The organism is Flavobacterium flavipallidum, from assembly GCF_038289905.1.
Taxonomy (GTDB): Bacteria; Bacteroidota; Bacteroidia; order Flavobacteriales; family Flavobacteriaceae; genus Flavobacterium; species Flavobacterium flavipallidum.
Genome location: NZ_JBBYHU010000007.1, coordinates 1 through 57,671, shown reverse-complemented (window position 1 = coordinate 57,671; position 57,671 = coordinate 1). Strand labels below are relative to the sequence as shown.

The following is a 57,671-nucleotide window of genomic DNA, read 5'->3' as shown; positions in this document are numbered from 1 at the left end:
TAGTCCAAGATCAGTATAATCAGAAAGTAGATCTCCGGAATGATAAAAAGCCATTGGTGCCACAGAGTTCGCAGGCATGAAAAAACGAACTTTTAAACCCATTTTAGAGAAATATTCATCAGTAAGAGAATACGCATCCTGTATATACTCAAAGCCCAGAATCGGATGCTGATACTCCGTGCGAGTATACGTTTTGTTGCTCGATACACTTAGGCAAATGATTGGAGACATCTTAAAGTGCTCTTTGTAGGAGTCTGAAGCTACAAAGCTTTTATAGAGTTTACCATGTAAATCACCATAATTTTCAGGAACAGAAAAACTAGATTTGTTTTTATTGTAATCGATCAATAAAACACTGAAATCATAATCTCGTACATAAGAAGAATAATTATTTCCGGCAACACCATCGATGTAGTGATTAGTCTTACGGTCAAAAATATTTGTTTTTAAAACTTCAATCATCGGCAGATTGTCAATACCATTCTTATGGTCAATATTTAATGTTACTGTCAAGATTTCAAGTTCAACAAGGTAACGATCTCCTTTTGGATTATCCAAATAAGCCAATGAATTGAATCGATTGTTAATCATATTTAAGGCATTACGTAAGTTTTGTTGGCGATTGGCTCCTCTGGCCAAATTTGCAAAATTGGTAGTCAGACGAGTTCCGCCTGAGGGATGATAGTTTTCATCTAAACAAGTGCTCTTTAGTGTGAAAAGAAAATCCTTCACTCCGTTTATTCTGGAATCTTCTTGTACGTCTGTTTTCATTTGATAATAGAATTTAGTATATTTATCTTGCAAATTTCAGTATAAAGGATTTTATTTTTTAATTTACGCTTAAAATTAGATAATATATCTGTTTTTGTTATTTTTGTAGATAATTAATCTTTTAGTGGTTGTAATAATGAAAAAAACAGATAATTTCTCTTTAGAAAACATAGATATGATCGATCTGGAGTTGCTTAAAGTGCTTCAAAAAGATGCAAAATTGACGACCAAAGAAATTGCCACACGAGTAAATTTGTCCCCAACACCCGTTTATGAAAGGATTAAACGATTGGAAAAAGAAGGTTTTATAGAGAAGTACGCTGCCATTGTAAATGCTGAAAAACTGGGTCTACAATTAACCGTATTTTGTAATATTACTTTAAAGGAGCATACCAAAGAAATAGGAAATAAGTTTGTGAAAGATATCGTTTCGATTAAAGAAGTGGTCGAATGTTACAATATTTCGGGCGATTACGATTTTTTATTGAAAATTATGGTTAAAGATATGAAGCATTATCAGTCTTTTGTGATTAATGATTTAGGCTCGGTAAAAAATATTGGGAGTGCGCATAGTACATTTGTTATTGGGGTTATAAAACAAAACTATGCTGTGCCGATATAAATAATTTTTATTTCCTTAAAATTTTCTCCATCGATTTTCCTTTGGCTAATTCGTTATTCAATTAATTAAATAGCAGAGGATTTTTAAAAGTATTTATTTGTTTTCGGGTTATATTTACGATCCTATTTTTTTATTATTGTGAGGTGTTTTATGGTTCTTTTTTATTACTAAACAATTTCAGTTTTGCTATAAAATCTTCAAACATTAATCGAGTATCCAAATTAGTGTAAACTCTCATTTTGAGTTTTTCTGACATTTCATCATATAGACCGTACTCGTTGATGTTTGGAGTAGGTTTTAAAATGTATTTAGATGATGCAGGATCGGCTTCCCATGAAGTCTGCAAAGCAGTTAGTAATACCAAAGGACTATCACCTAACACGTAAGATTCGCCAAGAGATCTATTGGCTCTTTTCATTAAATTTTCTAATTTATCAATCAAGAAAGTCCCTGTTTCACCACAAGGTTTTATTTTGTATATCAATTCTGCAAATGAAAATAATGCCTGACGGTAGGTGTCTCTAGGAATTTGCCAAATGGGAATTTCAGAAACATTAAAAATGACCTGAGATGCTTTAATATCAATCCCAAGGTTGTATTCCGGATTTTTTACTCTGGGTGGGGGAATTCCTAATCCTTTATGCTCTGCACCCCCAATCCAAATTAAAATAATCTTTTTAGCAATCTGAGGTTCCATTAAATAGGCACTGGCTATGTTTGTTAATCCAGCTCCACAAACTATGTATAGAGGCATTTTAGTGTCTTTTCTCATGGCTTCTTTCACAATAATTTTTGCGCCATCAGATATCACCGGTATTTGATTATTGGTAAGGCTAGAGCTACCGCCTTCAAATACTGGAACTTTTTCAGTTAATTGCATAACATTAAGTAGCTCTTTTACTTGTGTACATGCATAATTTGCTGTTCCCGGATGATCATAAAAGCCATCTTTGTAGTGATGAGAACCAATTATTCCTTTAACTTCTACTGAAGGGGAGAGTAAATGATGTGCCAGTTGGAAAAGACCATCAGGATCTCCACCAAAATCATTGTCAATGATTACACGTATTCTGGGTTTAACAGTTTCATCGTAATATTTCGAATTGTTTTGAGAGTAAAGTGAGGATGTGAGTAAAAAAATATTAAGGAGTATTAGATATTTGTATTTTTTTTCCATTTTTTAAAATTGATTTTAGTTTAGAAGTATATTTACTTTCTCAAAATTTTATCTATCGATTTTCCTTTTGCTAATTCGTCAATGAGTTTGTCCAGATAGCGAATTTGCTGCATCAGCGGGTCTTCGATTTCTTCTACACGGTAACCGCAAATAACGCCTGTAATTTTAGTGATATTTGGGTTAATTTGAGGTGCTTTTGCAAAGAAATTTTCAAAGTCGGTTTTGTTGTCAAGTATTTGTTGTAAATCAGTTTCAGTATATCCTGTTAGCCAAAAAATAATGGCATCGACTTCCGCTTTAGTCCGATTCTTTTTTTCGGCTTTGGCAATATAATGCGGATAAACCGAAGCAAAGGCCATTTTAAAAACTTTATGATTGTTCATTTTTTTGTACGTCAAAAGTTGTTGTTACACGAAGATACGCAAAGGGTTTATAAAGTAACTTCAGGACTTAGTCATTGCAAGGGACGAAGCAATCACATTTGCTAAGTCATTTAGTGCTTGTTCTATTTTTTTAAATATACTTTGTGTGCACGAGCGTGACGCTCGCGCCAGCTTGAGGCGCACTCTGTCAGTTACTGGCAGAGCCGTCTACTCGATTAACTGCTGTAATTTATTTCATCAGTTAAGTTTTTAATTCTTTGTTCGATTAATTTAATACTATATGTTTGAGTAAGGGTTTCAAAAGGATGAATTTCTAAAGGAAAATCATGAAAATTGCTTGTAACATATTTCGAATCATTTTTTAAGAAATTTTCAAATTCTAGTTTGTTTTTGTTCAGGTTTGTATATTGTTCTTCGGAAGTAAAACTCTTTTCAAGAACTTTATATAAGTTATTTAAAATTTCTTTTTTCTCTTGTATTATCGAATTGTAATATTCTATATGCTGTGAATAATTATTCGGAATTTTTTTTGAATATATTTTTTCAGAAATTTCAATTGTAATAATTTCTTGAAGAAGATATGTGTCCATTAAAAAATCTTTTAATTTTTCTGGTTCTAAGATTAATTTATGCGTTGCTGATAAATAATCATGGCATATTATATTTCTTATTTCATATGCTTCAACAAGATTTTTAAATATACGATTTTTGTCAATCGGTCTGTTTTCATTTACAACATCTTCCAATTCAAAACCTTCATCAATGGATTTGGTTAATTCTATTATGTTTGCAAATATATCTATACCAGAAACTTCTGTAAACGTTTTGTATAAACTTTCTATTGAGGAATATTTAAAGGAATATGCTATTAAATCTCCTAATGAAAATTTTTCTTTTGTAATATGAAAAATATCTTCAATGTCAATTTTTATATTATTTCTTTTAATTAACGCTTTTGAATTATTCAAGTATTTTTCGTCAAAATCAATCAATGAAGAAAGAGTCTCTTTAAAAAAACTTTCATTAGATGCGACAATATTTATTGGAATTGTCATTAGAAATTCTCTGTCGTTTTTTCTGCTTTCTAAATCCCAAATAAGATTATATATATCACAAGTTACGTTTAACTTTTGTGAATATTTTATTTCTTCTTTAGATTTTTTTATTTTATCAGAAATGGACATATTTAGATTCTTATTTGCGTTCGTTTTTTTTATTATAGCAGTTAACTTGTAAATTGGCGAAACAAACCTTCGTATATACACCTAAAATCGGTAGATTGGCGAAAGTTTGTTTCGCTTTATTGTTTTCAAATGTATTAATTTTTTCTTACGAAATTTAAGGTTTATTGTGTTTTGGATAGGAATAGTTGTTCTTTAGCCCTGATGGTTCCGATAGCTATCGGAACGGCATCCTTATGGTTTTTTCTTTAAAAACCATAAGATATAGCGGACAGCCGGAATAGCTCCTGAAAATAATTTTACATAGAAGACCTTTATAAAATATAAATAATTATTTTTGCAACCTCTTAAAATTAAAATTATTACTGGATATATTATGGTAAAAGATTTATTCGAAAGAATTCAAAGCAACAAAGGACCGTTAGGGAAATGGGCTTCACAGGCAGAAGGATATTATGTGTTTCCAAAATTGGAAGGTGAGTTAGGGCCTAGAATGAAGTTTGGCGGAAAAGATATTTTGAACTGGAGTTTGAATGATTATTTAGGTTTAGCTAATCACCCTGAGGTGCGTAAGGCTGATACGGATGCTGCGATTCAGTTTGGAGCTGCTTACCCAATGGGAGCTCGTATGATGAGTGGTCACACTACTTATCATGAGCAATTAGAAAATGAATTGGCTGCATTTGTAATGAAAGAATCAGCTTATTTGTTGAATTTTGGATACCAGGGAATGGTTTCTATCATCGATGCTTTGGTGACTAAGAATGATATTATTGTTTATGATGTGGATTCTCATGCTTGTATCATTGACGGAGTTCGTTTGCACATGGGGAAACGTTTTACCTACAAGCACAATGACTTGGAAAGCATGGAGAAAAACCTGCAACGTGCTACTAAAATGGCTAAAGAAACAGGAGGAGGAATTCTTTTTATTACAGAAGGTGTTTTTGGAATGCGCGGTCAACAAGGTAAATTGAAAGAAATTGTAGCTTTGAAGGAGAAATACAATTTCCGTTTGTTAGTGGATGATGCGCACGGTTTTGGTACACTTGGAAAAACAGGTGCCGGAGCAGGTGAGGAGCAAGGTTGTCAGGACGGAATTGATGTTTATTTTTCAACTTTTGCAAAATCAATGGCAAATATTGGAGCTTTCGTAGCTGCTGATAAAGATGTAATTGATTATTTAAAATACAACTTGCGTTCGCAAATGTTTGCTAAAGCTTTGCCGATGATTCAAACATTAGGGTCATTGAAACGTTTGGAATTATTACGTGAGTCTTCAGCAATTAAAGATAAACTTTGGGAAAATGTAAATGCGTTGCAAAACGGATTAAAAGAAAAAGGATTCAATATTGGAGATACGAATACTTGTATTACTCCGGTATACCTTGAAGGATCTATCCCTGAAGCAATGGTAATGGTAAATGACTTGAGAGAGAATTATGGTATTTTCTTGTCAATCGTGGTTTATCCGGTTATTCCAAAAGGAATTATCTTATTGAGAATGATTCCTACTGCTTCTCATACTTTAGCAGATATTGAGGAAACTTTAACTGCTTTTGAAGCAATCCGTGAAAAATTAGTAAATGGTACTTACAAAGTAATAGCTGAGAAAACTACCGTTGATATGGAAGCACAATAATTAGTTGACAGTATTAAGTAATCAGTGATCAGTTTTGTTAGTGATCAGTTGATTCTTTATAATAACAAAAAACCATTCGCTTTGCGAATGGTTTTTTTATTGCTAATGTTTTTTGTTCCTTTTTTTGAAATCTGTATGCTGTTTTCTGAAGTCTGCTACTGAAGACTGATCACTGCATACTGCCTACTTAGATTAAAGGTCTTTTCGGAATGTTTTTCTGCGGCAGTGTACTTTTGGGTCAAAGTGTTTCCATAGATTGTGGATGGCTGTGTTGTCGGCAAGTTCCGGAGTTCTAAAGCAGTTTTCGATACCTTTTGCTTTAAACGTTTCGTAGTATTCATTGAAGATTACAGCGGTTACTGCTTTATTTTGGTATTCAGGATGTACTCCTATTAGATAGAAAAGTACGTCTTTGCTGTGCTTTTTTGCTTTTAGCAAATGAAATAATCCAAAAGGAAATAATTTTCCGTTGGCTTTTTGCAACGCTCTTGAAAAAGAAGGCATTACTATTCCAAAAGCAATAATGTTTTGATCTTTGTCTTCCACAAACTTAATGTATTCTGGATTGATGAAGCTGATGTATTTCTTTTTGAAATAGGCTTTTTGTGTTTCTGAAATGGCTACAAACGAAGATAATTTTGAATAAGATTCGTTAAATAGATCAAACATTTTGTCTACATAAGGCATGATTTCCTTAGTTGATTTAAAGTTGAGTGCCTTTAATTGGTATCTTTTTTTAACTAATTCATTAGCTTTTTGGAAAAACTCAGGTTGTACATTCGAAAAAGGAAATTTACTCTCGATATATTCTTTTTCTACCACATAACCTAGTTGTTCGAAATGAGTTGCATAATACGGATGATTGTACCAGGTAATCATAGTTCCTAATTGGTCAAAACCTTCGGTAAGTACGCCCACTTTATCCAAGTTTGAAAATCCCATTGGACCTTCAACATACTCTAAGTTATTTTTTCTACCTAATTCGTATACTTTTTCTAGTAAAGCTTTAGTGACTTCAATGTCGTTAATAACGTCAAACCAGCCAAAACGGACTTTTCTTTTTTGTTGTCCGTTTACTTCTGCCCAATTGATGATTGCAGTAATTCTTCCGGCAATTTTTCCGTCTTTGTAAGCTATGTAAAAATAGGCTTCGGCATTCTCAAAAGCAGGATTTTTAGTTTTGTCAAAAGTTTCTAATTCGTCGGCAATCAATGGTGGAACCCAAAACTCATTGTTTTTATATAAGGTAAAAGGGAATTTAATGTAATCGGTTAGTTCTTTTTTGGTTTTGGCTTCTTGAATTGTAATCATTTTTTTTGTTTTCTTTTATTGAATTGCGTCTCTTCTTTTTTGGTCTTTTCTGGCTGCTTTTCGCACAGATCTTGGTTGCGAAGGATTGTCGTCTAAGTCAACCCGAACTTCTTTGTAGCCTGCATCGTAACGCCATGAAAAACCAACACCACCGTAGAAAACGGTTGGCGTGTCTTTTAAATTATGGCTTATGGAAGCGTCTATTTGCATGTTTTTGCCCAGTAAAAATGCTGCACCGCCACGCACAATAGCATCACTGTAAAAATCACTTTTATAACCCTGATTTTCAATAAAACCAGACCATTTTTTGCTTATTCCTTTGGTTAGGGTAATGATGTAACCGTAACTTGGAAAATCGGTCATAATATAATCGGCTATGATATTAGTTACAAAAACCCAAGATCCGTCTCCTAAATGATTTTGAGTCACTAACATCGCTTTTGGCGAAATCATGGCGTCAGGGGAAAAGGAATACGGATTGTTTTTCATTGTAAAATTAGCTCCGGCATAAACAGATACGGCTGGGATTAATTGGTGCCAATTGAAAGCGTGATTCGCTTTCCAGCTATATACGTTAACTTTTTTTTCGTAATTTTTATAAGGGTCGTAGATGAGGTATTTGGCTCCTAATACGGTTTGTTTTAAATCTGATTTTGAAAATTGGTTATAAGCATAAACAAAATCTTCTTTTTGATATTGAATGTTAGCCATTACTTCTAATTTTTCAAGTAGAAAACCATATCGTAAATCTAGTTCTAATCCATATCCATTAGCATTGTAACCTAATAAACGATGGTTTTCGTTGATGCCATATAGACCGGTTTCTACCTGAATTACCGATTTTCCCACAGCATAAGCCGACATTGATTCTCCGGGTCTGTTGGAATTAATTTCGTCAGTATGTTGGCCGAAGTTGTAATTGGTTAAAAAACAGATAGCTGTAACTAATAAAATTTTGATTTTCGACATGATGTTTGGGATTTTAAAAGTATTTAGCTTTCCAAAAGTACTATATTTTATTATTTATTTAAGAATGATAATCTAATTTTGAATGTAGTATTTGTTAATTTTGCTAAAAAAATATTTGATTATGCAACTTGCTTCATTTACAGGTTTTTTAAGAACATTATTTATCATTATATCATTCTATTATATTTTTAGATTTTTGGCAAAATTGTTTTTGCCAGTTGTAATCAAAAAAGTAGTAGAAAAAGCGAGTGAGAATATGCAACAGCAACAGCGAGGTCAGTATCAAAATAACTGGCAAAGAACAACTGATGGTGAGACTAGTATTTATAACACTGATAATGCTAGAAAATCCCGCGAAACCAAAAAAGTGGGAGATTATGTGGATTACGAAGAAATAGATTAAATTTGCCGCAAACTAATTCGTAATTTATAAAATTCCCGAAAATTGAAAATAATAAATAAGTTCTATCCGCACGCTATTGCCATTCTTGGTTTTGTTTTAGTTTCTCTCATTTATTTTTATCCTGTGCTTCAGGGAAAACAAATTTTTCAATCGGATATTGCTCAATATACCGGTATGGCAAAAGAGCAAAACGATTTTCGGGCAAGTGAACATAATGAACCTTTTTGGACCAATTCTGCTTTTGGAGGAATGCCTACTTATCAGTTAGGAGCTAAATATCCATATGATTTTGTAGGAGCAGTAGACGATTTTTTACGATTTCTGCCTCGTCCTGCCGATTATTTATTCTTGTATTTCTTAGGTTTTTATGGTTTGCTTTTAGTTTTAAAAGTGGATCCATTGAAGTCCTTTTTTGGGGCTATAGCTTTTGGTTTTTCGACTTATTTAATCATTATTTTAGGGGTAGGACACAATGCTAAGGCGCATGCTATTGCTTATATGCCGTTGGTGGTAGCCGGTTTTATTTGGGTTTACAATAAAAGATACATAGCAGGTGGTTTGTTAACAATGATTGCAACTGCATTAGAAATTAATGCCAATCACTTTCAAATGACCTATTATTTACTGATTCTGTTATTGATTCTTTCAGCATATTTTGCTTACAATCTTATAAAAGAAAAAGAATATAAGTCGTTATTGACTTCGGTAGGAGTTTTGCTAGTTGCAGGAATTTTAGCCATAGGCGTTAATGCTACTAATTTATTGGCTACTGCTGAGTATGCTAATTTTAGTACCCGTGGAAAAAGCGAATTGACTTATAAACCGGATGGAACCCGTAGTACCGATACGAGTGCGATGACTCGTGATTATATTACCGAGTATAGTTATGGTATTGCAGAGAGTTTCAATTTGATTGCGCCAAGACTTTTTGGAGGTTCTAATAGTGAGAGTTTGGGCAAAGAATCACAAATTGTTCAATTTCTACAGCAACAACAAATAGGGGAAGGGCAATATATTACAGAATCACAGGCTGTTGAATATGCTAAACAAGGGATGCCAACCTACTGGGGAGACCAGCCTATTGTGGCTGCTCCGGCCTATATTGGGATTGTGGTTTTCTTTTTAGCAATCCTGGGATTGATTGTAGATGAAAGAAAAATAAAATATGCTTTTGCTTCAGGAGCAGCTGTGGCTTTAGTACTTTCCTGGGGTAAAAATCTCCCAATTGTAACCGATTTTTTTATTGATTATGTACCTATGTACAATAAGTTTAGAGCGGTTTCATCCATTCAGGTGGTATTGGAATTATGTTTTCCTGTTTTAGCAGTTATGGGCTTGCAGTCTTTTTGTAAAGCCGATAAAGCAAAACAATGGGAAGGATTATGGCAGTCGGCGGCTATTGGTTTAGGAACCATTGTCATTTTGTTTTTAAGCAAAGGCTTATTTAGCTTTTCAGGTGCTAGTGATGCTTATATGGCTCAAAGTTATGGTCCGGGTTTTGTGGATGCAATTAAGAGTGACAGAAAAACCATGTACAGTGCCGATTTGTTACGATCAGGATTCTTTATTATTTTGACAGCCGGAATTTTATGGATGGTCATCAAAGACAAAATAGCCCAAAAAACAGCTGTCATTTTGATTGGGTTGTTTATGGTTTCTGATTTGTTTTTTGTAGATAAAAAATACGTTTCTGATAAGGATTTTGTAAGTAGTAGAGAAGTAGATGTTCCTTTTCAGGAAACGCCATCTGATGCTCAAATTTTAAAAGATACATCGCATTATCGTGTGTTTGAAATCAACGGAAATTTCTCCAGCGCCAGAGCCTCTTATTTTCATAAATCAATTGGAGGTTATCATGCCGCAAAACCACGTAGAATGCAACAATTATTTGATTACCAAATTGCCAAAAACAACTTGGAAATTTTGAATATGTTGAATGTAAAATATGTGATTCAAACCGATAAAGAAGGTAAGGAATTCCCAACTTCAAATCCTGATGCGAATGGAAATGCTTGGTTTGTTAATGAAATCAAATTGGTAAATAATGCCAATGATGAAATGAAAGCTTTGGATCGTATTAATACCAAGAAAGTCGCTGTGTTTAATATGCAACTGAATGGTGATAAATTTAAAAATGCACGTATCAAACGTAATTTAGATACAACAGGAACAATTCAGTTAAGAGTTTATAAGCCAAATTATATAAAGTATATTTCGGATAGCAAAAACGAAGGTCTAGCTGTTTTTTCCGAAATTTATTATCCGCACGGTTGGAATGCATACATAGACGGAGTTAAAGCTGAGCATTTTCCTGTTGACTATGTTTTGAGAGCAATGATGTTGCCAAAAGGTGTTCATACTGTAGAATTTAAATTTGAACCTGAAGTAATTCAAAAAGGTAGTACCATTACACTTGTTAGTGGTGCTGTTATGTTCTTACTTTTAATAGGTGGAATTTATTACGAACGCAAAAGAACAGCTAAAGATTTTTGATTTAGATATTCAACATTCAAAAGTTTATCTGCATTCAATTTATTCGTTAAATAATCATTTGAAAAATTAAATCATTGGAACCAAAAAAAGTTCTTATTATCACTTATTATTGGCCGCCGGCGGGAGGGCCCGGAGTTCAACGCTGGTTGAAATTTGTGAAGTATTTACCTGATTTTGGTGTTCAGCCAATTGTGTATGTTCCTGAAAATCCAACTTATCCAATTGTGGATGAGAATTTGGTAAATGAAGTTTCGGATAAAGCGATTATTCTGAAACAAAAGATATTCGAGCCGTATCAACTGGCTTCTTTTTTGTCCAAGAACAAAACCAAAAAAATGAACTCGGGGATTATCCCCAATCAAAAGAAACAATCCTTTTTAGATAAACTTTTTCTTTGGATTCGTGGTAATTTATTTATTCCCGATGCCCGTTTTTTTTGGGTAAAACCTTCGGTTACCTATTTAGAAAAATACATTACAGAAAATAATATTGATACCATTGTAACTTCGGGTCCGCCGCATAGTTTGCATTTAATTGGTTTGGAATTAAAAAAGAAGTTGGCACTAAAATGGTTTGCTGATTTTAGAGATCCTTGGACAACTATTGGTTATCATAAATCCTTGCGATTATCTACTTATGCTGCTCAAAAACATAAGGATTTAGAATCGGAAGTTTTAAATACAGCCGATAGTATTATCGTTACCAGTAAAACCACTAAGAAAGAGTTTGAAGCACTGACTACAAAACCTATTGCTGTTATCACTAACGGTTATGATACGGAAAAAGTGCAGAAACAATCCTTGGATACTACATTTTCTTTGGCGCATATTGGTTCATTCCTTTCGGCTAGAAATCCAAAAATTCTTTGGGAATGTTTAGTGGAATTAATTAATGAAATTCCGGAGTTCAAAACACATTTGGAAATCAAATTGATAGGAGCTGTAAGTCAGGAAGTTTTTGATAGTATTACTGCTTTTGGACTAAATGATTATTTGAATAATTTGGGTTATGTTGCCCATGAGGAAGCAATCGCTCACCAAAGAAAATCACAGGTTTTATTACTTATCGAAATTGATTCAGAAGAAACAAAAAGTATTTTGCCGGGTAAATTGTTTGAATATATGGTTTCTAACCGACCAATTATTGCTCTTGGTCCAAAAGGTTCTGATTTTGACGAAATAATAACCGGAACGAATACAGGTGTGTTTTTTAATTATTCTGAAAAAGAAAAACTTAAAAAAGTGATTTTAGGTTATTATAATCAGTTTTTAGAAGGGAAATTACAATCTTATGGAGTAGGTTTGCAAAAATATTCCAGAAAAAATTTGACAGAACAATTGGTACAACTTCTAACTTCTAACTTCTAATTTCATACTTATAAATGGGGCTAGTATTAAATCAGTCTTTAAAAAATACGATTGTTACTTATATTGGTTTTGCAATAGGAGGAATTAATACCATCTATTTTTATCCCTATTTTTTAGGAAGTACTTATTATGCTTTAACCACTTATATCCTTTCTGCTGCGGCTATTATAATGCCATTACTGGCTTTTGGGGTACAAAACACCTTAGTGAAATTCTTTTCTCAATGCAGGAATGATAAGGAAGAGGCCGAGTTTCTTTCTTTTGCAGTATTGTTTCCATTAGTACTTTCGATTCCTTTACTGTCACTGTTTTTATTTTTTTATGGTGATATATCCAATTATCTGTCCAAAGTAAATCCTATTGTCAAAGACTTTTTGTGGTTTATTCCTTTCATAGGAATTTGTATGGCTTATTTTGAAATATTTTATGCCTGGGCAAGAGTTCATATGCATTCCGTATTTGGGAATTTTGTCAAAGAAGTTGGTTTACGATTGTTTTCATTAATTGCTTTAGTTGGTGTTTATTACCATTATATAACGCCGCTTCAGTTTATTTATATCACGGCAATTACTTATTTTTTAGCTTGTTTGGTAACGATGTTTTATGCTTTCTATTTGAAAAAGCCTCATTTTCAAATGGCTATTCCGCATAATGTTAAGGAGATTTCAGTATATACCTTTTATATCATTTTATCAGGAGGAGTAGCTACTTTGTTGTTAGATATCGATAAACTGATGTTGAATCAATACATTAAAATTGAAAATATAGCCTATTATTCGGTTGCTACTTATATTGCTTTAGTTATTTCGGTTCCAAGTAAGGCCATGTATCAAATTACTTATCCTATTACGGCGAAATTAATGCATGAGGAAAAACATGATGAGCTGGATGACTTTTATAAAAAGACTTCTATCAATTTGCAAATTGTAGGTGGCTATGTCATGTTGTGTATTTTTGTAAATATTAATACACTCTATGAGATGATTCCTGAGGAATACAGTGGAGGGGTAATGGTTGTTTTTCTAACGGGTTTATCTAAGTATGTTGATTTGATTTTAGGAAATAATACCGCTATTATTTTTAATACGAAACATTATAGAACGGTATTGTTTTTAGGTGTTGTAGTGGTCTTATTAACTGTAGGTTTAAATATGATTTTTATACCACTGTATGGTATTTTAGGTTCGGCAATCGCGATATTGTTATCGGTTACTTTATATAGTTTAGCCAAATTAATTTTTGTTCAAAGGAGGTTGCATCTTTATCCTTTTACAAAGCAAACCTTATATTCTTTCGCACTAACATCAATTTTATTTTTGGTTTTTTTCTTTTGGGATTTTCCGGTAAATGGAATCATTGCTATTGCTTTGAAATCAATATTAGTCACGATTGCTTATTTGTATTTGAATTATAAATTAGCTATTTCGCAGGAAATCAATGATGTATTTGATGGGTTGATTCAAAAATATTTGAAGAAATAACTTTTTTTAATTGTACGTTCAACAAATGTTAATCACTAAAAGTGGGTATTGAAATTCTTAATTTGTGGTATTAAATTTGTAGAAGATTTTTGTCTTTTAGTCAATATCTGTTTTATTAATACCCCCAAAACATGGAAAATTATACTCTTACATTGAATGAAAATTCTAAACAGTTATCTCAGGTTTTAGCTCAAAAAGTGAAGAAAGGTTTTGTGGTTGAAGAGGTAAATAATAAACTACCTTTTGTGGTTTTGTCTAAAAAACCAAGGAAAATAAATCATAATTTAAATTTTTGGATTTCTTGTGCTACGTTTGGTTTATGGTCTATTCCCTGGATTTATAAAGCGTATCAATCTAAAAGAGAAAAGAAAATTATCATTGCTATCGATGAAGAAGGTCAGGTTTTTGAAGATGTATGTTATAATTAAGATATAAGAAAAAAAAACTCCGTCTGGTTTAAATATAACGAGACGGAGTTTGTGTTTTATAGTTTTTCTTTGAGGTATTTTGCCGAAATCGATTTTTTACTTTTAACAATTTCTTCGGGAGTTCCTTCGGCTAATAATTGACCTCCGTTTTCGCCTCCTTCAGGGCCCAAATCGATAATCCAGTCGGCACATTTAATAAGGTCGAGATTGTGTTCAACTACTAAAAGTGAATGTCCTTTTTCTAATAAGGCATCAAAGGAAGCTAGTAGTTTTTTAATGTCATGAAAATGCAAACCGGTAGTAGGTTCGTCAAAAACAAACAAAGCCTTTTCTTTAGTAGCTCCTTTTACCAGAAAGGAGGCCAGTTTTATACGTTGCGCTTCACCTCCGGAAAGAGTTGAAGAGGATTGTCCCAACTGAACATAACCTAAACCTACATCTTGTAGGGGTTTTAGTTTTTGAGTAATTTTAGTTTGTTTATTGGTTTCAAAAAAATGTACCGCATCATCAATGGTCATGGTTAGGATGTCGTTGATGTTTTTACCTTCAAAAGCGACTTCTAAAACTTCTTTTTTAAATCTTTTACCACTGCAGGTTTCGCAAGGTAATTGAACATCGGCCATGAAAACCATTTCTACATTAATAGTTCCTTCGCCACTACAAGTTTCGCAACGACCACCATCAACGTTGAAAGAAAAATGTTTGGGTTGATAACCTCTTAATTTGGATAGTTTTTCTTTAGCAAATAAATCTCTTATGTCATCATAAGCCTTGATATAAGTCACAGGGTTTGATCGGGAACTTCGTCCAATAGGGTTTTGATCTACATATTCAATGTGTTTGATATGTGAAAAAGAACCTGTGATTTCAGTAAACTGTCCGGCTTTTTCTCCGGCCATATCCAATTTTTTCTGCAAAGCAGGATACAGTATTTTTTTGACCAACGTACTTTTTCCACTACCAGAAACCCCCGTAATCACCGTGAGTACATCAAGTGGAAATTTGACATCGATATTTTGCAGATTATTTTCTCTGGCTCCTTTTATTTCTACAAAATTTTTGAACGCACGACGACGTTTTGGAACGGCTATTTCTAAATCTCCGTTGAGGTATTTAGCCGTCAATGAGGTAGATTTTAGTATTTCTTCAAAATTCCCCTGAGCGACTAATTCTCCTCCAAAACTTCCGGCTTCGGGACCAATATCGATAATCATATCGGCGGCTTTCATAATGTCTTCGTCATGTTCGACAACTATAACAGTATTGCCCAAATCTCTTAGAGATAACAAAACTTTAATTAATCGTTCACTGTCTTTTGGGTGTAGACCAATACTTGGCTCATCCAAAATATACATCGAACCCACTAAGCTACTTCCCAATGAAGTGGCTAAATTTATTCGTTGGGATTCTCCACCGGAAAGAGTAGCGGAGTTTCGGTTGAGTGTTAAATAATCCAAACCTACATTACTTAAAAAAGATAATCGATTGTTGATTTCGACCAATAGTCTTTTGGCAATTTGCTTTTCGTATTCGTTTAATTCTAAATTTTTAAAGAAATCCACCAAATGTTTAATTGGTAAATCCACCAAATCCGATACGGTTTTGTTGTTAATTTTGATGTAAGAAGCTTCAGGACGTAAGCGTTTTCCTTTGCAAGTTTGGCATTTGGTTTTTCCGCGATAACGGGATAACATAACGCGGTTTTGAATTTTATAATTTTTGTCTTCTAATTCCTGAAAGAAATCATTCAATCCCTGGAAATATTCATTCCCGGTCCAGATTAATTCTTTTTGTTCATCAGTTAACTGGAAATAGGGTTTGTGTATCGGAAAATCAAATTTGTACGCACTATTGACTAATTGGTCGCGATACCATCCCATACTTTCACCACGCCATGGGAAAATAGCATTTTCATAAATGGATAAACTGCTGTTAGGAATCACTAATTCGGCATCAATTCCAATAATGTTACCGTAACCTTCACAACTTGGGCAGGCTCCGTAAGGATTGTTGAAACTAAATAAATGAACGTTTGGTTCCAGAAAAGTAATTCCGTCCAGTTCGAAATTATTGGAATAATCCAATCGGTTTTCTGAATTTAGTTCCTGTAAATAGCAAATACCTTTTCCTTCATAAAAAGCCGTTTGTACCGCATCGGCCAGACGATTAAAAAATTCTTCTTCCTCTTTAACTACAATTCGGTCAATGATTAACAAGATATCCTTGTGGTCATATGAGTGTTTTTCCGTCACTTCGAGCGAAGTCGAGAAGTCATCTAAACGGATAGTTTCATTATCTACTAATATTCTCGAAAAACCTTGTTGAAGAAAAACTTTTAGTTTGTCTTCCAGTTGTCTTCCTTCTTCCAGATGAATGGGAGCAAGAAGTAGCCATTTGCTGTTAATTTCAAAATTTTTCACATCATTGATAACATCGGTAACCGTGTTTTTCTTTACCTCACGGCCAGAAATTGGAGAAAAAGTTCTTCCTATTCGGGCATATAATAATTTGATGTAATCGTATATTTCAGTTGAAGTTCCTACAGTAGAACGTGCATTAGTTGTATTTACTTTTTGTTCAATGGCAATGGCAGGAGCAATTCCTTTGATATATTCAACTTTTGGCTTGTCTAATCTTCCAAGGAATTGTCGAGCATAGGAAGACAAGCTTTCCACATAACGGCGCTGTCCTTCGGCATATAAAGTGTCGAATGCTAAACTGGATTTTCCGGATCCAGAAAGTCCTGTAATTACAACAAGTTGATTGCGGGGAATAACAACGTCAAGATTTTTTAAATTATGGACTTGAGCTCCTTTGATAATGATGTTTTTCTTAGGATCTATTTTAGAAAAGTCAACTTTCATGGAAAAATATAATTTGTACAAAAGTAAACATTTTTAAACCGAGAAAAGGCCATGAACAAATTCTAAATTTTGTTAAAAAGAACTCTTTTTATCTAAAAATAGCTTGTTTTAGAGTAATGTTATTAAATATAAGTTTTTTATAAACTAATTGGATTTAGTTTTAAATTTACAGTAAACCAAAATCTAAAACCAATTGAAAACAAAATTAACCGCACTGTTTTTTATTCTTTATTTTTCTGTTTTTTCCCAAGATTTACCTCCTATTGTGGACTATCCTCCAAGTAGATACCAGGCAGGAAACCAAAACTGGATGATTTCTCAGGATCAAAATCAATTTATGTTTTTTGCTAATAATGAAGGCTTATTGGAATTTAATGGTTCCTATTGGAAATTGTATCCCTCTCCCAATGAAACTATAATTAGGTCTGTAAAAGTAATTGGCGATAAGATTTATACAGGAAGTTATATGGAGTTTGGTTTTTGGATACGTAAGGCGGATGGTTTGCTGCAATATCAGTCTTTGAGCTCCACAATAAAATCTAAGATTTTAGATGACGAGCAATTTTGGAATATTTTGAGTTATGATCATTGGGTTATTTTTCAATCATTGAATCGAATTTATATTTATGACTCGCAAGCTAAAAGTTTTAAAATAATTGCACCGAGTGCCAATATAATTAAAGCTTTTAAGACAGTGAATACTATTTATTACCAGGTAGAAAATCAAGGACTTTTTGAGATCGAAGGAGGTAAGAGTAAATTAGTTTCTAATGATTTGATATTAAAGAATAATCGCATTGTAAATATTTTTGCTAAGGAAGATAAGTTGTTGATTTCGACTCAAAAGTCTGGATTTTTTGAGCTTTCAGGTAAGTTGTTAGTGAAATTTCCAACAGAAATAGATCTTGATTTATCTAATGGGAGTGTGTATAGTTGTGAAAAATTATCCGAAAGTGGGTTTGCTATAGGAACAATTTCAAATGGAATTTTTATCATAAATTCTCTTGGTAGAAAAAGTTACCACATATCTCAGAGAAAAGGATTGAGTAATAATACGGCCTTGTCCATATTTGAAGATAAGGAAAAAAACCTTTGGGTAGGTTTAGATAATGGAATCAACTGTATTAATTTAAAATCGCCAATACAAAGTTATGTAGATGATTCGGGGGTATTAGGTACTGTTTACGCTTCGCAATTGTATAATGGGAAATTATATGTTGGGACGAATCAAGGCTTGTTTTGTAAAAAGTATCAAAGCAATGATGAATTTAAGTTTATCAATGGGACAAAAGGACAAGTTTGGTCATTGTATGTGCATGATGGATTACTGTTTTGCGGTCATGATACAGGAACTTTTATAATTGAAAATGATATGGCAAAGCATGTTTTTTCAAAATCAGGAACATGGAAATTTAAGGAAATACCGGGTAATAAAAATCTTTTATTACAAGGGAATTATTACGGTATATCGGTTTTAGAAAAGAGAAATAATCAATGGTTTTTTAGAAATAAAATAAAAGGATTTGACTATTCATCTAAATATTTTGAACTCACTAAATATTTTGAAATTTACGTAAGTCATGAATATAAAGGTGTATTTAGATTAGAATTAGATAATAATCTTCAAAATATTAAAAAGTATACTACATATAAACAGCCTGAAAAAGGAAAAAATGCAAGTTTAGTACAATTTAATAATATTATTTATTACGCTAACAAAAAAGGGGTTTTTAAACTAAATAAAAGTACAAAGCAATTTGTAAAAGAGTCGGTTTTGAGTGCTGTTTTTGAAAAAGATGAATATACCTCAGGAAAGATGATAGTGGATAGTTCAAACAAAATATGGATGTTTTCAAAAAATTATATCAGCTATTTTTCAGTAAATAAATTAAGTAATCAGTTAAAACAAAATAACATTCCTATTCCGGTTTCTTTGACGAATTCAATGTTGGGGTATGAAAATATTACCCAATTATCTCCATCAGTGTATTTCTTTGGAACAACCGATGGTTATTATACCATGAATATTAATGAATTGGCATTTGAAAATTATAAAGTTTCTATATCAAATATTAGTAGTTATGCCTTAGATGAATCTGTGCATTCAGCTATAATTAATGAAGAAGGGCGATTTTCGTATAATGAAAATAATATCAATTTTTCATATACAGTACCCGAATACAATAAATATATCAATGCTGAATATCAATATATATTAGAAGGTTTTCAAGATAAATGGAGTGAATGGAATGTGAAATCTTCGGTTAGTTTTAAGAATTTACCATCCGGTGATTATGTTTTTAAAGTGAAGGCTAAATTTGCTAATTCTAATCTTGAAAATACTGAAGTATATACTTTTACAATTCTAAAACCTTGGTACGGAACAAATTTAGCTATTCTTATTTATGTTCTTATAGCTTTTCTGTTGATTCGTTTAATTCATCAAGAGTATAATAAATATTACCAACGTCAAAAAGAAAAATTAATAGAAGAAAATAATCTTTTGTTGGAAATAAAGGAATTAGAAAACGAACAGCAATTGATGCGTCTTAAAAATGAGCAATTATCACAGAATGTTGATGAAATTAATCGAGAACTAGCTGCCTCGACGATGAATTTGAATAGTAAAAATGAATTGTTGGCTTCGATACAAAAAGATTTAAAAAATAATGAAGAGGGAGAAAATCGAAGTATTAAAACAGTGATTTCTGCTATCAATAAGAACATTACTGGAAAAGATTCATGGAGTGTATTTCAGGAAGCCTTTAATAAAACAGACAAAGATTTCCTAAAGAAAATGAAAGAAGCCCATCCTTCATTAACAGCAAATGATTTAAGATTATGTGCTTACTTAAGGCTTAATTTATCTTCAAAAGAAATAGCTCCTTTATTGAATATTTCGGTACGAAGTGTAGAAATTAAAAGATATCGTTTGCGAAAAAAAATGGATTTATCGCATGAGCAAGGACTTGTTGAGTATATTTTGACTGTATAGTTCTGCTAAATTTAACCTCAAAAACTATACATTACCACAACATTTTGTAAATGCTGTGGTTTTTTTACATTCTTTTTTAGAGAAAATCAAAATGCAGTTATATTGCTGTTTTCTTGCTTTTATTGAATTATTTGTAATTAAAACAACTTTTATTTTTATTGTATATTTTTTGTAGAGGTTATTTTTAATTATTTACTATTTTAAGATTCTAAATTTACAATTCACAACAAAACATAAACCATATGAAACCAAATTATCTATTAATCATCTTTTTATTGTTCTCTACTTTGGGATTTTCTCAAAGTTTTGACATTGGAGGAACAGTAAAAGAAAAAAAATCTGGTCTGTCTATACCAGGAGTTAACATTCAAATTAAAAACAGTACTAAAAGTACCTCTTCTGATTTTGATGGAAAATTTACATTAAAAGGAGTTCCCTCGGGATCGGTATTAGTTTTTACTTTTATTGGTTACAAAACTTTAGAATATCAAGTCACAAAAACGGAAACTTCCTTAAATATTAATTTAGCTGAGGATACAAAAGTTTTAGACGAAGTAGTCGTAATAGGTTATGGAAGTCAAAAGAAAAGAGAAGTAACTGGCGCTGTTGCTGTAGTTGATAGTAAAACACTTGAAGTTCTTAAGCCTATTAAAGTCGAACAAGCTTTGCAAGGAACTGTTTCAGGCGTTAATGTAACTACTCAATCAGGTTCTCCGGGTGCAGCACTTGATATTAGAATTCGTGGTATAGCTACCAATGGAGAAAACCGTCCTACAACTATTATTGATGGTTATGTGGGGGAATTAGGCTTGTTAAATCCTAATGATATTGAATCCATCACTGTTCTTAAAGATGCTCAGGCAGCAATTTACGGAACAATAGGTGCTAATGGGGTGATTTTAGTAACCACAAAATCAGGAAAAAAGAATTCTAAATCCCGAGTTTCTTACAATACCTATGCAGGATTTCAGGAATCTTCCCGAAAGCTTAATTTGTTGAATGCTACGGAATATGCCTTATTGCTTAACGAAAGTTATGCTAATGGTGGTCGAACTTTACCTTATACTAATGTTACCGGTTTAGGGAAAGGAACTAAATGGCAGGATGAAGTAATGAGTACTGGTGTTCCTATTATTAGTCATGATTTGTCTATGTCAGGAGGAAGTGATAAGATTACTTATTCAGTAAGTGGTTCACATTTGGATCAGGAGGGTATTGTAGGTCAAAATAAATCAGGTTTTTTAAGAAACACTGCACGTGTAGGCTTGAATGCTGATGTTACGGATCATTTGAAGTTAAAAACTAATGTGATTTATACCTACTTTAATCGCAAAACATTAAATGAAAACGGCCTTGGTTCAGTATTGTTTAACGCTTTAAATGTACCTTCAACCTTAAGTCCTTATGATAGTAACGGTGATTATACTTTAGTCCCAAGCACTGCGGGTTTAGGTACTGAAATTATAAATCCTTTGGCACAAATAGCCAATACTTATAATGATTATAGTTACAAGAAAATTAATGGAAATTTTGGCTTAGAATACAAATTATTTGACGGTTTTGTATTGTCCAGTTCCATGGGATTCAATACTTCTAATAGTAAATCAAAAGATTTTTCTAAACAAATCAGTTATGGAGGAAAAGTATTTGATGTTAATCGCAGTTCTGTAAACCAGGGAGCCGTAAACGACAATAACTATTCTTTTGACTTTTTTGCTACTTATACGAAGAAAATTCAGGATCATAATTTTGTGGCCACATTAGGAAATACCATTTTCAAAGAATGGGGAAATGGTCTTTTTGCAACAGGATATGATGTGCCAAATAATTCATGGGAATATGCAGATATTTCATTAACTACAGGGTTTTTGGAAGCAAAAACGAATAGTTCTTATAATTATGATGAAAGACGTCTTTCCTATTTTGGAAGAATGCAGTACGATTATAAAGGGAAATATTTATTGTCAGCTATGTTACGACGTGATGCTTCGACCAAATTTGGTCCGGGAAATAAAGTGGGTTATTTCCCTTCCTTTACAGCTGGTTGGGTAGTATCTGATGAAAGCTTTTTTGGTCAAGATAAAAAGATCAATTTCCTGAAGTTAAGAGCCAGTTACGGAACATTAGGGAATGACCAAATTCCAAATAATGGCTATGTAAGTTTGTTAACTGGTGAAGCAACCTATGTTTTTGATGGAGATTTGGCCAATGGAAGAGCCACAGGTCAAATTGCTAATCCTGATTTAAAATGGGAAGAAGCACGAAAATTTGATGTAGGTGCAGATATGAAGTTATTCTCTAATAAAATTTCAATTGTAGCCGATTATTTTATTGATACCCGCAAAGATTTATTAATCCCTAATATTCCAGTTTCCGGAATTACGGGGAATTATGCTCCAGGTTCTTCAGCGCCAACAGTAAATGCCGGTACAGTACGTAATTCAGGAGTTGAATTTGCAATTGATTATAAAAATCAATTTTCAGATAACTTCAATATGAGTGTGGGCTACAATGTTACTTTCCTTAAAAATAAAGTTTTAGAAGTTAATAACGGAACCGGATTTATTGAGGGAGGCGCTTTTGGAGTAGGACAACCAGCACCATCAAGAATGCAGGTAGGTTTGCCAATAGGATATTTTTATGGTTATAAAACAGATGGTATTTTTCAAAACCAAACTGAAATTGATGCGCATCCTTCTCAAATTGCATTAGGGGCTGAAGCTGCTCCGGGAGATATTCGCTTTGTAGATGTAAATAACGATGGCGTTATCAATAGTGATGACAGAACTAATATTGGAAACCCAATTCCTAATGCAACCATGGGATTCAATGTGCAACTAAATTATAAAAATCTTGATTTTGCACTGTACACCTTTGCATCAGTAGGCAATGACATGGTACGAAATTACGAGAGAACCTTATCAGATGCCAATCGTTTAAATTATGTTTTGGACCGTTGGACAGGAGAGGGAACAAGTAATAGTGTTCCAAGAGTAACTACAGGTGCTACTGCAAACAATGTGTTTTCGGATTATTTTGTTGAGGACGCTTCTTATTTGAGAATTCAAAACATTCAATTAGGATATACTTTAAATCCTAAAATTACCGAGAAAGTATTTGTAACCAAGTTACGAATGTATGCGGGAGTCAATAATCTATACACTTTTACGAAATATAAAGGTTTTGATCCCGGAGCTTCTAATGGAGCTCCAATTGGAGGAGGTATCGATTACGGTTTTTACCCAATTCCAAGGACCTATTTATTAGGACTTAATATTAATTTTTAATTCTGATTAAGATGAAAAATCAAACTTATATACTAGTAGCAGCAGTAACGTTACTTTTAGGACTTACTGTTTCATGTAGCGATGAATTTGTCAATAGAGATCCAGTTTATTCCATCGATTCTGAAAATTATTTCAATTCAAAAACCGATTATGAAAACGCTCTAATTGCAGCTTATGACCCTTTGCAATCTTCTTATGTTAATGTGATTTTAGGTGAAATTGCCTCTGATAATACCCTTGCCGGTGGAGAAAGTCAAACAGATGTTATTGGTTTTCAGCAAATCGATGATATGATTCATACCCCTGTAAACAGCAATTTGAGAGATGTTTGGAATTGGATGTTTGCCGGAGTAAGCAGAGCGAATTATATTTTAGAATTTCAAAACAAAACCGATTTTGAAGGCAAATCACAAATTATTGCCGAAGCCCGTTTCTTAAGAGCTTATTATCACTTTGAATTGGTAAAATGGTTTGGAGCAATTCCCTTGAAAGGCGATGCGCGTTTCAAAATTGGTGATGAAAAAGTGATTCCCCGTTCCCCGGTTACAGAGGTGTATGCCAGCATTGAAGCCGATTTGATTTATGCTGCTGCAAATTTAAATGCTACCGCTTCTCAGACAGGAAGAGCAACCAAGGGAGCCGCTTTGGCTTTGTTAGGAAAAGCTTATTTGTATCAAAATAAATTTTCAGATGCAGCCACAACTTTAGAAACCCTTATCGGAATGAATAAGTATTCATTGGTAGCTGACTATAATTCTATTTTTGAAGCCGAAGGAGAGAATGGTCCTGAATCTGTTTTTGAAATTCAATATACAGATGTTGAAGGTGCCGGATTTGGTTGTTTGCAATGTAGTGAAGGAAACGTTGCGGTAGGTTTTAATGGTCCTAGAAATTATACAGGAACTCTATTTACTTCAGGATTTAGTTTCAATGTCCCTACTGCTAAAATTGTAAATGCTTTTGAAGTAGGAGATAAGCGTAAAGATGTTGCCATTTTGGACATCGAAGATTGGGCTTTAAAAACAGGGGCAACTTATGGTGAAGGATACGAGCATACGGGTTATTTTAATAGAAAATACATTCCAAGAAAGAGAAGTACTTCGGCAGCAGGAGATTTGAATTTAACAAATCCTAATAATTACAGAGCTATTCGTTATGCTGATGTATTATTAATGGCGGCAGAAGCTTTTAACAGAAGAACAGAAGGAACTAATGATGCTAAAGCCAGAGGATATCTCAATGAAGTACGACGTCGTGCCTTTGGTGATAACAACCATGATATAACAGCATCGGGAGCAGCATTGACTGATTTTATCTGGGCAGAAAGAAGAGTGGAATTAGTAGGAGAGGGACATCGTTTCTTTGATTTGGTTCGAACAGGAAAAGCAGCTCAGGAAATTCCGGGATTTACGGCTAATAAAAACGAATTATTTCCTATTCCAATTGAAGAGATTCAATTTGCCGCAGGAAACTGGCAACAAAATCCTAACTATAATAATTAGTACAATGAAAAAGATAATATATATAACAAGTCTTATTGTGGCAGCTATACTTTTTAGCTGTTCAACGGAGAATGATCTGGTGGATTTGGATGCTCTTGGTGCTCCAACTAATATTACTGTATTAACTACTGTAACGCAGGATAATACAGGAAAAGTGACTTTTTTGCCTAAAGGTGAAGGAGTAACTTTATACGAAATATATTTTGGCGATGGAACCACAGCTCCGGCTTATGTAAATCCCGGCGAAACGGTAGATCATGTTTATAGAGAAGGAGTTTATAATGCTAAAATTGTGGGAACTACTTTAAACGGGAAAAAAACGGAAGTGACTCAGCAAGTCGTAGTTTCTTTTAAAGCACCACAAAATTTAGTTGTTAGTATTGAAAATGATTTGCAGGTTTCTAAAAAAGTAAATGTTACCGCAACAGCTGATTATGCACTATTTTATGATGTTTATTTTGGCGAAGCAGGAAAACCGGATCCAGTATCAGCAAATAACGGTGATGCAGTTTCTTATACCTATCAAAATCCGGGAGTTTATACCATCAGAGTGGTTTCTAAAAGTGCAGCGATTCAAACTACTGAATTCACACAAGAGTTTACGGTAACCGTTGTTAATAAACCTTTTACTTCGGCTCCAACTCCGCCTAACAGACAAGCGGCTGATGTAATTTCTATTTATGGTTCAAAATATACCAATGTTGCAGGAACAAATTATTTCCCAGATTGGGGACAAGCAGGTCAGGGAAGCAGCTGGACGGAGTTTGACTTGAACGGCGATAAAATGCTCAATTATATTAAATTGAGTTATCAGGGAATTGCATTGGCTGACGGTACAACCATTGATGTTTCCGGAATGGAATTCATTCATATGGATGTTTGGACTGCTGATTTACAAAAGATAGAAACGTCATTAATCAGTAAAACCAATGGTGAGAAACCCGTTGTAAGGGATTTAACAGCCAACCAATGGACGAGCATTGATATTCCAATCTCAGCATTTACCAATCAGGGATTAATGGTAGCGGATATTTTCCAGTTAAAATTTGTAGGTACGCCATGGGCAGGAGGAAGTGTTTTTATTGATAATATTTATTTCTACAAAACTCCTTCTGCATTAATTGAAATGCCTCTGGATTTTGAATCTGCAACAATTACGTATCCATGGGCAGGTTTTGGAGCAGTTGATTTTGGAGCAATTCCGGCATCGGTTATTGTTAATCCTGATAAATCAGGTAATAATCTATCGAATAAAGTAGTGAAAATTGAGAAACCTTCAGGTGCACAAGTTTGGGCCGGAGCCAGTTTAAATTTGGATACTAAGGTTGATTTTTCTAAAGGAACTAAGGTAAAAGTGAATGTTTGGTCGCCAAAAGTTGGAGCTAAAATTTTATTCAAAATGGAAGTGTCAACCTCTACAAAAGACGGAAATGGCAATCCAACGGTTTTTGTGGAAGTAGAAGCCACAACAACCGTGGCTAATTCATGGCAGGTACTCACTTTTGATTTGACTACTGCGGCAGCATTCAATACCGCTAATGCTTATGACAGGGTTATTTTATTTCCTGATTTTGGTGTAAATGGAACGGGTACTACATATTATTTTGATGATATCAAACAATCTAACTAAAAATGCAAAAGATGAAAAATATATTAATAAATACAATTGCCATTTTTACGTTGCTACTGATGGTCAATTGCTCCAAAGACGATTATGCTTTTGGTACTTTGGAAAATCCAACAAATCTGGAGGTACAATTTGAGATTATTGGAAAAACAACAGCTACACCTTATGGTGATGGAACCGGAAAAGTAAAATTTACGGTGAAAGCAGATGATGCTATTTCGTATAAGTTTGTTTTTAATGATGGAACTTCGCAAAATGCACCAAACGGTATTTATGAAAAACGTTTTACTAAAACCGGAATCAATACTTACACGGTTACTGTAATTGCATCCGGCAAAGGTGGTGTGGCAACCAATACAACAGTAGATGTAGAGGTGTTAAGTACTTTCAGTGACGATGAAGCGGTAGCTTTATTAACAGGTGGAAATTCTAAAAAATGGTATTTCTCAGCTTCTGAAGTGGGACATTTAGGAGTAGGGCCAAATAGCACCGATGCTACTCAAAATTATTATGGATTTTGGTATCAGGCAGCAGCATTTGAAAAAGCAGGGTCGGCTAATAGTAGTTGTTTGTATGATAATGTACTGACTTTTTCTTTGGATGGTGATCAGTTGAAATTTAGTTTGGATAACGAAGGCAGAACATTCTTTAATGCGGCTTTCTTAAATGTTGCCGGTGGTTCAGGAAGTGAAGATTTATGTTTGGATTATGCTGTTACTGGAACAAAAACAGTTTCGTTAAGTCCGTCTGAGTCGGTAATATTAAATAACCCAAATGCGGCTACTCAAACCAGAGGTACTCAAATGACTATTTCCGATGGAGGTTTCATGGGCTATTATATTGGACAAAGTACGTATGAAATTTTGTCAATTACTGCAAATAGAATGGTGGTGAGAGCCATTATGGGTGGAAATCCTGCAATAGCCTGGTACCACACTTTTGTGACCACAAAACCCACACAAGCAGTTGCAGATTATACTAATTTAGTTTGGTCAGACGAATTCAATACTGATGGTGCTCCTGATGCCACTAAATGGACTTACGATTTAGGAACCGGTACTGATGGCTGGGGTAATAACGAAGCACAAAGCTATACCAATGCTTCCGACAATGTAATTGTTGCCGGTGGAAATTTAAAAATTACAGCTAAAAAAGTTGGTTCGACGTACACTTCTGCTCGTTTAAAAACGGAAGGTAAATTTGATTTTACTTATGGAAAAGTTGAGGTGAGAGCTAAATTACCTGTTGGTGGCGGAACCTGGCCGGCTATCTGGATGTTGGGAGCTGATTATGCTACGAATACCTGGCCAGGCTGTGGCGAAATCGACATTATGGAACATAAAGGGAATCAGCCTAACGTGATTCACGGAACTTTACATTATCCGGGACGTTCTGGTGGTAATGCGAATACTAATACCACAACAATTACTAATGCTTCTTCAGAATTTCATGTGTACAAAACAATTTGGAGTCCGGCATCGGTAAAAATATATGTGGATGATGTTCTTTTTCATACAGTCAATAATGACGGTAGTTTGCCTTTCAATAAAGACTTTTTTATGATTTTAAATGTGGCTATGGGAGGCACTTTCGGAGGAACCATTGATTCCGCATTTACTCAGTCGTCTATGGAAGTGGATTATGTAAGAGTGTACCAATAATGAAATTAAAAAACAATTAAAAGGTCGGTTTCATTCGGCCTTTTAATTCAAAAAAAACAGAAAATGAGCGTAATAAAAACAATGTCATTTGTTTTCATTACCATTGCCGTATTGAGTTGTAGTTCCAAAATAATTCAGCCAAAAGGAGGTTTTGTTTCAAAGAATCAATTGGATTTCAGGGTGGATTCTGTCTTGAAATTGATGACTTTAAAAGAGAAAATTGGACAACTCAATCAATACAATGGTTTTTGGGAAATTACTGGGCCTACGCCCAAAGAAGGTCAGGCAGCTAAGAAATATGCCGATTTAAAAAATGGTTTGGTGGGTTCGATGCTAAACGTGAAAGGAGTAAAAGACGTCAGAGCTTTACAGAAAATTGCAGTAGAAGAAACCCGATTAGGCATTCCGTTAATCTTTGGATTTGATGTTATTCATGGTTATAAAACCATAAGTCCTATACCGTTAGCTGAAGCCGCCAGTTGGGATTTAAAAGAAATAAAAAAATCAGCTGCCATTGCTGCGGAAGAAGCGGCTTCTGTTGGACTCAACTGGACATTTGCCCCTATGGTAGATGTTTCCCGTGATGCCCGCTGGGGACGCGTAATGGAAGGTGCCGGAGAAGATCCTTATCTGGGAAGTCAAATTGCAATTGCCCGTGTGCAAGGTTTTCAAGGGGACGATTTAAAAGCCAGAAATACTATTTTGGCTTGTGCCAAACATTTTGCAGCTTATGCTTTTGCCGAATCAGGAAGAGATTATAATACGGTAGATATTGGCGAATCAACTTTGCAAAATATCGTTTTTCCTCCGTTTAAAGCAGCTGCTGATGCCGGCGTGCGTACTTTTATGAATTCTTTCAATGAACTGAATGGAATTCCGGCTACAGGAAATGCCTATTTGCAAAGAAAAATCCTGAAATCCGATTGGGGTTTTGAAGGTTTTGTAGTGTCTGACTGGGGTTCGATTAACGAAATGATTCCTCATGGTTTTGCTAAAGACAGCAAGCAGGCTGCCGAAATTGCGATTAATGCAGGATCGGATATGGATATGGAATCCAGTGCTTATGTGGATCATTTAGAAACTTTAGTAAAGGAAGGTAAAGTCAAGGAAACGCTGATAGATGATGCAGCGCGACGCATATTGAGAGTCAAATTTGAGTTGGGTTTATTCGACAATCCGTATTTGTATTGTGATGAAAACTACGAGAAAGAAACATTAGGCAAAGCCGCTTTTCAGGAAGGAGTTCTGGAAATGGCTAAAAAATCAATTGTTCTTTTGAAAAATGAAAAAGAATTATTGCCGCTTAAAAAATCAGGACAAAAGATTGTGGTGATTGGCGTTTTGGCAAACGATAAAACAAGTCCGCTAGGAAGCTGGCGTATTGCAGCTGATGATAATTCGGCAGTTTCTTTGTTAGAAGGACTGCAAAAGTACGAAGGCAATCAATTGACTTACGCAAAAGGTGCTGATGTAACTGTGGGCAGAACCCAATTTATCTGGGAAACGAAAATCAATACTACCGACAAAAGCGGATTTGCCGAAGCCATAGCTGCCGCTAAAAACGCTGATGTAGTCATTATGTCCTTAGGCGAACATGGTTTGCAATCAGGTGAGGGAAGAAGCAGAACTGATATTGGATTGCCGGGAGTACAACAGGAATTATTAGAAGAAGTATATAAAGTGAATCCGAATATAGTTTTGGTGTTGAATAATGGACGACCACTGGCTATTCCTTGGGCTGATGCTCATATTCCGGCTATTGTGGAAGCCTGGCATCTGGGAACACAAAGCGGAAACGCCATCGCTCAGGTTTTGTATGGCGATTACAATCCGAGTGGAAAATTGCCGATGACTTTTCCAAGAAATGTGGGGCAGCTACCTATTTATTACAATTACAAAAACACAGGCCGCCCTGTTATGAATGAACCGGAAAGTGTTTTTTGGTCCCATTATATTGATGAAAAAAATACGCCTTTGTATCCTTTTGGATATGGTTTGAGTTACACTCAATTTGAATATTCTGATTTAAGTTTAAGTCAAAAATCTTTTTCCGGAGATGGTCAAATTGAGGTGAGTGTTAACGTGAAAAATACAGGTAAATATAAAGGGAAAGAGGTTGTTCAGCTTTATATTCGGGATTTGATTGCTTCTGTAACCCGTCCGGTAAAGGAATTGAAAGGATTTGAAATGATAGAATTACAAGCCGGTGCATCTCAAAAAGTTATTTTTACCATTAATAAAAAAACAATCGAATTTTTTACAGCTAATTCCAAATGGGAAGCAGAGCCGGGAGATTTTAAAGTTTTTGTGGGTGGAAATTCAGTGCAAACTTTGGAGCGTGATTTCCAATATTTAAAATAAGAAAAAATGAATAAATTTTTAATACTACTCTTCGTTAGTACGTTTGTTTTGGCTCAGCCAAATGGGAAAAAATTAGTTTGGGAAGAACAGTTTGAGTCTAAAGAATTGGATTTGAATAATTGGAATATTGAATTAGGTGATGGTTGCCCCAACTGCGGTTGGGGTAATAACGAACGCCAACTTTACACAAAAGAAAACCAACAGCTAAAAGACGGCTATTTAGTAATAACATCTAAAAAGGAAGGTGAAAAATATACCTCCTCCAGAATTACAACTAAGGCTAAAAAGGAATTTCAGTATGGTTATTTTGAAGCTAGAGCTAAATTACCTGTTGGTTCCGGAATTTGGCCGGCTTTTTGGATGTTGGGAGCAAATATTGATACGGTAAGTTGGCCTAAGTGTGGAGAAATTGATATTCTGGAGTATGTGGGTAAAGAACCCAAAACGGTTTTCACCTCTTTGCATACACAAGACAGTCATGGTAATACGATTAATACTAAGAAAACTAGAATTGAAGCCATTGAACAAGGTTTTCATTTGTATGCTATTGATTGGAATAAAGATAAAATTGATTTTTATGTGGACAATCAATTGGTTTATAGTTTTAATCCGGAAATAAAAACAGAAGCAACATGGCCATTTGACCAAGCTTTTTATTTTTTAATTAATATGGCGATTGGTGGTAATTTTGGAGGTCCGGAAGTAGATGATGCTATTTTTCCGCAGGAATTCAAAATAGATTACATTAGAGTTTATCAGTAAAGAAATGGGTGGATGTAAGTAGTAAAGCTTTGGTATTTAAAAATTTATGTTGAAATATTGTAAAAGAATAATAATATTGTATAAAATATTGTAAAACTTTTTTTTTGGTTTAATTTTTGTGAAATTTATTTGCTGAGCAAAATAATAATTTGTTAAATTTGAATTGAAATCATTAAAAAAATAGAAGCGCCTATAGTAAAAAACTACTTTTTAGAACAATAATACCCCAATTAAACTCATACTAAAAAGTATTACTATGATAGCTAATATTCAAATTCCAGACGCCTTATTGGTACAGGATTATGTGGCAGGTAGCGAAGACGCCTTAGCTACTTTAATCAAAAGACACGAATCCAAAATTTATGGTTTTATATATTCAAAAGTATCCGACAGAGATGTTTCTGATGATATTTTTCAGGATACCTTTATAAAAGTAATTAAAACCTTAAAATCACAATCGTATAATGAAGAAGGGAAGTTTCTTCCTTGGGTGATGCGTATCGCACATAATTTAGTTATTGATTATTTTAGAAAGAATAAGAAAATGCCTTTTTACCGTGAAACAGAAGAGTTTTCGGTTTTTTCGGTTATGACCGACGATTCTTTGACCATCGAAAATCAATTGATAGCCGATCAGGTTGAAATGGATTTGCAAAAATTAATTGAAGAACTTCCTCAGGATCAAAAAGAAGTGCTTGTAATGCGCATGTATAAAGATATGAGCTTTAAAGAAATTTCGGAAGTAACCGGAGTGAGTATTAATACTTCATTAGGAAGAATGCGATATGCATTGATGAATTTGAGAAAAGTAATTGATAAGCATCAAATTATTTTGACCAATTAAACAATATAAAGAGTGTTGTTGCGTTGTATTTTTAATCAATCATTTAAAAGTACAGCATGGCAAAAATTTACTCTAAGAAAAATGCAATTAAAACTCAAATGAAACCTAGTAAAGAAGTTGTTTCTTTCCTGCTGAATTATTCAAAATCGTTGCATATTATCAAAGTAGCGGATAAAAGTTTTGAAATTATAGCAAACTAATTAAGCCATTTTGGCTGTTTGGTAAATCTCACTAGTTGTTAAAATTGGTGAGATTTACTTTTTATAACTATCCGCTTTACAGTTCAAGCTCCATTTTCAGCCACGAATTCACAAATTGTTCTTTATAAATTATTCTTAGATTACACTAATATTGACAAATTCAATTTGAATCTGTGAAATTTCAGAACATTTAATTCATACAGAATTAGTGAATTCGTGGCTAAAAAGAGATTAGTACAAATAGCGGTACAGTCATGTTTATTTTTTATAACCGTCTAGATTCGTTTTTCGGCCAATGGTTCGCGTAATGATATCCTTTTCTAAATCCATGCCTCTGGCTGGCGAATATTCTCTGCCGTACCAAATCATTTGTAAATGTAAATCGTTCCAGCATTCTTCCGGGAATAAACGTTTAGCATCTTTTTCGGTTTGAATTACATTTTTTCCGTTAGATAAATTCCAGCGGTACATGAGTCTGTGAATGTGTGTGTCTACTGGAAAAGCAGGAACGCCAAAAGCCTGGGACATGACCACACTGGCTGTTTTATGACCTACAGCAGGTAGTGCTTCCAGGTCTTCAAAATTTTGTGGAACTTCTCCGTTATGTTTCTCAATAAGAATTTGTGACAAACCATAAATTCCTTTTGACTTCATAGGTGATAAACCACAAGGGCGGATGATTTCCTTGATTTCTTCAACCGACATTTTAATCATGTCATAAGGATTATCCGCTTTTGCAAAAAGTAGGGGTGTAATTTGGTTCACACGCACATCCGTACATTGCGCCGAAAGTAATACCGCAATTAATAAAGTATAAGGATCTTTATGGTCTAAAGGAATTGGAATCGAGGGATATAGCTCTTTTAACGTATTTATAACAAATGTTACCCGTTCTTGTTTGGTCATTATTGTAAATTTATATCTTGTAAAAATAACATAAAAAATACCAATTCAAAAAACAAGTCTTAGTGAACTTTCTGAAAGCTTAGTGAACTTAGCGTTTAAACAAAATAATTATGACAACATTAAAAAAAGGCGATCAAGCTCCCAATTTTTTTGGAGTAGACCAAGACGGAAAGCCACATCAATTAGAAGATTATAAAGGCAAAAAATTAGTCGTTTTCTTTTATCCAAAGGCCAATACGCCGGGTTGTACTGCTGAAGCCTGTGATTTAAGAGATAATTTTGAGCGTTTTCAAGCTAATAATTATGCCCTTTTGGGTGTTAGTGCCGATTCAGTAAAAGCGCAAGCTAAATTCAAGGATAAATACGAATTTCCTTTTCCTTTGTTAGCCGATGAGGAGAAAGAAGTGATTAATGCCTTTGGTGTTTGGGGACCTAAGAAATTCATGGGACGCGAATACGACGGCATTCACCGCACCACCTTTGTCATTGACGAAAATGGAATCATCGATGAAGTCATTGAAAATGTCAAAACCAAAGAACACGCCGCTCAGATTTTGAAATAAACTAAAAACGCCACAGAGAAATTTGTGGCGTTTTTAGTTTTTATAAGATTAAACAAAAGGATTTTTTATTGACAGAGAAAAAATACGTTCAATTTTGTCATTCCGAAGAATGAGGAATCTCATAGTGAATTTCTATAAAAAAAAAGCTTTTTTATTATTGTTGCGGGCACGGATTACATCCCGAAGTTTCGGAACTGCGCAATCTGGTCTATTGTTCATCAAAAAAATCTTCGTCAATTTGTTTTATTTCATAAGTTGTTTTAACCTGTATTCCTACATTGAATTCATACATAAGTGTGACTAATTTTTCACCGTCAATACAAATGATTTTATGATGAGCAGAACGAGCTTTCTCAATAGCTTTATTATCAAATTGAGATGTTGTTACAAAAACACCTTTGTTTGTGTCTCCACTCATAGCACCTATAAAATTCCTTATATCTTTTTCCCTAACTTTTCCTTCGTTAAATCTTTTGGCCTGAATGTAAATTTTATCTAATCCTAATTTATCCTCATTAATAATCCCATCAATGCCACCATCATTCGATTTTGAAGTTTCAATAAATTCACCATACCCCATTTTTTTAAGAAGCTTAAGTACTACTTTTTCAAAGAAATAAGGGTCTATGTTTTTTAGTTTTTGTAGAAGTTCATTTTTTACATCTGCTTCAATTCTATTAAAACCTTCATCAATGAGGTCTTGAGGTGTAGCAATTTCCGTTTCGCTTTGATTGTCGGTATACAAAGGTTTTTTTTCTTGTTTGTAAAAGTCAAATAAAGAATTGTCATTTTCTAAGTCTCTAACTGATAAATTAGATTTATGAAGTTTACCTTTTTCCGTTATTTGTACATGTCCTCGTTCGGGAAATATGACATAACCACCTTTTTTAAGGTATGATTTTCCCCAAGCTATTCGATTATCAATTAGTAAATCGCCTGATTTTGTTTCTTTTTTTAATTGTTCGTCACTTAATTGACTATAAAAACGATTTTTACTTCTTCAATTAACTCTCTTGTTTTGAATATTTTACCACTTTTTAATACCTCTAGTATTGGTACAAATGTTTCGTCAAATTTTGGTATCTCTATATTCTTATTGTTGTTTTTTTAGATGAAGTATAATTGTTTTATTGTAATATTGATATTTCCAAAAATAAGATTAATATTTCAAAAGCATCATCGTAAATAACAAAAAAAACGCCACAATCACTTGCAGCGTTTTTATATAAAAATGGAAATAGTTTTATTCTGTGAAAACTTTGTTTGGGTCGTAACCAAAAAGTTGTTTTTCTTTGATGATTTCGGCAACTCCGGCAGGTAACATTGGTTCCCAACCCGGTTTCCCTTGATTGATCATTTTTAATACTTCACGTGAAAATACTTTTAGATTTTCAGGATTGTAATCTTCTACATCAATTACTTTTCCGTTGAACTTGAAGAATTTGTACAATTCTTTCATTCTTGGATGTACTTTCAGATTTTCGGAAGTAGTGATTTCTCCATTTTCGTCCAGCATTGGGTACAATAGTACTTTCATGTCGCGGAAGAATAGTTTTCCAAAGGCTTCCAAAATTCCACCACTTAAATGGCGGTAGTATTTCTCGTCAAAAATATCGACTAAGTTGTTAACTCCCATTGCCAGTCCCATACGGGCTTTAGTATAGTTAGCAAAATATTCGACTACTTTGTAATATTCCTGGAAATTAGAAATCATTACGGTTTGTCCCAGTGAACACAGTAATTCGGCGCGATCCATGAAGTCTTTTTCGTCAATTTCTCCGTCTGAACGTAAGTTAGACAAGGTGATTTCAAAAATAACTAGGGTATTTTCTTTGTCAACCTTATTTTCTTCGAGAAACATTTTCAAGGATTTCTCATACATGTCCATATTTACCTTAGTAACCGGACGGAAACTACCTCTTAAAGCCAGAATGTTTTTTTTGTATAAAACGGCTGCAGGAAGAATGTTTTTTGCCTTAGGATTAAACATTACGGCATCAGTCATTCCGTTTTTAACGAGTTGCAAACTGATCAAACGATTGTCTACATGAGCAAAACGAGGTCCTGAAAAGTTAATAGTATCAATTTCCAATTGGTCTTTATCCAAGTGGTCGTATAAATAGCGAAGTAATTTTTTAGGATCGTCGTATTTGTAAAAAGCTCCGTAAATTAAATTTACACCCAGAATTCCCAGTGTTTCCTGTTGAAGTTTGGCATCGGTTTCTTTAAAACGAATATGAAGAATAATTTCGTTATAATCTTCGTTAGGATCAATTTGATAACTGATTCCTACCCAACCGTGGCCTTTAAATTGTTTAGCAAAGTCGATTGTGGCTACCGTATTGGCGTAGCTAAAGAACATTTTGTTAGGGTGTTTGTCGCGACTCAGTCGTTTTTCGATAAGACTTACCTCATGCGACAACATTTTCTTCAGTCGGTTTTCAGTAACGTACCTACCATCTTTTTCACTTCCGTAAACAGCATCACTGAAATCTTTATCGTAAGCCGACATGGCTTTTGCAATCGTTCCTGATGAACCACCAGCTCTGAAAAAATGCCTTACTGTTTCCTGTCCTGCGCCAATTTCGGCAAATGTTCCATAAATATTTTCATTTAAATTGATTCGTAGTGCCTTATCTTTTATCGAAGGGATTTGAGCTATGGCTCTGTCTCCTTTTAGTTTTATTTCGGTACTCATTTTTTTAGTTTAAATTTATGTTTTTGCCTGATGTTACAAAGTTAATTAAATAGCTAGCCTTATAAAACAGAAATAATCCTATTTTTGTGAAAAAATTATGATTTGAAGGTATATTTTTTAGGTACAGGTACTTCTCAGGGGATTCCGGTCATAGGAAGTGACCATCCCGTTTGCAAAAGTTCGGACAGTAAGGATAAAAGACTTCGGGTTTCAGTTTTGATCCGATGGGGAGAATATTCCTTTGTTATTGATTGCGGACCTGATTTTAGACAACAAATGCTAACTTCTAATTGTCATAAGGTAGACGGAATCATTTTTACTCATGAACATGCCGATCATACCGCCGGATTAGACGATATCCGCCCTTTTAATTTCCGTCAGGGGGAAATGCCTATTTATGCCCATAAGCGTGTTATAGACAATATGAAAAGCCGTTTTGATTATGTTTTTGAAACCGTCAATAAATATCCGGGTGCACCATCTGTAAAAACGATTGAAGTGGTTAATGATGAATCTTTTTCAATAGGCGATAAAACTGCGATTCCAATAAATGTGATGCATGGCGATTTACAGGTTTTTGGGTATCGCATTGATGATTTTGCTTATTTGACCGATGTCAAAACCATTGCATCTTCTGAAATTGATAAATTAAAGAATTTAAAAGTTTTGGTGGTGAATGCCCTGCGTGAAGAACCGCATTTTTCTCATTTTAATTTAGAAGAAGCTTTAGCTTTTATTGCGTTGGTTAAACCTGAAAAAGCTTATTTAACTCATATTAGTCACATTATGGGATTTCATGAGGAAGTGCAACAAAAACTGCCTGAGAATGTTTTCCTAGCCTACGATAATTTAGAAATCACCCTGTAATAATTTAACAATGAAAAGATCTTTTTTGCTTTATGCCTTTATTTTATTGATATTAGTTAATGTTTTTACCTATTCGTTTTTGAGTAATGAAGTAAAATTTGAACAAGGTAGGTATCAAAGAACAACCAAGAAATTAAAAGATAGTTTGAATTCATTAACGAATAAATTGAATGATGCGAATTATTTTTCGTTAGAAAAAAATGAAAATGCGCAAAACTATTTTGATACGGCTGTAGCCAATAAAACCATTCCGTATGAAAAACTGATTCCTGTTATCAAGGAAAAATTGGTAGATTTAAATGCTAATCCAAAAGGAAATCCTTATACGGGTCAGGATCAGATTGGAGCAAATAAGTTTGTAATTAATAAAGTGAAAGTTTTGAACCACCGATGGATTATTGCCGATTTTAGCGATGGGAATATGTGGGGTGAAGTATTGTTGAAATACTTTGTAAACGAAGATGAAAGTATTTCTTTTGAAGTGATACAATCGTTGCTTTATGCAAAATAATTATTTTTTTACCATATAAGTCATATAAGAAATACAGGTTGTGCTAGTATTTTTTATGGTTTTAGCATCAATAAAAAATCCCATCTCGTTGAAAACCAGATGGGATTTTTAATTTATTGTTGATTCAGAATTATTTTTTTCTTGCAATCACTCTTTCTACAGCTTCAACAATCGCCTGATTGTTTAATTTGTATTTTTCCATCAATTGCTCAGGAGTTCCTGATTCACCAAAACTATCTTTAACGGCAACAAATTCCTGTGGAGTTGGGTTGTTTAAAGCTAATACACCTGCAACACTTTCTCCAAGTCCTCCTAAATAGTTGTGTTCTTCAGCAGTTACAATACATCCTGTTTTAGCTACCGATTTCAAAATAGCTTCTTCATCTAATGGTTTAATTGTATGGATGTTGATTACTTCAGCAGAAATCCCTTTTTCTTCTAATTTTTCTGCAGCAATTAAAGCTTCCCAAACTAAGTGACCTGTAGCAACGATTGTTACATCAGTTCCTTCGTTTAACATGATAGCTTTTCCAATTACGAAAGGCTCGTCAGCAGGAGTAAAGTTAGGAACTACCGGACGTCCAAAACGTAAGTAAGCAGGACCATGGTGATCAGCAAGTGCGATAGTAGCCGCTTTAGTTTGGTTGTGGTCACAAGTATTGATAACTGTCATTCCTGGTAACATTTTCATCAAACCGATATCTTCAAGGATTTGGTGAGTAGCTCCGTCTTCTCCTAAAGTTAATCCAGCGTGAGAAGCACAGATTTTTACGTTCTTATCAGAGTAAGCAACAGATTGACGAATTTGGTCATAAACTCTACCTGTAGAGAAGTTAGCAAAAGTTCCTGTGAAAGGAATTTTTCCACCAATAGTTAAACCTGCAGCAATTCCAATCATGTTTGCCTCAGCAATTCCGATTTGGAAAAAACGCTCCGGGTGATTTTTCTTGAAATCATCAAACTTTAATGATCCAATCAAATCCGCACAAAGTGCCACTACATTTTCATTTTTTTGACCTAATTCAGTCATACCCACTCCAAAACCTGAACGGGTATCTTTACTTCCTGTATTGATATATTTTTTCATTTTCTTTTTTTAGATTTTAGGTAGTATTACATTGAATACTAATTTCTGGATACTTAATACTGCTTTCTAGTAATCTCCTAAAGTTGCTGGATTTTGAGATAAAGCATTTTCAAGTTGAGCATCATTAGGTGCTTTACCATGCCAAGCATGACTGTACATCATATAATCAACACCATTACCCATTTCAGTATATAATAATACACAAACCGGTTTTCCTTTTCCAGTTTTAGCTTTTGCTTCAGCCATTCCAGCTAAAATTGCTTCAATGTTATTACCTTCTTTTATTTCTAAAACTTCCCAATCAAAAGCTTCAAATTTAGCACGAAGACTTCCCATACATAAAACTTCGTCAGTAGTTCCGTCGATTTGTTTACCATTAAGGTCAACAGTAGCAATTAAATTATCCACTTTTTTAGCAGATGCATACATGATTGCTTCCCAGTTTTGACCTTCCTGTAATTCACCATCACCGTGAAGTGTATAAACGATTTTATTGTCGTTGTTTAATTTTTTAGCTTGAGCAGCTCCAATTGCAACTGACATCCCTTGACCTAAGGATCCTGATGCAATACGTACTCCTGGTAAATTATCGTGAGTAGTTGGGTGTCCTTGTAATCTTGAATTTAACAAACGGAAAGTCGCTAATTCAGAAACAGGGAAATAACCGCTACGGGCTAAAACGCTATAAAATACAGGAGAGATGTGTCCGTTTGATAAGAAGAATAAATCTTCACCAATTCCGTCCATGTCCCAACCTTCTTTGCGGTCCATTATATTTTGATACAAGGCTACCAAAAATTCGGTACAGCCTAGAGAACCTCCCGGGTGACCTGAATTAACAGCGTGAACCATACGAAGGATATCTCTTCTTACTTGGATAATTAAATCGTTTAATTGTTGAGTGTTAGGTTTCATTTTTACAGTAATAGTTAAACTGTTGCAAATGTAATTTTTATTTTGCCGTAAGACAAGTGATTTTTGGAATTGTTTGACAGCAATGGTAACCAATGATTATTGTATTAAGTACACTTTTGATTCTATTTTAAACAAAGTAGAGGGGGTGTTATAAATGTAAATTTTACACTAATTTTTTTAATTGATACTTATGTAGTCATTGCTATTAGTGATTTGATGGAATTTGCTCGCTGAATTGGCATCTTTTGATTTTTCTAATAGTTTTAATTATTTGAAATTATTTTCAGGATTATTTTCAGGATTATTTTCAGGAATATTTTTTAGAAAAGAAATAATGTTTTTAACAATTTTACCATCAACTGTTATAAAATGATTTTACTGGTTATTTGTTAGAAAACGTTATAGTAGCAAAAAAGCCTCATTTGAGGCTTTCGTTTAATTTTTGTTTTCGGTAATTAATTGTATTAAAGTTTGTAATAGTTCTTGTCCTTCTTCCCAAAGTCCTAATTGAGAGGCAAAGTTGAGATGACCTTTTGGACCTACATTATAAAACTGACTTCCCCATTGTTGAGACAAAAATTCAGCTCTTTCAACCGAAATGTAGGGATCATTAGAACTGCTAATTACAATAGATGGATAGTTTAATTTTGATAATGGAATAGGAGCAAAGTTCCATATTTCTTCCGGAGTATGTTCAGCCGATTCCACATCGGCGGGAGCGACCAGTAAAGCACCAATAATTTTTTCGGTATCATTTTGTTGCGACCAATGCGCTACTAATGAAACCGCCAGACTATGTGCTACAATAACGATAGGTGTTTCGATGCTTTTGATTGTAGTATCTAAATTTTTTAACCAATCTTGTAATTGCGGTTGGTTCCAGTTGTCCTGAACTACTTTTTTGGTATTTGGAAAATACTGTAACCAATTGTCCTGCCAATGTCCGGTTGTTGAATCGCCTAATCCGGGAACTATTAATAAGGTGTGTTGCATGTTTACTTGGGTGATTTTTGGTGTTAAAAAAAGTGGGTTAAAAACTAAGAACTACAAGACAACATCGAACATCCTACTTTATTTCTGGCCCAATCGGGACGTTTAGCGAACCATTTTTTCATATTTTCCTGTTCGGAATACGGATTTTTCAATAGATTGAAAAGTTGATCAATCAAGCTATAGTCACCTTTGTCGGCTGCATCGATGGCTAATTGCGCCATATAATTTCGAAGCACATATTTTGGATTGACAAGATTCATTTTTTCAGCACGTTCAGTATCCGTTTCTTTTTCTAATAGCAATCTTTGGCTGTAACTTTCGAACCATTTATTCCAAGCTTCGGTTATTTTAGGGAATTCTTCTATTGAATTATAAAAAGCTTCCTGGATGTTTACGGTACCTTGTTCTGGTTTGTCTTTTTCGAACTGACTTAAATTTCGATAGAAAATAGTCATGTCAGTTTCGGTTAGATGCAAATTGTTTTCTAATTCCTGAATGAGTTTTTGATCGTTTTCATTTTCGGTGAAAAGCCCAATTTTAGAACGCATCATGTTGAGGTATTTTTTTTCGAACGAAGTACCAAAATCGGATAGAATAGCTTCTAATCCTTCTGTCTCTCCAATTAATGGATATAACGCATTGGCGAGTTGGTACAAATTCCAAAGGACAATATTGGGTTGGTTTCCGTAGCGATAGCGTTTGTGTTGGGAGTCGGTCGTATTAGGTGTCCAGCCGTAATCATAGCCTTCGAGCCAGCCGTAAGGACCGTAATCGATGGTTAATCCCAGGATTGACATGTTATCGGTATTCATTACTCCGTGTACAAAACCCACTCGTTGCCAATGAATAACCATTTCCAGACTGTTTTCGGCTACTTTTTTGAAAAACTGTAAATAAGTTTCTTTTGAAGGTGTTCCTAATTCGACATAAAAATGTTTTATAGTATAGTCAACTAAGGTTTTGAGTGTTGGAACATCATTTCGGACTGCCAGAATTTGATAGTTTCCAAAACGCAAAAAGCTGGGTGCAATTCGGCTAACGATGGCTCCTTTTTCATAAGCAGGATTCCCATTATAAAGCATATCTCTTAAAACAGAATCTCCGGACAAAGCAAGCGATAAAGCACGTGTAGTAGGAACGCCTAAGTGAAACATCGCTTCGCTGCATAAATATTCTCGGATGGAAGAGCGTAAAACGGCTAATCCGTCGGCAGTTCTGGAATATGGTGTTTTTCCGGCTCCTTTGAGTTGGATAGCCCAGCGCTGGTTGTTATGGATGATTTCGGTTAAATTGATAGCACGTCCATCGCCTAATTGTCCTGCCCAGTTACCAAATTGGTGTCCACCATAACACATGGCATAAGGCTGGGTGTCAGGTAAAACTTCGTTTCCGGTAAACACATTTTTGAATTTTTCTGTTTGCGAATCGTCTTTGGATAATCCTAAGTTTTCAAGCATTTCCGGCGAAACGTGAAGTATTTGAGGATTGGTAGTTTTTGTAGGTGTTACAAATGAAAAACAAGCATTTTCAACCTGTCTGACGTAGTTTTCTGTTATTGGGTCGGCTGGTAATTCTTGATTGAAAGTATCCTGAATGTTGAGTTTCATTGTTTTTTGAAATGAAATTATTAGTATTACAAAGTTACAAATATTAAAACCACTTTAAATCTTAAACTTTAGCATTAAGAAGTTAAGGAAATTTAGGTTTAATGATTCTTAATTTCTTAATGGTTGTGCAAAAATCAGCCACGAATTCACTAATTTTTTGATATTATCAAATTTTAAATGGAATTGCACAAATAGAATTCGTGTCAAATATCATGTTATTATTAATTGTCAGGTTAAAAATAAGTTTAGTGAAGCATTTGTGTAATTACAAACGGTTAGTAATTTGTGTTTATTAGTGTAATTCGTGGCTAAAACTTTTAAAAGGTAACGCTCTTATTTTGCTGTTAAAAGACGTAGCTTTTTTCTAAATTAAACTATCTTTGCCAGCCGAACAATCGGAAGAAAAACCTTAGTATGAAGTTTGATTTATTACAAAAAGACCCACTTTCTAAAGCAAGAGCAGGAAGTATAACTACAGATCACGGTGTAATTGAAACGCCAATTTTTATGCCGGTAGGTACCGTTGCCTCGGTAAAAGGGGTGCATCAAAGAGAGTTAAGAGAAGAAATTAATCCTGATATTATTCTTGGAAATACCTATCATTTGTATTTGCGTCCGCAGACTAAAATCTTAGAACAAGCCGGTGGTTTGCATAAATTCATGAATTGGGATCGTAATATTTTGACTGATTCGGGAGGTTATCAGGTATATTCACTTTCGAATAGTAGAAAAATTAAGGAAGAAGGAGTGAAGTTTAAATCGCATATTGATGGATCGTACCATACTTTTACTCCGGAGAATGTAATGGAAATTCAGCGTACTATCGGGGCGGATATTATTATGGCTTTTGACGAATGTACACCTTATCCTTGTGATTATAATTATGCGAAGCGTTCGATGCACATGACGCACCGTTGGTTAGATCGTTGTATTAATCATTTGGATAAAGTGCCTGTAAAATATGGATATGATCAGGCTTTTTTTCCAATTGTTCAGGGAAGTACTTATAAAGATTTGCGACGTCAGTCGGCTGAATATATTGCTAATTCCGGTCAGGTAGGAAATGCCATTGGAGGACTTTCTGTTGGAGAACCAGCGGAAGAAATGTATGCGATGACTGAAGTAGTTACTGAAATTTTGCCGGAAGACAAGCCTCGCTATTTAATGGGAGTAGGGACTCCGATTAATATTTTGGAAAATATTGCCTTAGGCATTGATATGTTTGACTGTGTGATGCCAACCCGTAATGCCCGAAACGGAATGTTGTTTACGGCTAACGGTACCATTAATATCAAGAATAAAAAATGGGAAGCCGATTTTTCGCCAATTGACGAAATGGGAATCACATTTGTAGATACAGAATATTCGAAAGCGTATTTGCGTCATCTTTTTGCTGCCAATGAGTATTTAGGAAAACAAATCGCAACGATTCATAATTTAGGTTTTTATATGTGGTTGGTTCGTGAGGCCAGAAAGCATATCTTAGCCGGTGATTTCAGACCTTGGAAGGAAATGATGGTGAAAAATATGAGTCAGCGTTTGTAAAAAGTTATGAGTTATAAGTTATGGGGTGTGAGTATATCCCCCTAACTTCTAACTTCCAACTTCTAACCTCTAACTTTAAAAAATGTTAACAATATTAGATAAATACATCTTAAAAAGATATTTGGCCACCTTTGCGACGATGTTGCTTATGTTTATCCCAATTGGGATCATCATTGATGTCTCGGAAAAAATCAATTTCATGATTGAAAATAAGGTGCCTTTTCTGGCTATTGTTATCTATTACTATCATTTTACAATTTATTTTGCCAATGCCTTATTTCCAATATTTCTCTTTTTATCGATTATTTGGTTTACTTCAAAATTGGCTAATAATACCGAAATTATTGCTATTCTAGGTTCTGGGATTTCATTTACACGTTTTTTAAGACCTTATTTTATTGGGGCAACAATCATATCCATTTTTGTTTTATTAATGGGGTTTTATGTTGTTCCGGTTTCAAGTGAAGGTTTTAATAATTTTAGATATACGTATTTAAGACGTGATGGGAAGGAGCGAATGCGTGGCGATAATGCTGATGTGTACAGGCAACTTAATGATAAGGAGTTTTTATATGTAAGCAATTTTAATCCGGCGTCTAAAATGGCTTTTAATTTTGCCTTGGAAAAATTTGAAAAGGAAAAAATGGTTTCCAAAATCACTGCCAGCAGGATTAGATATAATGAAAAAGATAGTACCTATACTCTTTTTGATTATACAAAAAGAACAGTAGGGAAACAAGGGGATAAACTCGAAGCCTTGCCGGAAAAGAATGTAAAATTCAAATTTGAACTAGAAGATTTAACTCCAGTAATATATATCGCTGAAACTTTACGTTTAGATAAATTAATTGATTTTATTGATAAGGAAAAAAAACGAGGATCTTCTAATATCAATGTGTATTTGGTAGTATTGTATAAAAAATTCAGTGTGCCTGTTTCGGCATTTATCTTAACTATTATTGCTGTTGCTGTTTCTTCGATGAAACGAAGAGGAGGAATGGGGATGAATCTTAGTATCGGAATTGCTGTTGCTTTTGGTTTCGTTTTCTTTGATAAAATATTTGGAGTTTTGGCTGAAAAATCAACTTTTTCACCTTTTGTAGCCGTTTGGTTTTCAAATTTCGTTTTTGGAATTTTGGCTATTTATTTATTGCGCAATGCCAAACGATAGACTTAAAAGTTATCTAAGTCTTCATTTAATAGTTTTTATTTGGGGATTTACCGCTGTACTTGGAGCTTTAATTAGTATTCCAGCAGACGAAATTGTATGGTATAGAATGCTTATGGCAGCTTTGTTTTTAGGCTTTTATATTTTCTTTTCCAAGCGATCTTTCTTAATTCCTTGGACTTCCTTGTTGCAACTCACTTTTGTAGGATTGCTCATTGCATTGCATTGGATTTTTTTCTTTCATGCTATTCATGTGTCTAATGTCTCGATAACCTTGGCAATTTTTTCATTGGGAGCTTTTCTGGCATCTTTGTTAGAACCTTTATTTTATGGTCGAAAAGTACTTTGGTACGAAGTCTTTTTTGGTTTAGTAATTATTGCTGCATTGTCATTTATTATGCAGGTTGAGGTGTCTTATTTTAAAGGAATGCTGTTTGCTTTTGTTTCAATAATTTTAGGAGTTTTATTTACCTTATCAAATGGGAAACTAATTCAAAAACACGATTCGGCAGTAATTACTTTTTACGAGTTTTTAGCCGGAGTCCTTTTTATTAGTTGTTATTTTGTTTTTGAAAATAAATTCAAGCCCGTTTTCTTTCAGGTTTCGGTTAATAATTGGCTTTTATTACTCGTTTTGTCTTCTGTTTGTACGGCTTATGCATTTACGGCTTCGGTATATGTAATGAAACAATTAAGTCCGTATACAGTAATGTTAACTACAAATTTAGAACCTGTTTACGGAATTGTTTTAGCGTACTTTATTATTGGGGAAAAAGAAAAGATGAGTGCTTCTTTTTATGGTGGAGCGCTATTAATAATTGCGGTGGTAATATTGAACGGGCTGTTAAAATATAAGAAAAATAACAATAAAGGATAGCATATGTCATGCTAATTGTTGTTAATAAATTAATACAATGCTAAGAGTGTTTTTTTTAACTATTTCATAATCAATACGGCAATGTTTTTTTCTTTTTTCTAAAAAGAATTATTGAACAGATTATATCTTTGCCCTCCAATACTAAAATAATAAAATAAGAAGGTGTAAATGATTTAAAGTTTTATATTTGCACTTCTAAATAAAATAATAACGCACAAATCCTATGGAATATTTAGATTTTGAGCTTCCAATAAAAGAACTTGAAGAGCAATTAGAAAAATGTCAAATTATTGGACAGGAATCAGAGGTTGATGTAACGGCTACATGTGATCAAATCAATGAAAAGTTGGTTGAGACCAAAAAGAATATTTATGGAAACCTTACCGCTTGGCAGCGAGTACAGCTTTCAAGACATCCAAGTCGTCCTTATACTTTAGACCATATTAGAGGACTTTGTGGCGAAACTTTTTTAGAACTACACGGTGATAGAAGTTTCAAAGATGATAAAGCCATGGTAGGTGGTTTAGGAAAAATTGGTGGTCAGTCATTTATGATTATTGGTCAGCAAAAAGGATACAATACTAAAACACGTCAATATAGAAATTTCGGGATGGCAAATCCTGAGGGATATCGTAAAGCTTTACGATTGATGAAAATGGCTGAAAAATTTGGAATTCCTGTTGTTACTTTGATTGATACTCCAGGGGCTTATCCAGGTTTAGAAGCTGAGGAACGTGGACAAGGTGAAGCGATTGCCAGAAACATCTATGAAATGGTTATACTTAAAGTGCCAATTATCTCTATTATTGTTGGAGAAGGGGCTTCAGGTGGAGCTTTAGGAATTGGAGTAGGTGACCGTGTTTATATGTTAGAAAACACATGGTATTCTGTTATTTCTCCAGAATCTTGTTCTTCTATTTTATGGAAAAGCTGGGAATATAAAGAGAAAGCAGCCGAAGCTTTGAAATTGACTTCTTCTGATATGAAAAAACAAGAGTTAGTTGATGATGTAATTCCAGAGCCATTAGGAGGAGCACATTATGATAGAGAAACTACTTTTAAAACAGTTGAAGAATATATTTTAAAAGGATACAATGAGTTGAAAAAATTGTCAACAGCTGATTTAATCGCTCAAAGAATGGATAAATACACTAAAATGGGGGAGTTTAAAGAATAACAACTTTATTTAATAGTATAGCGTCCGTCTCGTTGTGAAATGAGACGGATTTTTTTATGGTTATAAACAAAAAAACGATAGTTGTAAACATATTCTAATGATAACTATAATGTGTTTTTTTTAAAATTTGTGTTACTTTCGTGGTATGGAAAATTTCAAAAACGTGAAACCTGTTAAGGTCGATAAAGCTACAATAATTAACCTGGAAAAAGGGAAGTTGCCGCCGCAAGCAGTTGATTTAGAAGAGGCTGTGCTGGGAGCTATGATGATTGATAAAAAGGGTGTAGATGATGTTATTGATATTCTACAGCCGGATGCCTTCTATAAAGAATCGCATCGACATATATTTGAGGCGATTGTTCAGTTATTTACTGAAACGCAGCCAATCGATTTGTTGACCGTTTCTGCTCAATTGAGAAAAAATGGAAAATTAGATTTAGCCGGAGGTGATTTTTACTTAATTCAGCTTACGCAAAAAATATCCTCTTCGGCACATATTGAATTTCACTCGAGGATTATTCTTCAAAAATTTATTCAGCGTAGTTTGATTCGAATTTCTAACGAAATAATTGAAGACTCTTATGATGAAACTACAGATGTTTTTGATTTGTTAGATAAAGCCGAATCTAAACTTTATGAGGTTACACAAGGAAATATTAAACGTAGTTCCGAAACGGCTCAGAGTTTAGTACTTCAGGCAAAAAAGAAAATTGAAGAGATTAGTAAAAAAGAAGGATTAAGTGGTGTAGAAACTGGTTTTACTAATTTGGATAAATTAACTTCAGGATGGCAACCAAGTGACTTGATTATTATTGCTGCCCGTCCTGCCATGGGAAAGACAGCTTTCGTATTATCAATGGCACGTAATATGGCTATTCAATACGGACATGGAGTTGCTATATTTTCGCTGGAGATGGCGTCTGTACAGTTAATTACCCGTTTAATTTCATCTGAAACTGGTTTGTCTTCTGAGAAATTAAGAACAGGTAAGTTAGAACCACATGAGTGGACGATGTTAAGTACCAAAGTAAAAGATTTAGAAAAAGCACCATTGTTTATTGATGATACACCTTCGCTTTCTATTTTCGACTTAAGAGCCAAAGCCAGACGTTTGGCTTCCCAACACGGAATTAAAATTATTATCATTGACTACCTTCAGCTAATGACTGCTGGAGGAAATCAAAAAGGAGGGGGAAACCGTGAACAAGAAATTTCTACTATTTCCCGAAACTTAAAAGCTTTGGCAAAAGAGTTAAATGTTCCGGTGATTGCACTTTCTCAGTTATCGCGTGCGGTAGAAACCCGTGGTTCCAGTAAGCGTCCGTTGCTTTCCGACCTTCGTGAATCGGGAGCAATTGAGCAGGATGCGGATATCGTATCGTTCTTATATCGTCCTGAATATTATAAAATTGACGAATGGGATGATGATGAGGCAGCTCCAACTGCAGGTCAGGCCGAAATTATGATTGCAAAACACCGTAATGGTGGTATTGAAAACGTACGTTTGAAATTCTTAGGACATTTAGGGAAGTTTGATAACTTAGATGATTACGGAAGTGGATTTGATGATGATTTGCCATCGTCAATGAATAATCATGATGACAATAGTTTTATAACTAAAAATTTACCATCACCACATGAAGCATTTGGAAGTAATCTGAATGATGATGACGATGATGATATGCCATTTTAATATAAAAAGCGCTATATTTGAAATAAAACATTCCTAATGGTTTTTAGAAATATAGCGCTTTTCATTTTTATTTTATTTTCCTTCACAGCCAAGGCTTCTTTTATTTTGTTGCCAATGGATGAAAATTCCCAGCAAAATCATCTGAAAGCTTACGGAATTACCTATTGGTGTTTGGATAAAAAATATAAAGCCAGCTGGTTATTGAATTACCGAGGTGGTTCTTTTTTATTACCCGATGCTGCTGAAATTCGAAAAGAATGCCAAATTAGAGGCGTTAGTTTCGAAGTTTTATCAGATTCAGAACAACAAGGTATTTTAGATGAAATTGCAAGTCCGTCACAAAATATGGAAAATGTAATTTTAGAGAAGGCTCCTAAAATTGCTGTTTATACTCCAAAAGGCAAACAGCCTTGGGATGACGCTGTTACTTTGGTTTTAACCTATGCCGAAATTCCTTTTACTGCAATTTATGACGAAGAAGTTTTAAGTGATCAATTAGTTCTTTATGATTGGTTGCATTTACATCACGAAGATTTTACGGGACAATATGGGAAATTTTATGGTTCTTATCGTAACGCACCTTGGTATATAGGACAAAAAAAAGAAGCTGAAAATCTGGCGGGAAAACTTGGTTTTTCAAAAGTTTCTCATGAAAAAGGAGCTGTCGCTAAAAAAATCAGAGATTTTGTCATTGGAGGTGGTTTTATGTTTGCTATGTGTTCAGCAACGGATAGTTTTGATATTGCATTAGCAGCAGATGGTGTAGATATTTGTGAAGCTATGTTTGATGGAGATCCAAGCGAATCCAACTATCAATCCCGACTCAATTACGATAATTCGTTTGCATTTAAGAATTTTGTTCTTGAAAGAAGACCAGAATACTATGAGTTTTCAGATATCGATATGACAGAAAAAAGGAGGGTTTCAATGGAAAAAGATTATTTCACTTTGATGGAATTTTCGGCTAAATGGGATCCAATTCCTAGTATGTTATGTCAAAATCATACTCAATTGATAAAAGGTTTTATGGGGCAAACTACTGCTTTTGATTCGCAACTAGTGAAATCAAATATATTAGTTTTGGGTACTTGTGAAATTGACGGTGAAGCAAGGTATATTCACGGTCAAAAAGGAAAAGGAATGTTTAGTTTTTACGGAGGTCATGATCCGGAAGATTATCAACATAAAGTGGGTGATTCTCCAACAGTTTTAGATTTACATCCCAATTCACCAGGCTATAGATTGATTTTAAACAATGTTTTGTTTCCGGCTGCAAGAAAGAAAAAATTAAAGACTTAATTTTATTCATCTAGTTTTAGTTGGTATCGAAATCCATTGATATCAGTAGCTATGATTCTATTGGATTGAATATGCTCGCTTACTATTTCTATTTCTTTATTTTCGTCATTTTTTATTGTACCTTCAGCTATTTCTCCTTGAAGATTTATAATGCCTTTTACATCATTTCCATCCTCATCTTTCCCCTTTATTTGATGTGTGAATTTATCATCTAGGTTAAAAGAGTGAGAATAAGTATATTTAGTTAATTGCGCTTTTTTTTCTATTGAATTGGTTAGTTTGTCTTTAGTTAGACTTTTTATGTTTTCATTAGAATTTATACAGGAATAACAACAGCTGATAAAACTAATTAAAATTGCTTTATTTTTTATTTTAAAGTTGTGCATAGTTTATCTCTTCTGTGTTTTATTAAATCATAATTCAAAATTAAATTATAATAAAAAGACTTCTTTACGGTTTTCCGTAAAGAAGTCTTTTTGTTGAATGAAATCGATGAAATGCAATGTCTTACATTGTGAAAATAAATTAGATTAATCCTAGATCTTTTGAGAGTGCTATTAGGTGTACGTTATTATTCGCTTTAAAATAATTTTTGAGTTTATTGATTCGTTTTTCAATACTGCTATTTCCATTAGGTTCAAGGCCTTTTTCTTTGAATTCTTTCGCAATGTCATTAATCATGAAGCCTTTTGCTAATAATTTTAATAACTCAATTTCATAAGCTTCAATTTCAATAATGTTTTTTTGATTCAGATTATATGTTGTTTTTTCAGGCAAAATAATTTTAGTCTCAGAGATGTAAATTTCTTGAATAGCTTTTTTAAGTTCAGTAAGACTATTTCTTCCTTTTATGACGTAGGCATTAATGTTATAATCTTCAAAAAGTGATTTTATTTTATATGATTTGTCTTCAATTGAGAATACAATTGTTTTTATATTGGGTTGGAATTTCTTTACATCAGCAATAAGTTCTTCACCATTGGTAAGCTTATTTTCTCTGAAATCTTCTTTAAAAGATAAATCGGTTATTAATAGATCAAAAGGACAATTATCTTGTTGCGCTTTTTTAATTTTTAAAGATGCTTCGTCACAATATTTAGCTTGTTGTATTTCGGTAATGTGTAAGCTTTTTAAAGTTTCATTGATACTTTGAATTATGGAATCTAGGTCTTCTACAATTAGTGCTTTTTTAAACATTTGAGTTGTTTTAAGATGGAATGACAATATTGGTTTTAACTCCCTTATTTTGGTTGTTATCAAAAGTTATTGTCCCGTTGATAGTAGTAATTCTGCTTATTATATTTTGGAGCCCACTTTTTTTGTTTATTAAATTAAAATCAAAACCCACACCATTGTCGTAATAATTGATAAGTAAATTGTTATTCTGATTTTTAAATGAAATCAATACTAAAGTGCTGTTACTATGTTTTTTCATGTTTACTAATAATTCTTGAATAACACGATAAATTGTTATTTTCTTTAACGAGTTTATTTTATTCCAATTTATTTCTTCTAAATTATTAATAATTATATTTACAGTATTACCACTAAAACTGGTAATCATCTCTTTTAGATGTGTTTCGTAAAGTTCTCCTGTTTCGATAAAATTGTTTTCTCTTGAAATATTCCGGGTTGTAGAATAGATTGCGTCTAAGTTTTCTAATAATTTTTCTGTTGCTTCAGGAGATGATAAATCATGTGTTTCTGCGAAATTGATCGTTTGATAGATTTCGTTTGCTAATTCATCATGTAATTTTTTAGCAATCCTTATTTCAGTATTATATGAGGTTTGAATTTTTTCTTTCTTGTTTTTTTGAACAAGATAATAATATATAAATGCAGTAATAAGTATTAGGAGGATGATAATAAAGGCAACAAGAATATTTTTGTTGGCCTCTAATTGCTGTTGTAATTCTTTTTCTTTTTTTAGTTTTAAATTTTCCTCTTTTTCTTTTTTTGAATCGTATTTTAATTTAGCAAAATAATTTTTGGCTTTTTGTCTGGCTTGATTGATACTGTCATTAATTCGGATGTAGTCTAATGAATATTTTTTTAATTCCTCACCTTTACAATGTTTAATAAATAAACTTAATGCTATAAGTCTATCGTCAGGATTATTATACTCAGTAGCTTTTTGATAGAGTAAATGGATATAATTTAATGCTTTTTGGGGATTACTATTGATGTAGTACTCGTATAAGTTGTAATAATTAGCGGTTAGATCGTAGTCATTATCAGCTGTAGAATCTAAATTTGAATTTAATTTTAAAGATTTACTTAGATAAGAAAGAGCGTTCGCCTTACCAAGTTTCATATTGCAATAGCCAATGTCATTTAATACTCCTGAGAGATAATATCTATTTCTTTTAATTTCTTTATTATTTAAAAGTGGTGTTAAGATTTGTAATGCTTTTTTGAATTCTCTCTTTTCTTTATATACATGACCAATGTTTAGTTTGTTCATTGCATCTTGTTGATTGTTTATCTTGTATTTTGATGCTGTATGATAAGAATGTAATGCATTGTCAAATTCTCTAATATAGTTGTAATTCCCAGCTAACATAGAATTGAATTTGTAAAGATATCTATGGCTTTTTATTTTGTATAATATATTTAAACTTTCTACGATACTATTTTCTGCACCTGCATAATCCCCTTGAATTTGTTGGGAAGCTGCCAAAATAAACATATTAGTTGCGTATTTATCTAAGTCCGATATAGGATTGATTTCTAATCTTATTTTATTAGCATAATAGAACGCACTATCATATTTAGAATTATCATAATATTTATTCGCAAGTTGGTAGTATTTGTCAACTTGTTGTTTGTTGAATATAGGTTTAGAAATAATAGTAGTCTCTTTTTTCTTTTCACAGGAATTGATGAAGAAAGCAAGAAAGAGTATATTTATAATTGCTATTTTGGAAAATAATTTTAGGGTATTCATCTTAGGCTAATAATAGAACTAAAATACTATTTTTCCTAAGAATATAAAATGAAAAGAAATTATTCTTGTATAAAAAAACCTCATTTGAGTTAACAAATGAGGTTTTCTATGTAAGTAAGTAGTCTTAAATTGAGTTGATAAAACGTTTATTTTACTTTGTTAAGTACAGCTTTGAAAGCTTCTGGGTGGTTCATAGCTAAATCAGCAAGAACTTTTCTGTTCAATTCGATTCCGTTAGCTTTTACTTTACCCATGAATTGAGAGTAAGACATTCCTTCTAATCTAGCTCCAGCGTTAATACGTTGAATCCATAATGAACGGAAGTTTCTCTTGTTTTGCTTTCTGTCACGGTAAGCGTAAAGCATAGCTTTTTCTACCGCGTTTTTAGCAACTGTCCAAACGTTTTTACGACGACCAAAGAAACCTTTGGCTTGTTTCATTATTTTTTTTCTTCTTGCTCTTTTAGCAACTGAATTTACCGATCTTGGCATAATTTTTAATTTTATTTTTGTAGCAGGCGACCCGAATTTAATCAAGAGTGCTTATTGGCCATACTCCAAGGTTATTAAATTGTTTTAACCTAAAGAATTTTAAATTGACAATTTGTCGATTAGATAATTCTTAATTGTTGTTTGATGCTTTTCATATCTGTTGAGTGAACTAGCGCTGAGTGTGTCAAAGCTAATTTACGTTTTTTAGATTTTTTAGTCAAGATGTGACTTTTAAAAGCATGCTTTCTTTTAATTTTTCCAGAGCCAGTAACTTTAAAACGTTTCTTAGCGCTAGATTTTGTTTTCATTTTAGGCATTTTTCCTAGTTTTTTTAATTTATTCTTACTTACTTATTTTATTATTGTCTTAGGTTTTTAAGTCGGTAAACTTAATTTCCTTTGACTATTGTTTTTTTTTCTTAGGAGCAATGAACATAATCATTCTTTTTCCTTCAAGAACTGGTAATGCTTCAACTTTACCGTGTTCTTCTAAGTCCTGAGCTAATCTTAATAATAAGATTTGACCTTGGTCTTTATAAATAATCGAACGTCCTTTGAAGAATACAAATGCTTTTAACTTAGCACCTTCTTTTAGGAATTTTTCAGCGTTCTTTTTCTTAAATTCATAATCATGCTCATCAGTTTGAGGTCCGAAACGAATTTCTTTAACGACAACTTGTGAAGATTTCGCTTTTAGAACCTTTTCACGTTTCTTTTGCTCATAAACAAATTTTTTGTAATCCATGATTTTACAAACCGGAGGATCAGCATTTGGTGAAATTTCGACTAAATCTAATTCTAGTTGATCGGCTAAACGTAATGCATCTGAAGTTTTGAAAACTCCTGTTTCTACATTTTCACCTACTAGTCGTACTTCAGGTACACGAATAAGATTGTTTATTCTGTGTGCATCTTTTTTTTCTACTCGAGGTTGAAAACCTCTATTGTTTCTTATTGCTATGGCTTTAAAATTTAAGTTAAACTGTAAATACTTTTAATGTCTTGTTTATTTCTTCGTTAACAATTGCTGCAAATTCTTCAATTGTAACGCTAATGTTTCCTTTTCCTTTTTGACCTTGACGACGTATTGAAATCGTTCCGTTTTTCTCTTCTTCTTCTCCTACAATTAGCATAAATGGGATTTTTTGTAACTCTGCATCCCTGATTTTTTTACCAATGGTTTCGTTTCTATTGTCAATTAGCCCGCGAATTTCGTGAATTTCCAGCAAATCTAAAACTTTTTTGGCATAATTTTCATATTTCTCGCTCAAAGACAAGATTATAGCTTGCTCTGGCATTAACCATAGAGGGAAATTTCCTGCTGTATGTTCTAGTAAAATAGCTATAAAACGTTCCATTGAGCCAAATGGTGCTCTGTGAATCATCACTGGGCGATGTAGTTCGTTGTCTGATCCTTTGTAGGTTAGCTCAAAACGTTCCGGAAGGTTGTAATCAACTTGGATTGTTCCTAATTGCCATTGTCTTCCTAAAGCATCTTTTACCATGAAGTCTAGTTTTGGCCCATAAAAAGCAGCTTCCCCATATTCAACAACGGTGTTTAAGCCTTTATCTTTTGCGGCATTGATAATAGCGTTTTCAGCTTTCTCCCAGTTTTCATCTGTTCCTATATATTTCTCCTTGTTTTCAGGGTCTCTTAAAGAAACTTGTGCAGTGAAGTTTTCAAATCCTAACGAACCAAATACATACAATACAAGGTCAATTACTTTTTTGAATTCTTCATCTAACTGCTCTGGAGTGCAGAAAATATGAGCATCATCCTGAGTGAAACCGCGTACGCGCGTTAAACCGTGTAATTCACCAGACTGTTCGTATCTATATACGGTTCCAAATTCAGCATAACGCTTTGGCAGGTCTTTGTATGACCAAGGTCTTGTGTTGTAAATTTCACAGTGGTGAGGGCAGTTCATAGGTTTCAATAAAAACTCTTCTCCTTCAGCAGGTGTGTTTATTGGTTGAAAGCTATCTGCTCCGTATTTGGCATAGTGACCAGAAGTAACATATAGTTCTTTTTGTCCAATATGTGGAGTCACAACTTGCTCATAACCGGCTTTTTTCTGGGCTCTTTTTAAGAATTGTTCTAAACGATCTCTCAAAGCAGCACCTTTTGGTAGCCACAAAGGAAGTCCTTGACCTACCTTTTGTGAGAAGGCAAATAACTCTAATTCTTTACCTAGTTTTCTATGATCGCGACGCTTTGCTTCTTCAAGAAGTTCAAGGTATTCAGTTAAATCCTTTTGTTTAGGGAAAGAGGTTCCGTAAACACGGGTTAATTGTTTGTTTTTTTCATCTCCTCTCCAGTATGCTCCAGCTACGCTCATTATTTTTACAGCTTTGATGATTCCGGTATTTGGAATGTGTCCGCCTCGACATAAGTCTGTAAAAGTTGAGTGATCGCAAAATGTAATTGTTCCGTCTTCAAGATTAGAGATTAATTCTGTCTTGTAAACATTGTCTTTGTACATTTCTAATGCTTCGGCTTTTGTAACCGGGCGCATTTTAAATTCGTGCTTACCTCTGGATATTTCTAGAATTCGGTCTTCGATTTTTTTGAAATCAGCCTCTGTGATTTTTTGGTCTTCAAAGTCAACATCATAATAGAATCCGTTTGCAATAGCTGGCCCTAAAGTTAATTTGATGCCTGGGTACATTTCCTCAAGGGCTTGAGCCATTACGTGGGAAGTCGAATGCCAGAATGCTTTTTTTCCATCGGCATCATTCCAAGTGTATAATGTAAGACTGCCGTCCGTGGTTAGCGGAGTTGCTGTTTCAATAGTTGTACCATTGAAAGATGCTGAAATTACATTTCGTGCAAATCCTTCGCTAATGTTTTTAGCAACATCCATTGGAGTTACGCCTGAGGCAAACTCTCTGACTGACCCATCGGGCAAAGTAATCTTAATCATTGTTAATTTAATTTTGAGAGTGCAAATATATAGTATTCGAAAAATACATACAATATATATTATAGTATGTTTCCGGTAATTAAATTATGAAATAATCTAATACATACATAATAGTATTTTTTTTGGAGCAATTTCCTGCTATCGGCTACAATCTTGTTTGCCGAACGCCGGCAAACAAGGATTTTTGCTACTACCTGCCTGCCGGCAGGCAGGTCAGGGCTAGGGGATTGAGGTAAAAACAACTTTTTTACTCTAAATTCAGGAAAATCCCTTAGCGAATCTTTACGAAAAGCCATAAATCATGGTGTTCATCTGTCAAAACTCCTACAAACTTAAAAAACTTCAAAAAATAAGCATCAGGTTTTCAATTGATTAAAAAATAAATGAAAAATAGTAGATAAAATCTATTGTTTAATCGAATAAAGGTTCTACTTTTGCACCCGCAACAGCGAAAACGTTCTAAGAAATACAGGCTAATAAGAAGTAATAAAGTAAAACGAGAGTTTGAAAAAAAAGTTTAAAAAAAGCTTGTGAGATTTTGAAAAGCGTTTTACATTTGCACCCCGCAAAGCGCGCAAGTTATTTGAGATATTGAGTAAGGAAAAAGGAGTTGAGCTTCGAAAATAAATCGAAAAAAACTTTAAATTTTTCTTGCTAAATTAAAAAGAAGTTGTACTTTTGCACCCGCTTCGAGAAACAGTGCTACTGCGCTGATAAATGAAGAGAAAATAATAAAGACACGTTCCTAGACATATTGAATTGACAGCCGTCCCGATTACTCGGGACATAAAAAAATAAGAGTAATAGAATCGTGAGATTTGAAAACGACCACTAGATCTGATATCGCATAAAAAAAAGAGATTTAATCTCAAACAATATACGATGAAGAGTTTGATCCTGGCTCAGGATGAACGCTAGCGGCAGGCTTAACACATGCAAGTCGAGGGGTATAGGTTTTCGGACCTAGAGACCGGCGCACGGGTGCGTAACGCGTATGCAATCTACCTTTTGCTGAGGGATAGCCCAGAGAAATTTGGATTAATACCTCATAGTATAACACAATCGCATGATTG

46 protein-coding genes and 1 rRNA gene (1 of these 47 running past the window's edge) are annotated in these 57,671 nt (G+C 33.8%); 26 read left to right on the top strand and 21 right to left on the bottom strand.

The genetic code is table 11. The features are described 5' to 3' along the window. A protein-coding gene (locus AAEO59_RS05450; RefSeq protein ID WP_341699724.1) for a DUF1852 domain-containing protein crosses the window boundary here: on the bottom strand, nucleotides 1-771 show its 5' portion. It extends 249 nt beyond the left edge of the window; the window shows 771 of its 1,020 coding nt (coding positions 1-771); the start codon lies at nucleotides 769-771; the stop codon falls past the left edge of the window. Nucleotides 772-907: 136 nt separating this feature from the next. On the opposite strand from AAEO59_RS05450, the gene AAEO59_RS05445 reads away from it, so the two are divergent. Further along, nucleotides 908-1,393, top strand: coding sequence for an Lrp/AsnC family transcriptional regulator (locus tag AAEO59_RS05445; RefSeq protein ID WP_341699723.1), 486 nt, complete (start codon nucleotides 908-910; stop codon nucleotides 1,391-1,393). Between the two features lie 148 nt (nucleotides 1,394-1,541). On the opposite strand, the gene AAEO59_RS05440 is transcribed toward AAEO59_RS05445, so the two are convergent. The 3 genes from AAEO59_RS05440 to AAEO59_RS05430 all read right to left on the bottom strand — a co-directional run bounded on the left by AAEO59_RS05440 (nucleotide 1,542) and on the right by AAEO59_RS05430 (nucleotide 4,137). Continuing rightward, nucleotides 1,542-2,570 carry a nucleoside hydrolase gene (locus AAEO59_RS05440; RefSeq protein WP_341699722.1) on the bottom strand — a complete coding sequence of 343 codons (1,029 nt, stop codon included), beginning with the start codon at nucleotides 2,568-2,570 and terminating at the stop codon, nucleotides 1,542-1,544. A gap of 32 nt (nucleotides 2,571-2,602) precedes the next feature. Then, entirely contained in the window at nucleotides 2,603-2,953 is a 351-nt protein-coding gene (locus AAEO59_RS05435; protein WP_341699721.1) for a DUF2200 domain-containing protein, read from the bottom strand. Nucleotides 2,954-3,168: 215 nt separating this feature from the next. Further along, nucleotides 3,169-4,137 (bottom strand): hypothetical protein, encoded by a 969-nt coding sequence (locus tag AAEO59_RS05430; RefSeq protein WP_341699720.1) that lies wholly within the window; start codon nucleotides 4,135-4,137, stop codon nucleotides 3,169-3,171. A 373-nt stretch (nucleotides 4,138-4,510) separates the two neighbouring features. Here AAEO59_RS05430 and AAEO59_RS05425 point away from each other — a divergent pair, with 373 nt between their 5' ends. Then, nucleotides 4,511-5,776: an aminotransferase class I/II-fold pyridoxal phosphate-dependent enzyme gene (locus tag AAEO59_RS05425; RefSeq protein ID WP_341699792.1), complete on the top strand. Its 1,266-nt coding sequence runs from the start codon at nucleotides 4,511-4,513 to the stop codon at nucleotides 5,774-5,776. A gap of 192 nt (nucleotides 5,777-5,968) precedes the next feature. Here the strand turns inward: AAEO59_RS05425 and AAEO59_RS05420 are convergent, their stop codons facing one another. Both AAEO59_RS05420 and AAEO59_RS05415 read right to left on the bottom strand, forming a co-directional pair. Then, on the bottom strand, nucleotides 5,969-7,087 hold the full coding sequence (locus tag AAEO59_RS05420) for a GTP cyclohydrolase (protein ID WP_341699719.1): 1,119 nt from the start codon (nucleotides 7,085-7,087) through the stop codon (nucleotides 5,969-5,971). Nucleotides 7,088-7,102: 15 nt separating this feature from the next. Beyond that, nucleotides 7,103-8,056 carry a transporter gene (locus tag AAEO59_RS05415; protein ID WP_341699718.1) on the bottom strand — a complete coding sequence of 318 codons (954 nt, stop codon included), beginning with the start codon at nucleotides 8,054-8,056 and terminating at the stop codon, nucleotides 7,103-7,105. Between the two features lie 121 nt (nucleotides 8,057-8,177). On the opposite strand from AAEO59_RS05415, the gene AAEO59_RS05410 reads away from it, so the two are divergent. From AAEO59_RS05410 to AAEO59_RS05390, 5 genes are all read left to right on the top strand, one after another. Further along, complete coding sequence (locus AAEO59_RS05410) at nucleotides 8,178-8,459, top strand: DUF4834 family protein (protein WP_341699717.1); 282 nt, start codon at nucleotides 8,178-8,180, stop codon at nucleotides 8,457-8,459. Between the two features lie 42 nt (nucleotides 8,460-8,501). Further along, on the top strand, nucleotides 8,502-10,952 hold the full coding sequence (locus AAEO59_RS05405; RefSeq protein ID WP_341699716.1) for a hypothetical protein: 2,451 nt from the start codon (nucleotides 8,502-8,504) through the stop codon (nucleotides 10,950-10,952). 74 nt (nucleotides 10,953-11,026) lie between these two features. Continuing rightward, nucleotides 11,027-12,319, top strand: coding sequence for a glycosyltransferase family 4 protein (locus tag AAEO59_RS05400; RefSeq protein ID WP_341699715.1), 1,293 nt, complete (start codon nucleotides 11,027-11,029; stop codon nucleotides 12,317-12,319). Nucleotides 12,320-12,333: 14 nt separating this feature from the next. Then, entirely contained in the window at nucleotides 12,334-13,800 is a 1,467-nt protein-coding gene (locus tag AAEO59_RS05395; protein WP_341699714.1) for an oligosaccharide flippase family protein, read from the top strand. A 131-nt stretch (nucleotides 13,801-13,931) separates the two neighbouring features. Continuing rightward, the gene (locus AAEO59_RS05390; protein WP_341699713.1) at nucleotides 13,932-14,228 is read left to right on the top strand and encodes a hypothetical protein; all 297 of its coding nucleotides are present in this window, start codon (nucleotides 13,932-13,934) and stop codon (nucleotides 14,226-14,228) included. Between the two features lie 56 nt (nucleotides 14,229-14,284). Here the strand turns inward: AAEO59_RS05390 and uvrA are convergent, their stop codons facing one another. Then, nucleotides 14,285-17,092 (bottom strand): excinuclease ABC subunit UvrA, encoded by a 2,808-nt coding sequence (gene uvrA / locus AAEO59_RS05385; protein WP_341699712.1) that lies wholly within the window; start codon nucleotides 17,090-17,092, stop codon nucleotides 14,285-14,287. Between the two features lie 193 nt (nucleotides 17,093-17,285). On the opposite strand from uvrA, the gene AAEO59_RS05380 reads away from it, so the two are divergent. The 9 genes from AAEO59_RS05380 (at nucleotide 17,286) to AAEO59_RS05340 (ending at nucleotide 32,331) form a co-directional block, all read left to right on the top strand. Continuing rightward, on the top strand, nucleotides 17,286-20,087 hold the full coding sequence (locus AAEO59_RS05380; RefSeq protein WP_341699711.1) for a triple tyrosine motif-containing protein: 2,802 nt from the start codon (nucleotides 17,286-17,288) through the stop codon (nucleotides 20,085-20,087). 242 nt (nucleotides 20,088-20,329) lie between these two features. Then, entirely contained in the window at nucleotides 20,330-23,374 is a 3,045-nt protein-coding gene (locus AAEO59_RS05375) for a SusC/RagA family TonB-linked outer membrane protein (RefSeq protein WP_341699710.1), read from the top strand. An 11-nt stretch (nucleotides 23,375-23,385) separates the two neighbouring features. Next, entirely contained in the window at nucleotides 23,386-24,876 is a 1,491-nt protein-coding gene (locus AAEO59_RS05370) for a RagB/SusD family nutrient uptake outer membrane protein (protein WP_341699709.1), read from the top strand. Nucleotides 24,877-24,880: 4 nt separating this feature from the next. Continuing rightward, nucleotides 24,881-26,506 carry a hypothetical protein gene (locus AAEO59_RS05365; RefSeq protein ID WP_341699708.1) on the top strand — a complete coding sequence of 542 codons (1,626 nt, stop codon included), beginning with the start codon at nucleotides 24,881-24,883 and terminating at the stop codon, nucleotides 26,504-26,506. Nucleotides 26,507-26,517: 11 nt separating this feature from the next. After that, a complete protein-coding gene (locus AAEO59_RS05360; RefSeq protein ID WP_341699707.1) occupies nucleotides 26,518-28,164 on the top strand; it encodes a glycoside hydrolase family 16 protein in 1,647 nt (548 codons plus the stop codon). Between the two features lie 63 nt (nucleotides 28,165-28,227). Further along, entirely contained in the window at nucleotides 28,228-30,525 is a 2,298-nt protein-coding gene (gene bglX / locus AAEO59_RS05355) for a beta-glucosidase BglX (protein ID WP_341699706.1), read from the top strand. Nucleotides 30,526-30,531: 6 nt separating this feature from the next. Next, entirely contained in the window at nucleotides 30,532-31,287 is a 756-nt protein-coding gene (locus AAEO59_RS05350; RefSeq protein ID WP_341699705.1) for a glycoside hydrolase family 16 protein, read from the top strand. A gap of 259 nt (nucleotides 31,288-31,546) precedes the next feature. Further along, nucleotides 31,547-32,131 carry an RNA polymerase sigma factor gene (locus tag AAEO59_RS05345; RefSeq protein WP_341699791.1) on the top strand — a complete coding sequence of 195 codons (585 nt, stop codon included), beginning with the start codon at nucleotides 31,547-31,549 and terminating at the stop codon, nucleotides 32,129-32,131. Nucleotides 32,132-32,187: 56 nt separating this feature from the next. Continuing rightward, a complete protein-coding gene (locus AAEO59_RS05340) occupies nucleotides 32,188-32,331 on the top strand; it encodes a hypothetical protein (RefSeq protein WP_341699704.1) in 144 nt (47 codons plus the stop codon). Between the two features lie 258 nt (nucleotides 32,332-32,589). Here AAEO59_RS05340 and AAEO59_RS05335 read toward each other — a convergent pair whose 3' ends face one another. Continuing rightward, nucleotides 32,590-33,237, bottom strand: a complete 648-nt coding sequence (locus AAEO59_RS05335; RefSeq protein WP_341699703.1) for an endonuclease III domain-containing protein — start codon at nucleotides 33,235-33,237, stop codon at nucleotides 32,590-32,592. Nucleotides 33,238-33,347: 110 nt separating this feature from the next. On the opposite strand from AAEO59_RS05335, the gene bcp reads away from it, so the two are divergent. Then, complete coding sequence (gene bcp / locus AAEO59_RS05330) at nucleotides 33,348-33,800, top strand: thioredoxin-dependent thiol peroxidase (protein ID WP_341699702.1); 453 nt, start codon at nucleotides 33,348-33,350, stop codon at nucleotides 33,798-33,800. Nucleotides 33,801-34,008: 208 nt separating this feature from the next. Here the strand turns inward: bcp and AAEO59_RS05325 are convergent, their stop codons facing one another. After that, nucleotides 34,009-34,545 (bottom strand): restriction endonuclease, encoded by a 537-nt coding sequence (locus tag AAEO59_RS05325; protein WP_341699701.1) that lies wholly within the window; start codon nucleotides 34,543-34,545, stop codon nucleotides 34,009-34,011. A gap of 498 nt (nucleotides 34,546-35,043) precedes the next feature. After that, nucleotides 35,044-36,498, bottom strand: a complete 1,455-nt coding sequence (locus tag AAEO59_RS05320) for a TonB-dependent receptor (RefSeq protein WP_341699700.1) — start codon at nucleotides 36,496-36,498, stop codon at nucleotides 35,044-35,046. A gap of 102 nt (nucleotides 36,499-36,600) precedes the next feature. Here AAEO59_RS05320 and AAEO59_RS05315 point away from each other — a divergent pair, with 102 nt between their 5' ends. Both AAEO59_RS05315 and AAEO59_RS05310 read left to right on the top strand, forming a co-directional pair. Then, nucleotides 36,601-37,365 (top strand): MBL fold metallo-hydrolase, encoded by a 765-nt coding sequence (locus tag AAEO59_RS05315; protein ID WP_341699699.1) that lies wholly within the window; start codon nucleotides 36,601-36,603, stop codon nucleotides 37,363-37,365. A 10-nt stretch (nucleotides 37,366-37,375) separates the two neighbouring features. Then, a complete protein-coding gene (locus AAEO59_RS05310) occupies nucleotides 37,376-37,876 on the top strand; it encodes a hypothetical protein (RefSeq protein ID WP_341699698.1) in 501 nt (166 codons plus the stop codon). A gap of 130 nt (nucleotides 37,877-38,006) precedes the next feature. On the opposite strand, the gene AAEO59_RS05305 is transcribed toward AAEO59_RS05310, so the two are convergent. The 4 genes from AAEO59_RS05305 to AAEO59_RS05290 form a co-directional block, all read right to left on the bottom strand. Then, on the bottom strand, nucleotides 38,007-38,963 hold the full coding sequence (locus tag AAEO59_RS05305) for a transketolase family protein (RefSeq protein WP_341699697.1): 957 nt from the start codon (nucleotides 38,961-38,963) through the stop codon (nucleotides 38,007-38,009). A 66-nt stretch (nucleotides 38,964-39,029) separates the two neighbouring features. Then, complete coding sequence (locus AAEO59_RS05300) at nucleotides 39,030-39,878, bottom strand: transketolase (RefSeq protein WP_341699696.1); 849 nt, start codon at nucleotides 39,876-39,878, stop codon at nucleotides 39,030-39,032. 435 nt (nucleotides 39,879-40,313) lie between these two features. Further along, a complete protein-coding gene (locus AAEO59_RS05295; RefSeq protein WP_341699695.1) occupies nucleotides 40,314-40,871 on the bottom strand; it encodes an RBBP9/YdeN family alpha/beta hydrolase in 558 nt (185 codons plus the stop codon). A gap of 44 nt (nucleotides 40,872-40,915) precedes the next feature. Further along, a complete protein-coding gene (locus tag AAEO59_RS05290; protein ID WP_341699694.1) occupies nucleotides 40,916-42,478 on the bottom strand; it encodes a protein adenylyltransferase SelO in 1,563 nt (520 codons plus the stop codon). 414 nt (nucleotides 42,479-42,892) lie between these two features. On the opposite strand from AAEO59_RS05290, the gene tgt reads away from it, so the two are divergent. The 6 genes from tgt to AAEO59_RS05260 all read left to right on the top strand — a co-directional run bounded on the left by tgt (nucleotide 42,893) and on the right by AAEO59_RS05260 (nucleotide 50,237). Continuing rightward, nucleotides 42,893-44,023 carry a tRNA guanosine(34) transglycosylase Tgt gene (gene tgt / locus AAEO59_RS05285; RefSeq protein WP_341699693.1) on the top strand — a complete coding sequence of 377 codons (1,131 nt, stop codon included), beginning with the start codon at nucleotides 42,893-42,895 and terminating at the stop codon, nucleotides 44,021-44,023. A gap of 82 nt (nucleotides 44,024-44,105) precedes the next feature. Next, nucleotides 44,106-45,194, top strand: a complete 1,089-nt coding sequence (locus AAEO59_RS05280; protein ID WP_341699692.1) for an LptF/LptG family permease — start codon at nucleotides 44,106-44,108, stop codon at nucleotides 45,192-45,194. Next, the gene (locus AAEO59_RS05275) at nucleotides 45,181-46,068 is read left to right on the top strand and encodes a DMT family transporter (RefSeq protein ID WP_341699691.1); all 888 of its coding nucleotides are present in this window, start codon (nucleotides 45,181-45,183) and stop codon (nucleotides 46,066-46,068) included. The genes AAEO59_RS05280 and AAEO59_RS05275 overlap by 14 nt, the downstream gene beginning before the upstream one ends. A 223-nt stretch (nucleotides 46,069-46,291) precedes the next feature. Beyond that, nucleotides 46,292-47,245: an acetyl-CoA carboxylase carboxyltransferase subunit alpha gene (locus tag AAEO59_RS05270; RefSeq protein ID WP_341699690.1), complete on the top strand. Its 954-nt coding sequence runs from the start codon at nucleotides 46,292-46,294 to the stop codon at nucleotides 47,243-47,245. 145 nt (nucleotides 47,246-47,390) lie between these two features. Beyond that, the gene (gene dnaB / locus AAEO59_RS05265) at nucleotides 47,391-48,938 is read left to right on the top strand and encodes a replicative DNA helicase (protein WP_341699689.1); all 1,548 of its coding nucleotides are present in this window, start codon (nucleotides 47,391-47,393) and stop codon (nucleotides 48,936-48,938) included. Between the two features lie 36 nt (nucleotides 48,939-48,974). After that, nucleotides 48,975-50,237 carry an asparagine synthetase B gene (locus AAEO59_RS05260; protein ID WP_341699688.1) on the top strand — a complete coding sequence of 421 codons (1,263 nt, stop codon included), beginning with the start codon at nucleotides 48,975-48,977 and terminating at the stop codon, nucleotides 50,235-50,237. A gap of 2 nt (nucleotides 50,238-50,239) precedes the next feature. On the opposite strand, the gene AAEO59_RS05255 is transcribed toward AAEO59_RS05260, so the two are convergent. From AAEO59_RS05255 to thrS, 7 genes are all read right to left on the bottom strand, one after another. Then, on the bottom strand, nucleotides 50,240-50,623 hold the full coding sequence (locus AAEO59_RS05255) for a hypothetical protein (RefSeq protein WP_341699687.1): 384 nt from the start codon (nucleotides 50,621-50,623) through the stop codon (nucleotides 50,240-50,242). A 139-nt stretch (nucleotides 50,624-50,762) separates the two neighbouring features. Continuing rightward, nucleotides 50,763-51,434 carry a response regulator gene (locus AAEO59_RS05250; RefSeq protein ID WP_341699686.1) on the bottom strand — a complete coding sequence of 224 codons (672 nt, stop codon included), beginning with the start codon at nucleotides 51,432-51,434 and terminating at the stop codon, nucleotides 50,763-50,765. Between the two features lie 10 nt (nucleotides 51,435-51,444). Then, complete coding sequence (locus tag AAEO59_RS05245) at nucleotides 51,445-53,184, bottom strand: tetratricopeptide repeat-containing sensor histidine kinase (protein WP_341699685.1); 1,740 nt, start codon at nucleotides 53,182-53,184, stop codon at nucleotides 51,445-51,447. A gap of 146 nt (nucleotides 53,185-53,330) precedes the next feature. Next, nucleotides 53,331-53,675 carry a 50S ribosomal protein L20 gene (gene rplT / locus AAEO59_RS05240; RefSeq protein WP_026714940.1) on the bottom strand — a complete coding sequence of 115 codons (345 nt, stop codon included), beginning with the start codon at nucleotides 53,673-53,675 and terminating at the stop codon, nucleotides 53,331-53,333. A gap of 119 nt (nucleotides 53,676-53,794) precedes the next feature. Continuing rightward, entirely contained in the window at nucleotides 53,795-53,992 is a 198-nt protein-coding gene (rpmI, locus tag AAEO59_RS05235; protein WP_007810722.1) for a 50S ribosomal protein L35, read from the bottom strand. A gap of 85 nt (nucleotides 53,993-54,077) precedes the next feature. Beyond that, nucleotides 54,078-54,629, bottom strand: coding sequence for a translation initiation factor IF-3 (gene infC / locus AAEO59_RS05230; protein WP_341699790.1), 552 nt, complete (start codon nucleotides 54,627-54,629; stop codon nucleotides 54,078-54,080). Nucleotides 54,630-54,651: 22 nt separating this feature from the next. Continuing rightward, nucleotides 54,652-56,598, bottom strand: a complete 1,947-nt coding sequence (thrS, locus tag AAEO59_RS05225) for a threonine--tRNA ligase (protein ID WP_341699684.1) — start codon at nucleotides 56,596-56,598, stop codon at nucleotides 54,652-54,654. A gap of 879 nt (nucleotides 56,599-57,477) precedes the next feature. On the opposite strand from thrS, the gene AAEO59_RS05220 reads away from it, so the two are divergent. Then, a 16S ribosomal RNA gene (locus AAEO59_RS05220) occupies nucleotides 57,478-57,671 on the top strand; the annotation flags it as partial.

What these genes read in the sequence shown, in the direction of transcription:
- AAEO59_RS05445 (WP_341699723.1), top strand. Translation starts at nt 908, where the DNA reads ATGAAAAAAACAGATAATTTCTCTTTAGAAAACATAGATATGATCGAT.
- AAEO59_RS05440 (WP_341699722.1), bottom strand. Translation starts at nt 2,570, where the DNA reads ATGGAAAAAAAATACAAATATCTAATACTCCTTAATATTTTTTTACTC.
- AAEO59_RS05435 (WP_341699721.1), bottom strand. Translation starts at nt 2,953, where the DNA reads ATGAACAATCATAAAGTTTTTAAAATGGCCTTTGCTTCGGTTTATCCG.
- AAEO59_RS05430 (WP_341699720.1), bottom strand. Translation starts at nt 4,137, where the DNA reads ATGTCCATTTCTGATAAAATAAAAAAATCTAAAGAAGAAATAAAATAT.
- AAEO59_RS05425 (WP_341699792.1), top strand. Translation starts at nt 4,511, where the DNA reads ATGGTAAAAGATTTATTCGAAAGAATTCAAAGCAACAAAGGACCGTTA.
- AAEO59_RS05420 (WP_341699719.1), bottom strand. Translation starts at nt 7,087, where the DNA reads ATGATTACAATTCAAGAAGCCAAAACCAAAAAAGAACTAACCGATTAC.
- AAEO59_RS05415 (WP_341699718.1), bottom strand. Translation starts at nt 8,056, where the DNA reads ATGTCGAAAATCAAAATTTTATTAGTTACAGCTATCTGTTTTTTAACC.
- AAEO59_RS05410 (WP_341699717.1), top strand. Translation starts at nt 8,178, where the DNA reads ATGCAACTTGCTTCATTTACAGGTTTTTTAAGAACATTATTTATCATT.
- AAEO59_RS05395 (WP_341699714.1), top strand. Translation starts at nt 12,334, where the DNA reads ATGGGGCTAGTATTAAATCAGTCTTTAAAAAATACGATTGTTACTTAT.
- AAEO59_RS05390 (WP_341699713.1), top strand. Translation starts at nt 13,932, where the DNA reads ATGGAAAATTATACTCTTACATTGAATGAAAATTCTAAACAGTTATCT.
- uvrA (WP_341699712.1), bottom strand. Translation starts at nt 17,092, where the DNA reads ATGAAAGTTGACTTTTCTAAAATAGATCCTAAGAAAAACATCATTATC.
- AAEO59_RS05375 (WP_341699710.1), top strand. Translation starts at nt 20,330, where the DNA reads ATGAAACCAAATTATCTATTAATCATCTTTTTATTGTTCTCTACTTTG.
- AAEO59_RS05370 (WP_341699709.1), top strand. Translation starts at nt 23,386, where the DNA reads ATGAAAAATCAAACTTATATACTAGTAGCAGCAGTAACGTTACTTTTA.
- AAEO59_RS05365 (WP_341699708.1), top strand. Translation starts at nt 24,881, where the DNA reads ATGAAAAAGATAATATATATAACAAGTCTTATTGTGGCAGCTATACTT.
- AAEO59_RS05360 (WP_341699707.1), top strand. Translation starts at nt 26,518, where the DNA reads ATGAAAAATATATTAATAAATACAATTGCCATTTTTACGTTGCTACTG.
- bglX (WP_341699706.1), top strand. Translation starts at nt 28,228, where the DNA reads ATGAGCGTAATAAAAACAATGTCATTTGTTTTCATTACCATTGCCGTA.
- AAEO59_RS05350 (WP_341699705.1), top strand. Translation starts at nt 30,532, where the DNA reads ATGAATAAATTTTTAATACTACTCTTCGTTAGTACGTTTGTTTTGGCT.
- AAEO59_RS05340 (WP_341699704.1), top strand. Translation starts at nt 32,188, where the DNA reads ATGGCAAAAATTTACTCTAAGAAAAATGCAATTAAAACTCAAATGAAA.
- AAEO59_RS05335 (WP_341699703.1), bottom strand. Translation starts at nt 33,237, where the DNA reads ATGACCAAACAAGAACGGGTAACATTTGTTATAAATACGTTAAAAGAG.
- bcp (WP_341699702.1), top strand. Translation starts at nt 33,348, where the DNA reads ATGACAACATTAAAAAAAGGCGATCAAGCTCCCAATTTTTTTGGAGTA.
- AAEO59_RS05320 (WP_341699700.1), bottom strand. Translation starts at nt 36,498, where the DNA reads ATGAGTACCGAAATAAAACTAAAAGGAGACAGAGCCATAGCTCAAATC.
- AAEO59_RS05310 (WP_341699698.1), top strand. Translation starts at nt 37,376, where the DNA reads ATGAAAAGATCTTTTTTGCTTTATGCCTTTATTTTATTGATATTAGTT.
- AAEO59_RS05305 (WP_341699697.1), bottom strand. Translation starts at nt 38,963, where the DNA reads ATGAAAAAATATATCAATACAGGAAGTAAAGATACCCGTTCAGGTTTT.
- AAEO59_RS05300 (WP_341699696.1), bottom strand. Translation starts at nt 39,878, where the DNA reads ATGAAACCTAACACTCAACAATTAAACGATTTAATTATCCAAGTAAGA.
- AAEO59_RS05295 (WP_341699695.1), bottom strand. Translation starts at nt 40,871, where the DNA reads ATGCAACACACCTTATTAATAGTTCCCGGATTAGGCGATTCAACAACC.
- AAEO59_RS05290 (WP_341699694.1), bottom strand. Translation starts at nt 42,478, where the DNA reads ATGAAACTCAACATTCAGGATACTTTCAATCAAGAATTACCAGCCGAC.
- tgt (WP_341699693.1), top strand. Translation starts at nt 42,893, where the DNA reads ATGAAGTTTGATTTATTACAAAAAGACCCACTTTCTAAAGCAAGAGCA.
- AAEO59_RS05280 (WP_341699692.1), top strand. Translation starts at nt 44,106, where the DNA reads ATGTTAACAATATTAGATAAATACATCTTAAAAAGATATTTGGCCACC.
- AAEO59_RS05275 (WP_341699691.1), top strand. Translation starts at nt 45,181, where the DNA reads ATGCCAAACGATAGACTTAAAAGTTATCTAAGTCTTCATTTAATAGTT.
- AAEO59_RS05270 (WP_341699690.1), top strand. Translation starts at nt 46,292, where the DNA reads ATGGAATATTTAGATTTTGAGCTTCCAATAAAAGAACTTGAAGAGCAA.
- dnaB (WP_341699689.1), top strand. Translation starts at nt 47,391, where the DNA reads ATGGAAAATTTCAAAAACGTGAAACCTGTTAAGGTCGATAAAGCTACA.
- AAEO59_RS05260 (WP_341699688.1), top strand. Translation starts at nt 48,975, where the DNA reads ATGGTTTTTAGAAATATAGCGCTTTTCATTTTTATTTTATTTTCCTTC.
- AAEO59_RS05255 (WP_341699687.1), bottom strand. Translation starts at nt 50,623, where the DNA reads ATGCACAACTTTAAAATAAAAAATAAAGCAATTTTAATTAGTTTTATC.
- AAEO59_RS05250 (WP_341699686.1), bottom strand. Translation starts at nt 51,434, where the DNA reads ATGTTTAAAAAAGCACTAATTGTAGAAGACCTAGATTCCATAATTCAA.
- AAEO59_RS05245 (WP_341699685.1), bottom strand. Translation starts at nt 53,184, where the DNA reads ATGAATACCCTAAAATTATTTTCCAAAATAGCAATTATAAATATACTC.
- rplT (WP_026714940.1), bottom strand. Translation starts at nt 53,675, where the DNA reads ATGCCAAGATCGGTAAATTCAGTTGCTAAAAGAGCAAGAAGAAAAAAA.
- rpmI (WP_007810722.1), bottom strand. Translation starts at nt 53,992, where the DNA reads ATGCCTAAAATGAAAACAAAATCTAGCGCTAAGAAACGTTTTAAAGTT.
- thrS (WP_341699684.1), bottom strand. Translation starts at nt 56,598, where the DNA reads ATGATTAAGATTACTTTGCCCGATGGGTCAGTCAGAGAGTTTGCCTCA.